General features: G+C 39.3%; 47 protein-coding genes, 1 tRNA gene and 8 pseudogenes. 24 read left to right on the plus strand and 32 right to left on the minus strand.

The annotated features are described in order from the left end of the window. The 10 genes and pseudogenes from ACFILU_RS08480 to ACFILU_RS08525 all read left to right on the plus strand — a co-directional run. A pseudogene (locus ACFILU_RS08480) lies at positions 1-840 on the plus strand (tol-pal system protein); the annotation flags it as partial. 18 nt (positions 841-858) lie between these two features. Then, positions 859-2,346 (plus strand): tRNA lysidine(34) synthetase TilS, encoded by a 1,488-nt coding sequence (gene tilS, locus ACFILU_RS08485; protein WP_375675580.1) that lies wholly within the window; start codon positions 859-861, stop codon positions 2,344-2,346. Between the two features lie 114 nt (positions 2,347-2,460). After that, positions 2,461-4,623 carry an ATP-dependent zinc metalloprotease FtsH gene (gene ftsH / locus ACFILU_RS08490; protein WP_375675582.1) on the plus strand — a complete coding sequence of 721 codons (2,163 nt, stop codon included), beginning with the start codon at positions 2,461-2,463 and terminating at the stop codon, positions 4,621-4,623. A 552-nt stretch (positions 4,624-5,175) separates the two neighbouring features. Next, positions 5,176-6,549 carry a phosphoglucosamine mutase gene (glmM, locus tag ACFILU_RS08495; protein ID WP_375617881.1) on the plus strand — a complete coding sequence of 458 codons (1,374 nt, stop codon included), beginning with the start codon at positions 5,176-5,178 and terminating at the stop codon, positions 6,547-6,549. 574 nt (positions 6,550-7,123) lie between these two features. Then, the gene (locus tag ACFILU_RS08500) at positions 7,124-7,345 is read left to right on the plus strand and encodes a hypothetical protein (protein ID WP_375675583.1); all 222 of its coding nucleotides are present in this window, start codon (positions 7,124-7,126) and stop codon (positions 7,343-7,345) included. A gap of 164 nt (positions 7,346-7,509) precedes the next feature. Further along, positions 7,510-7,710: pseudogene (locus tag ACFILU_RS08505) on the plus strand (HigA family addiction module antitoxin). A 196-nt stretch (positions 7,711-7,906) separates the two neighbouring features. Then, on the plus strand, positions 7,907-8,095 hold the full coding sequence (locus ACFILU_RS08510) for an antitoxin VbhA family protein (RefSeq protein ID WP_273790453.1): 189 nt from the start codon (positions 7,907-7,909) through the stop codon (positions 8,093-8,095). Beyond that, entirely contained in the window at positions 8,082-8,840 is a 759-nt protein-coding gene (locus ACFILU_RS08515; RefSeq protein WP_375675584.1) for a Fic/DOC family protein, read from the plus strand. The genes ACFILU_RS08510 and ACFILU_RS08515 overlap by 14 nt, the downstream gene beginning before the upstream one ends. Positions 8,841-8,849: 9 nt before the next feature. Continuing rightward, a complete protein-coding gene (locus ACFILU_RS08520; RefSeq protein WP_375675586.1) occupies positions 8,850-9,587 on the plus strand; it encodes a hypothetical protein in 738 nt (245 codons plus the stop codon). Between the two features lie 168 nt (positions 9,588-9,755). Next, positions 9,756-9,875 carry a type II toxin-antitoxin system RelB/DinJ family antitoxin gene (locus tag ACFILU_RS08525; RefSeq protein WP_375630941.1) on the plus strand — a complete coding sequence of 40 codons (120 nt, stop codon included), beginning with the start codon at positions 9,756-9,758 and terminating at the stop codon, positions 9,873-9,875. Positions 9,876-10,731: 856 nt separating this feature from the next. On the opposite strand, the gene virB11 is transcribed toward ACFILU_RS08525, so the two are convergent. From virB11 to ACFILU_RS08590, 13 genes and pseudogenes are all read right to left on the minus strand, one after another. Beyond that, positions 10,732-11,784, minus strand: a complete 1,053-nt coding sequence (gene virB11, locus ACFILU_RS08530) for a P-type DNA transfer ATPase VirB11 (protein WP_375675587.1) — start codon at positions 11,782-11,784, stop codon at positions 10,732-10,734. Positions 11,785-11,801: 17 nt separating this feature from the next. Then, a pseudogene (gene virB10, locus ACFILU_RS08535) lies at positions 11,802-12,970 on the minus strand (type IV secretion system protein VirB10). A gap of 27 nt (positions 12,971-12,997) precedes the next feature. Continuing rightward, positions 12,998-13,852 (minus strand): annotated as a pseudogene (gene virB9, locus ACFILU_RS08540) (P-type conjugative transfer protein VirB9). A 2-nt stretch (positions 13,853-13,854) separates the two neighbouring features. Beyond that, entirely contained in the window at positions 13,855-14,526 is a 672-nt protein-coding gene (locus ACFILU_RS08545; protein ID WP_375675588.1) for a virB8 family protein, read from the minus strand. Next, on the minus strand, positions 14,523-14,792 hold the full coding sequence (locus ACFILU_RS08550) for a type IV secretion protein VblB7 (protein ID WP_375675620.1): 270 nt from the start codon (positions 14,790-14,792) through the stop codon (positions 14,523-14,525). The genes ACFILU_RS08545 and ACFILU_RS08550 overlap by 4 nt, the downstream gene beginning before the upstream one ends. A gap of 15 nt (positions 14,793-14,807) precedes the next feature. After that, complete coding sequence (locus ACFILU_RS08555) at positions 14,808-15,737, minus strand: type IV secretion system protein (protein ID WP_375675590.1); 930 nt, start codon at positions 15,735-15,737, stop codon at positions 14,808-14,810. Positions 15,738-15,772: 35 nt separating this feature from the next. Beyond that, complete coding sequence (locus tag ACFILU_RS08560; RefSeq protein ID WP_375642880.1) at positions 15,773-16,144, minus strand: EexN family lipoprotein; 372 nt, start codon at positions 16,142-16,144, stop codon at positions 15,773-15,775. Positions 16,145-16,193: 49 nt separating this feature from the next. Further along, entirely contained in the window at positions 16,194-16,412 is a 219-nt protein-coding gene (locus ACFILU_RS08565; RefSeq protein WP_375675591.1) for a hypothetical protein, read from the minus strand. Between the two features lie 16 nt (positions 16,413-16,428). Then, the gene (locus ACFILU_RS08570; protein WP_375675593.1) at positions 16,429-16,839 is read right to left on the minus strand and encodes an EexN family lipoprotein; all 411 of its coding nucleotides are present in this window, start codon (positions 16,837-16,839) and stop codon (positions 16,429-16,431) included. Between the two features lie 24 nt (positions 16,840-16,863). After that, on the minus strand, positions 16,864-17,640 hold the full coding sequence (locus tag ACFILU_RS08575; RefSeq protein WP_375675594.1) for a type IV secretion system protein: 777 nt from the start codon (positions 17,638-17,640) through the stop codon (positions 16,864-16,866). Next, a pseudogene (locus ACFILU_RS08580) lies at positions 17,637-19,991 on the minus strand (VirB4 family type IV secretion/conjugal transfer ATPase). The gene ACFILU_RS08575 and the pseudogene ACFILU_RS08580 overlap by 4 nt, the downstream one beginning before the upstream one ends. Beyond that, the gene (locus ACFILU_RS08585; protein ID WP_375675596.1) at positions 19,991-20,314 is read right to left on the minus strand and encodes a type IV secretion system protein VirB3; all 324 of its coding nucleotides are present in this window, start codon (positions 20,312-20,314) and stop codon (positions 19,991-19,993) included. The pseudogene ACFILU_RS08580 and the gene ACFILU_RS08585 overlap by 1 nt, the downstream one beginning before the upstream one ends. A 23-nt stretch (positions 20,315-20,337) precedes the next feature. After that, positions 20,338-20,685, minus strand: a complete 348-nt coding sequence (locus ACFILU_RS08590) for a TrbC/VirB2 family protein (RefSeq protein WP_375675597.1) — start codon at positions 20,683-20,685, stop codon at positions 20,338-20,340. Between the two features lie 158 nt (positions 20,686-20,843). On the opposite strand from ACFILU_RS08590, the pseudogene ACFILU_RS08595 reads away from it, so the two are divergent. Beyond that, positions 20,844-21,587: pseudogene (locus tag ACFILU_RS08595) on the plus strand (nuclease). Between the two features lie 583 nt (positions 21,588-22,170). On the opposite strand, the gene ACFILU_RS08600 reads toward ACFILU_RS08595, so the two are convergent. Next, positions 22,171-22,614: a hypothetical protein gene (locus ACFILU_RS08600; protein ID WP_375630955.1), complete on the minus strand. Its 444-nt coding sequence runs from the start codon at positions 22,612-22,614 to the stop codon at positions 22,171-22,173. A 3-nt stretch (positions 22,615-22,617) separates the two neighbouring features. Next, positions 22,618-22,956 carry a YqjD family protein gene (locus tag ACFILU_RS08605; RefSeq protein WP_375675599.1) on the minus strand — a complete coding sequence of 113 codons (339 nt, stop codon included), beginning with the start codon at positions 22,954-22,956 and terminating at the stop codon, positions 22,618-22,620. Between the two features lie 998 nt (positions 22,957-23,954). Here ACFILU_RS08605 and ACFILU_RS08610 point away from each other — a divergent pair. Beyond that, positions 23,955-24,857 carry a MotA/TolQ/ExbB proton channel family protein gene (locus ACFILU_RS08610; protein ID WP_375675601.1) on the plus strand — a complete coding sequence of 301 codons (903 nt, stop codon included), beginning with the start codon at positions 23,955-23,957 and terminating at the stop codon, positions 24,855-24,857. Continuing rightward, positions 24,854-25,447 carry a biopolymer transporter ExbD gene (locus ACFILU_RS08615; protein ID WP_375675602.1) on the plus strand — a complete coding sequence of 198 codons (594 nt, stop codon included), beginning with the start codon at positions 24,854-24,856 and terminating at the stop codon, positions 25,445-25,447. The genes ACFILU_RS08610 and ACFILU_RS08615 overlap by 4 nt, the downstream gene beginning before the upstream one ends. A gap of 816 nt (positions 25,448-26,263) precedes the next feature. Here ACFILU_RS08615 and dut read toward each other — a convergent pair. Both dut and ACFILU_RS08625 read right to left on the minus strand, forming a co-directional pair. Further along, on the minus strand, positions 26,264-26,794 hold the full coding sequence (gene dut / locus ACFILU_RS08620; protein ID WP_375643289.1) for a dUTP diphosphatase: 531 nt from the start codon (positions 26,792-26,794) through the stop codon (positions 26,264-26,266). A 259-nt stretch (positions 26,795-27,053) separates the two neighbouring features. Further along, positions 27,054-27,863 carry a VIT1/CCC1 transporter family protein gene (locus ACFILU_RS08625; protein ID WP_375675603.1) on the minus strand — a complete coding sequence of 270 codons (810 nt, stop codon included), beginning with the start codon at positions 27,861-27,863 and terminating at the stop codon, positions 27,054-27,056. Between the two features lie 1,378 nt (positions 27,864-29,241). Between ACFILU_RS08625 and ACFILU_RS08630 the strand changes: the two genes are divergently transcribed. Then, a complete protein-coding gene (locus ACFILU_RS08630) occupies positions 29,242-29,595 on the plus strand; it encodes a hypothetical protein (protein WP_375675604.1) in 354 nt (117 codons plus the stop codon). A 269-nt stretch (positions 29,596-29,864) separates the two neighbouring features. Beyond that, entirely contained in the window at positions 29,865-30,077 is a 213-nt protein-coding gene (locus ACFILU_RS08635; RefSeq protein WP_375675606.1) for a hypothetical protein, read from the plus strand. Between the two features lie 1,073 nt (positions 30,078-31,150). On the opposite strand, the gene ACFILU_RS08640 is transcribed toward ACFILU_RS08635, so the two are convergent. The 3 genes from ACFILU_RS08640 to ACFILU_RS08650 form a co-directional block, all read right to left on the minus strand. After that, a complete protein-coding gene (locus ACFILU_RS08640; RefSeq protein ID WP_273790913.1) occupies positions 31,151-31,675 on the minus strand; it encodes a type II toxin-antitoxin system PemK/MazF family toxin in 525 nt (174 codons plus the stop codon). 297 nt (positions 31,676-31,972) lie between these two features. Next, positions 31,973-32,545 (minus strand): disulfide bond formation protein B, encoded by a 573-nt coding sequence (locus ACFILU_RS08645; protein ID WP_375675607.1) that lies wholly within the window; start codon positions 32,543-32,545, stop codon positions 31,973-31,975. Positions 32,546-32,557: 12 nt separating this feature from the next. Continuing rightward, positions 32,558-33,163: a YqaA family protein gene (locus ACFILU_RS08650; RefSeq protein WP_273790911.1), complete on the minus strand. Its 606-nt coding sequence runs from the start codon at positions 33,161-33,163 to the stop codon at positions 32,558-32,560. A gap of 222 nt (positions 33,164-33,385) precedes the next feature. Here ACFILU_RS08650 and ACFILU_RS08655 point away from each other — a divergent pair. Beyond that, positions 33,386-33,470: transfer RNA gene (locus tag ACFILU_RS08655), tRNA-Leu, on the plus strand. A 1,332-nt stretch (positions 33,471-34,802) separates the two neighbouring features. Here ACFILU_RS08655 and ACFILU_RS08660 read toward each other — a convergent pair. From ACFILU_RS08660 to fumC, 4 genes and pseudogenes are all read right to left on the minus strand, one after another. Next, entirely contained in the window at positions 34,803-35,690 is an 888-nt protein-coding gene (locus ACFILU_RS08660) for an outer membrane protein (protein ID WP_375675608.1), read from the minus strand. Positions 35,691-36,337: 647 nt separating this feature from the next. Further along, positions 36,338-36,556, minus strand: a pseudogene (locus ACFILU_RS08665) (lyase family protein); the annotation flags it as partial. Positions 36,557-37,483: 927 nt separating this feature from the next. Next, positions 37,484-37,696 carry a hypothetical protein gene (locus tag ACFILU_RS08670; RefSeq protein ID WP_375675610.1) on the minus strand — a complete coding sequence of 71 codons (213 nt, stop codon included), beginning with the start codon at positions 37,694-37,696 and terminating at the stop codon, positions 37,484-37,486. 133 nt (positions 37,697-37,829) lie between these two features. Beyond that, positions 37,830-39,218 (minus strand): class II fumarate hydratase, encoded by a 1,389-nt coding sequence (gene fumC, locus ACFILU_RS08675; protein ID WP_375675611.1) that lies wholly within the window; start codon positions 39,216-39,218, stop codon positions 37,830-37,832. Between the two features lie 227 nt (positions 39,219-39,445). On the opposite strand from fumC, the gene groES reads away from it, so the two are divergent. From groES to groEL, 3 genes and pseudogenes are all read left to right on the plus strand, one after another. Next, positions 39,446-39,742, plus strand: a complete 297-nt coding sequence (gene groES, locus ACFILU_RS08680; RefSeq protein WP_005774667.1) for a co-chaperone GroES — start codon at positions 39,446-39,448, stop codon at positions 39,740-39,742. A 58-nt stretch (positions 39,743-39,800) separates the two neighbouring features. Beyond that, positions 39,801-41,444, plus strand: a complete 1,644-nt coding sequence (gene groL / locus ACFILU_RS08685) for a chaperonin GroEL (protein WP_273790908.1) — start codon at positions 39,801-39,803, stop codon at positions 41,442-41,444. Between the two features lie 80 nt (positions 41,445-41,524). Further along, a pseudogene (groEL, locus tag ACFILU_RS08690) lies at positions 41,525-41,712 on the plus strand (chaperonin GroEL); the annotation flags it as partial. Between the two features lie 687 nt (positions 41,713-42,399). Here the strand turns inward: groEL and ACFILU_RS08695 are convergent. The 5 genes from ACFILU_RS08695 to ACFILU_RS08715 form a co-directional block, all read right to left on the minus strand. Beyond that, positions 42,400-42,597: a hypothetical protein gene (locus ACFILU_RS08695; RefSeq protein ID WP_375630965.1), complete on the minus strand. Its 198-nt coding sequence runs from the start codon at positions 42,595-42,597 to the stop codon at positions 42,400-42,402. 696 nt (positions 42,598-43,293) lie between these two features. After that, positions 43,294-43,494 carry a hypothetical protein gene (locus ACFILU_RS08700; RefSeq protein ID WP_273790904.1) on the minus strand — a complete coding sequence of 67 codons (201 nt, stop codon included), beginning with the start codon at positions 43,492-43,494 and terminating at the stop codon, positions 43,294-43,296. Then, positions 43,487-43,699, minus strand: coding sequence for a hypothetical protein (locus tag ACFILU_RS08705; protein WP_273790903.1), 213 nt, complete (start codon positions 43,697-43,699; stop codon positions 43,487-43,489). Before ACFILU_RS08705 ends, ACFILU_RS08700 begins: the two co-directional genes overlap by 8 nt. Next, positions 43,623-43,859: a hypothetical protein gene (locus tag ACFILU_RS08710; RefSeq protein WP_375606489.1), complete on the minus strand. Its 237-nt coding sequence runs from the start codon at positions 43,857-43,859 to the stop codon at positions 43,623-43,625. The genes ACFILU_RS08705 and ACFILU_RS08710 overlap by 77 nt, the downstream gene beginning before the upstream one ends. Next, positions 43,856-44,518, minus strand: coding sequence for a lysozyme (locus tag ACFILU_RS08715; protein ID WP_375662753.1), 663 nt, complete (start codon positions 44,516-44,518; stop codon positions 43,856-43,858). Before ACFILU_RS08715 ends, ACFILU_RS08710 begins: the two co-directional genes overlap by 4 nt. 569 nt (positions 44,519-45,087) lie before the next feature. Between ACFILU_RS08715 and ACFILU_RS08720 the strand changes: the two genes are divergently transcribed. Then, a complete protein-coding gene (locus ACFILU_RS08720; protein WP_375630970.1) occupies positions 45,088-45,366 on the plus strand; it encodes a hypothetical protein in 279 nt (92 codons plus the stop codon). Between the two features lie 173 nt (positions 45,367-45,539). Here ACFILU_RS08720 and ACFILU_RS08725 read toward each other — a convergent pair whose 3' ends face one another. Both ACFILU_RS08725 and ACFILU_RS08730 read right to left on the minus strand, forming a co-directional pair. Next, on the minus strand, positions 45,540-46,484 hold the full coding sequence (locus ACFILU_RS08725; RefSeq protein ID WP_375675613.1) for a YopJ/AvrA family T3SS effector serine/threonine acetyltransferase: 945 nt from the start codon (positions 46,482-46,484) through the stop codon (positions 45,540-45,542). A 339-nt stretch (positions 46,485-46,823) separates the two neighbouring features. After that, positions 46,824-47,768, minus strand: coding sequence for a YopJ/AvrA family T3SS effector serine/threonine acetyltransferase (locus ACFILU_RS08730; protein WP_375630972.1), 945 nt, complete (start codon positions 47,766-47,768; stop codon positions 46,824-46,826). A gap of 710 nt (positions 47,769-48,478) precedes the next feature. Between ACFILU_RS08730 and ACFILU_RS08735 the strand changes: the two genes are divergently transcribed. Next, the gene (locus ACFILU_RS08735) at positions 48,479-48,670 is read left to right on the plus strand and encodes a hypothetical protein (RefSeq protein WP_375643302.1); all 192 of its coding nucleotides are present in this window, start codon (positions 48,479-48,481) and stop codon (positions 48,668-48,670) included. A gap of 575 nt (positions 48,671-49,245) precedes the next feature. Here the strand turns inward: ACFILU_RS08735 and ACFILU_RS08740 are convergent. Then, positions 49,246-49,812: a hypothetical protein gene (locus ACFILU_RS08740; RefSeq protein ID WP_375658225.1), complete on the minus strand. Its 567-nt coding sequence runs from the start codon at positions 49,810-49,812 to the stop codon at positions 49,246-49,248. A gap of 1,813 nt (positions 49,813-51,625) precedes the next feature. Between ACFILU_RS08740 and ACFILU_RS08745 the strand changes: the two genes are divergently transcribed. The 3 genes from ACFILU_RS08745 to ACFILU_RS08755 are packed head-to-tail and all read left to right on the plus strand — an operon-like array spanning position 51,626 to position 53,316. After that, complete coding sequence (locus ACFILU_RS08745) at positions 51,626-52,147, plus strand: hypothetical protein (protein ID WP_375675615.1); 522 nt, start codon at positions 51,626-51,628, stop codon at positions 52,145-52,147. Between the two features lie 38 nt (positions 52,148-52,185). Then, positions 52,186-52,710 carry a hypothetical protein gene (locus tag ACFILU_RS08750; RefSeq protein ID WP_375675616.1) on the plus strand — a complete coding sequence of 175 codons (525 nt, stop codon included), beginning with the start codon at positions 52,186-52,188 and terminating at the stop codon, positions 52,708-52,710. 48 nt (positions 52,711-52,758) lie between these two features. Next, positions 52,759-53,316, plus strand: a complete 558-nt coding sequence (locus ACFILU_RS08755) for a hypothetical protein (RefSeq protein WP_375675618.1) — start codon at positions 52,759-52,761, stop codon at positions 53,314-53,316. The last annotated feature ends 208 nt before the right edge of the window (positions 53,317-53,524 follow it).

The raw sequence follows: 53,524 nt of genomic DNA on the forward strand, positions 1-53,524 counted from the left end.
GCGGTGGAAAAAGCCACTGACGCTGTTGATAAGGCAATTGATGCTGTAAAAGAAGCTCCTGAAGCAGCCGATAAAGCAGCATCTAGCGCGATGGAAAAAGCCACTAGTGTTGCGGAGCACCAAGGGATTATTTTAGAGAATCAACAGGCTTTATTTAAAGATTATGATTTAGATAAGCTTTTGCATAAGATACGAATGGTGCTTGAGCATAACAGTCTAAAAAATGTTAACAAGCAGTTTCACGAGCTTTTTGATACAGAAGCCTCTTCTGTTTATTCTTGTTCTTTTGAAAAGTCTGCTGTAGATGAAAAATCTCAGACTGTAAAAGAAGAGATAGAGCAGGACCATAGTACAGGTGATCAGACAAAGGTTGCTGCTGTGGAAGCTAAGGTGGAGAGCCATGATCATGAAAACAGTCAACCTTTTAACAAAGCGCATGAAGTAAGTGCTCCAATTGAAGCACATCAGAGTGACAATCTTTCTTCTTCTAAAGCTTTGTATAAGGAAGGGTATGATTTTATTCGTTCTGCTAACTATGTTGATGCTGAAAAAAGCTTTTGCGCTTTTCAAAATCGTTACAAAAAAGATTCTTTGAGTGATGATGCTTTATTTTGGTTGGCCGAATCTTTGTTGGGGCAAAAACGCTATCATGAAGCAGCACAAGTTTATCTTACCGCATGGTATGCAGATAAAAAGAAGCTCTATACCTCTGAGATTTTGCTGAAATTAGCAAGAAGTATGGTCGCTCTTGAGCCAAATAAAGACGATTGTGCTCATTTTGTGAAAAAATCAAAACGTCAACAAACATTAGCATCTGTTTTTTGTAAACCTGCAAAATAAACAGCGAGGTCGTTTTCGGTGTGCGTTAGACTGGCAAGAAATCTCTTTAAAACATCGGATTTTATTCAATGTCAGAAGTTGATTCTTGCCGTCTCAGGGGGAAGCGATTCTTTGGCTTTGATGTTTTTGGTCAAAGAGCATTTGGAAACTTTCGCATTTCCTCCAGAAATGATTGTTGTCACGGTTGATCATCAATTGCGTAAAGAATCGATGCGTGAAGCAGAAACTGTTGCGAAAATTTGTCGTGTCCATGATATTCAACATATCACTGTGCGATGGGAAGGCGAAAAGCCAAAGACGCATATTGCTTCCAGCGCGCGTGTTGCACGCTATGATCTCTTGGTTAAAGAAGCACAAAAACAAGGCGCATCACTTATTATGACGGGGCATACACTCAATGATCAGGTTGAGACCTATCATATGCGGTATCAACGTCTCCAAAAGAATAGAGGTGCTTTATATAGTGAAGCTGTTGCTATGCGCGATGAGGTTTATGCCAGTGGTTTTGCTGGTGCTTTGCGCGGTGAAGCCGAGGGTATACGTGATGAGGATCATACCAGAAAAACGAGAAAAAATATTGCCGAAAAAAACTATGGTCCCCTTTATGAGCGCGGTTTATCCTGTATTCCGCGTGAGGCGTTGTTGCATAGAAAAGTGCGTTTGATTCGGCCACTCCTTGGTGTAAAACGCCAAACATTACGGAATTATTTACGCTTACAAGGACAAACATGGATTGATGATCCAACCAATGAAGATCGCAATTTTGAACGTGTGCGCGTGCGTCAATCTCTTTCTCCACAAAAATTGGCTTATATTGCTCAAAAAATAAATGAAGCCGCATTGCAGCGTCGTCAACAAGCCAAAAATATTGCTGATTTGATCTTAGCGCTGGATATTACTGTCCAACATGGGCGTTGTTTCATAACAAAGCCTGCGCTATTTTTACAGAAACATTCCAGTTTTCCTTTCGTGGTGGGGCTCTTTGCTGTGCTGATGGGAGGGGGATTTTATTTGCTCCCCAATCAGAAATTAAGCATGCTTGTTCAAAAACTCTGTCTCGATTCTCCAGAAAAGAAGCGTTTTACTTATGCGGGTTCTGTTATTGAATATAACAAGCACGGAATTTCTTTGTGGCGTGAAGGGCGAAATATGAAAGAGGCTATCGTTGAGCCAGATAAAACTTTTATATGGGATGGGCGCTATCATATCACAAATCATGGATATGAGGCTATAAAGGTTGGAGCCGCAAATTTAGAACAGCTGAAATTTTTATTAAAAAATAGCAATTTTGAGCTTGAAAAGCCTCATTTTCCCTCTTTACAATCGCTGCTGATGATCTCAAATCATAAAGGGTATGATATTCCAGAGTTGATTTCTCAAGCAGTTGTTCATAAACATGTTATCGTCAAGCGGATTATGGCACCTTTCGATTGGCTTTCCTCACGAGAAGATGCTGCCTTGGTGAATGTTGTGGAACCTTTTTTTAATATTGAGGTGAAAAGATAAAGGAAAATTACTCTAAAAGAAAATAAACAGCTTCTCATCCCTTGGCAAGGGGCTGACAAGGTTATATGTTAAGGGGAACTGTTTGAAATCTATATTTGATTAAGTGGGCTGAATATGAATTCCAATTACCGCTCTCTCCTTATTTGGGGAGTTATTGCCTTGATTTTGATTGTGTCGTTTTCTTTCTTTAATGGAGATAGCCAACGTTCTGGTGGTGGAGAAGTCTCCTATTCTGAATTTTTGCAAAAAGTTGAGAATAATGAGTTGAAATCTGTGACCATTCAAGGTCAAAAATTAACAGGGAAAACCATTGAACATAGAGCTATTTCAACCTATGCTCCTCGCGATCCAGGTTTGATACAAAAGTTGGAAAGCAAAAACGTCAATGTTAAAGCTATTCCTGAAAGCTCTGGAAATAGCATTTTCCTCAATCTCCTCTTTTCCTTATTACCTGTTATTATTATCGTGGGGGCGTGGGTCTTTTTTATGCGGCAAATGCAAAATGGATCACGTGGTGCAATGGGATTTGGGAAATCGAAAGCAAGATTGCTTAATGAAGCGCAAGGACGTATTACCTTTAAAGATGTTGCTGGCGTTGAAGAAGCAAAGCAAGATCTTCAAGAAATTGTTGAATTTTTACGCGAACCACAAAAATTTCAACGCTTAGGGGGGCGTATCCCACGCGGTGTTTTGCTTGTTGGTCCTCCAGGAACCGGTAAAACTTTGCTAGCACGTTCTGTGGCAGGTGAAGCCAATGTGCCATTCTTTACCATTTCAGGGTCTGATTTTGTTGAAATGTTTGTTGGTGTTGGGGCAAGCCGTGTGCGCGATATGTTCGAACAGGCTAAAAAAAATGCACCTTGTATTATCTTTATCGATGAAATTGATGCTGTAGGGCGCCATCGGGGGGCTGGTCTTGGCGGTGGAAACGATGAACGTGAACAGACCTTAAACCAGTTGCTTGTCGAAATGGATGGGTTTGAGCCCAATGAAAGTATTATTCTTATTGCTGCAACAAACCGTCCTGATGTCCTTGATCCTGCTTTATTGAGACCAGGGCGTTTTGATCGGCAAGTTGTTGTGCCAAACCCTGATGTTTCTGGGCGTGAGCAAATCTTGAAAGTGCATGTGCGCAACGTGCCTTTAGCGCCTAACGTTGATTTGAAAATTTTGGCAAGGGGAACACCAGGATTTTCCGGTGCGGACCTGATGAATCTGGTCAATGAAGCTGCTCTTATGGCTGCGAGCCGTAATAAAAGAGTTGTCACGATGCAAGAATTCGAAGATGCCAAAGATAAGGTGATGATGGGGGCTGAACGTCGTTCAACCGCTATGACACAAGAGGAAAAAGAACTCACTGCTTATCACGAAGCAGGACATGCTATTGTGGCTCTTAATGTGCCGGTTGCTGATCCTGTCCACAAAGCAACAATTGTTCCAAGGGGAAGAGCATTGGGAATGGTGATGCAATTGCCTGAAGGCGATCGCTATTCTATGAGTTATCGGTGGATGATTTCTCGTTTGGCTATTATGATGGGTGGACGTGTGGCTGAAGAATTAAAGTTTGGAAAGGAAAATATCACCTCCGGTGCTTCTTCTGATATTGAGCAAGCAACGAAATTAGCACGTGCAATGATCACACGGTGGGGATTTTCTGATCTGCTTGGAAATGTAGCTTATGGCGATAACCAAGATGAAGTCTTTTTGGGTCATTCTGTTGCGCGAACACAAAATGTCTCTGAAGAAACAGCACGCATGATTGATATGGAAGTGCGTAAGCTTATTGATGATGCCTATAAAAATGCGACAAACATTTTGAAAACAAAAAGAAAAGAATGGTTTGCTTTGGCACAAGGTTTGTTGGAATATGAGACTTTAACGGGAGCTGAAATTAACGAAGTTATTGCAGGAAAGCCTCCTTCACGCACACAGAAAGATGAGGGTGCTGCGCCACGGGGGTCTTCTGTTCCAAAAACTGGAAAAATGAAGACAGAGACAACAGTGGTAGATGAAAAAAACGCTGAAGCAGTCTCTAAAACAGCGCCTCATAAAGTAGAGACCGATAAAGGCGAGGCAGACAAAGCAGAGGCAGCTGTTGGAAAAAAAACAGCAAAATCCAGTAATGTTGTACCTAAGGAGGCTCAGTCTAAAGAAGTGCAATCGGATGAGACTGAGAAAAAAGCACAAAGCACAAAAGGTACTACAAAATCAGTCAACCGCTCTAAAAGTAATGCTGAAAAGAAGTCCAATACTGCGGGAGATGATAAAGAAAAATAAGAATTATTTAATACCGCTTGATTGACGATGTTTTAGGAAAACTTCTAATTTTTTTTGAGAAAGGCGCAAGTTTTGTTTGCGCCTTTCTTGTAATATTTGCAAAAATATGGAAGCAAAAAATTAAGCAAAGCCGTTGTATTATGACGGCTTTAGCATGCTACAAGGCGAGGTGGACTGTTGCTTTTCTAATGTGGTAGGGTTGTGAGGTTAGGCGATAGATTTCCTTGCTGATTTTGTAGGGTATGAGGTTTGGTGCTGGGTTTCTTTACGGATTTAGCAAGTGTGTGAGATTATCCGTTGGTTGTATTAAAGGGGTGTATAGAGCATTTTGAGGAGATAATATTGCTTTTATGTGGAAGGGTGTAAACATAATTGCTTGAGAGTGGTTTAGATGTGTAGATGGTGAATAGGGGGCTTGATTGTTTAAATGCATGAAGGTTTAGATCAATGATCTGATTTTATACGGGGAGCGGGGGGACTATTGTACCAAGGGGGCTTGTTAGGGGTTTAAGGAAAAGCCAAGGGAAGAATTATATATTAAAGGAAAGAGGCATGGTGCAAAAATATTTTGGTACAGATGGAATTCGGGGGAAAGCCAATTCATTTCCTATGACACCCGATTTTGCCATGAAGGTGGGGATGGCTGTAGGGGTTTTATTTCGCTCACAACATCAATCTCATCGTGTGGTGATTGGCAAGGATACACGATTATCTGGTTATATGTTGGAAAACGCTTTGGTTTCAGGATTGACTGCTGCGGGGATGGAAGCTTTTTTATTGGGTCCAGTGCCAACCCCTGCTGTTGCAATGCTTTGCCGCTCTTTGCGAGCGGATCTTGGGGTGATGATTTCTGCTTCTCATAATCCGTTCTATGATAATGGAATTAAACTTTTTGGTCCTGATGGTTTTAAACTTTCAGATGATATGGAAGCCAAAATTGAACAATTGATCGATACAGATCTTTCAAAATCTTTAGCAAGTTCTGCCGAAATTGGTTATGCAAAACGGGTTGAGGGGGATATTTATCGTTATATTGAATATGCCAAACGAACTTTGCCGCGTGATGTTCGCTTAGATACTGTGCGTATTGTTGTGGATTGTGCCAATGGGGCTGCTTATAAAGCGGCTCCCCGTGCTTTATGGGAATTGGGGGCTGAGGTTTTTGCTATTCATGATGAACCCAATGGGACCAATATTAATCAAAAATGTGGATCAACCGATTTAAGCTCTTTAAAACGAAAAGTGCATGAAGTGCGTGCTGATGTGGGGATTGCTCTTGATGGAGATGGAGATCGTGTTCTCATTGTTGATGAAAAAGCACAAACGGTTGATGGAGATCAGTTGATTGCTGTAATTGCTGAAAATTGGCATAAAATGGGACGATTACGGTGTAATGGTGTTGTCACAACGATTATGTCAAATCTTGGACTGGAACGTTTCTTGAATAGCAAAGGGTTGCACCTTGTAAGGACAAAAGTTGGAGATCGTTATGTTGTCGATGCCATGCGCCAAAAGGGATATAATGTTGGTGGTGAGGCTTCTGGCCATATCGTGCTCAGTGATTTTGGCACAACGGGTGATGGCTTGGTGGCTGCATTGCAGATTTTAGCCTGTATGAAGGAAAGTCAAAGCCCTATGAGCCAATTGTGTAAACGGTTTGAACCTGTACCGCAAATTTTAAAAAATGTAACGATTAAAAATAAAAATGTCCTGAAAAAAAATCCAGTCAAAACGGCCATTGATCAAGCAGAGAAGCGGTTGGGAAAAGAGGCACGGCTGGTGATCCGTGCTTCTGGAACTGAGCCGGTTATCCGCCTTATGGCTGAAGGCGATGCACGAGAAGTATTGGACACTGTCGTGACAGAGTTGATGGATGTTATTATTCATCATGATGTACGCATGGGGACTGCACTTGAGGAATCTTGATTTTTTTGAGAAAATTATCAGATCATCTTTGAATAAAGGTCTGATTTTAATGCGGGATTTTGGCAATTACAAAAGGTATGATTATTAACTCTGTTAGTGATGTAATAACGGTAATGGATACTCTATCTACGAACAAATTAAATAAAAAAGGGAAAAGTCTAATTCTAATAACTACAATGCGTATAGATTTCTCTATAGTTCGTAAGATATGAAAAATATGCCTTTTTTTGATTTTCCTTTTTCTTTTACTTATTCGTAAACCGGTTATTAGTTTAACAGAGTTTGTAGGGGGAGTTTATTAGTGTTATTCATTCTTTTTACTGGACATACAGCGGGTGCAGCGCCCCATGAACATCAAACAGCAATGGTCATTGTGGTTATATCATCTTGATGTTTCTAAGTGCCGCTGCCAATTGGAGATATGATACGCTCCTATTACGTTTAGCTCCTCCTAATTATGAACTTATACTTTTCCAATAATTAGTAGAATAATGAGAAAGAGATGAGAATAAGCAATTTTTTCACGACAGTTCTAATGTTTATAAAGTAAAAAAAGCCGTGTGATGTAAAAATAATGAACATTTTTTGGATCTTGGAGGGGGACACTCTATATTCATTTATGATTTTAGGATTTAAACATAAAAGGATTGAAGCCTTCTATAATACTGGTACGACTGAAGGGATTAGAACCGCCCATGCTCAAAAATTAAAGCGTATTCTAAGTGCTTTTGAAGGAGATGTATCGCCAAAAGATTTTGAGTTATCCGTCCTTTTGATTACATCTGCTAAAAGGTGATTTCAAGGGTTATTAGTCAATTACTGTAAATGGAAATTGTCGCGTAATATTTCGCTTTGATAGCATAGATGTCGAAATGGTTGATTATCTGGATTGTCATCAAAAAGCAGGTCTAAACAATGATGAAGAATCCTTCACATCCCGGTGAATTATTGTGAGAAGATGTGATCAAAGAGCTTAGTTTATCCGTTAATGAAGCAGCAGAGTAGCTTGGTATATCTCGTGTAGCACTTTCTAGAGTTTTAAATGGAAAAGCCGCTATGAGTGCTAATCTTGCTATTAGGCTTGAAATGGCTGGTGTAAGCACAGCACGTGCTTGGCTTACTATGCAAACAAATTATGATTTATCAAAAGCAATTTTTTAACAACAGTCTCATGATCAAGATTGCATAAAAGAGTTTCAAATGGCAGTTAAGTTTTTGCAACAGAGACGTATACAAGAGCTAAATCATGCGTATGAGCGTACAAGGTCAAAAGATGTAACGCGGGTAAGACAAGGAATAAAATCTTGTTTCTATAGTCTGCTTGGCTATAATAAATGTAAGCAAAGGAGGGTTTTATATGTTGAGTGAAGAGGAAATTAAGCTGCGTCGCTTTTATGCTGAAAATGCATTGGCAAGCCAACGTTTAGAGGGATTAGAGCCAGATCCAAAAGTCGTTGAGCAAATGGAACGTGTTATTATTGGAGAGCTCGAAACAAGTGATATCCTCAAAGATTATATGGAGAGGGTAAAACGTGGAGAAGTATAAGGGGAGCGGCGATTCTTATACTGATCCTGAAACTGGTGTGATGTATAATCGGTTTGGTATTAAAGACAAAGCCACGCTGCAACGTGTAGAATCTACGATTTCTTATGTGAAATCTTTCGAATTTGTGCATACTCCTATTGGTGGTAAGTTTGATCTGGATTACATGAAAGAGATTCATAGAAGACTGTTTGGCGACATATATGAATGGGCGGGACAAGTTCGTTTAGTGGATATTGCCAAAGGCAATAGTATGTTTGCTAGTTATAATCAGATTGAAAGTTATGCACCGAAGATTACAAAAAAGCTTGCAAAAGAACAGTATCTGCGTGGTCTTGGCGCTTATGACTTTAGCCAAAGGGCTGGGTATTACATGGGCGAGTTGAATGCGTTGCATCCGTTTCGAGAGGGGAATGGGCGCACTCAGCGCGAATTTATGGTGCAACTTGCTCGTGAAGCTGGTTATCATATCAACTGGAAGGGTATTGAGCGACAAGAAATGACACGTGCGTCAATTGAAGCACATTTTGGTAATTCAGAATATCTGTCTGCACTCATCTATAAGAACCTTACCAAGTTTACAGAAAATAAAAGGGATGATGTTTCTCAAGGTATTGGCAAAAATATTGCTTTTGGCGTTGATCTTAATAAAGAGTGCTTGGAACAACAAAAAGAGAAGATTGAAACTCCTTGGGATAGAGAAAAGACAAGTTTTGCTAAACGTCAAAAAGAAGAACTAGAACAATGACAAAATGATTTGAATGTTGTTGCAAAAGCAACAGAACGAGAGCCATACCTTGCGGCTTATACGGATAACTCTAATCTAGAACAGAAGGTGTTAAGCGCCCTTAGAAATAAAAAATCTTACATTGATATGTTTAAAAAATTAAACAGTCGTTTAGCATTTATTTATAGAGATCCACAAGAGGCTGCGCTTAGGATTGAGCAAACAATTTTAGCGGGTAAAGGCGATAAACTTCCTGATATTCTAGCTAAGTCTCCAGAGAGAGCTGGTGAGCTGCGTGGATCAGATCGTTTTATCGATAAATTGAAGGCTACAGGAAAAGAACGAAAAAATGTTCCTCTTGCTGTTTCTACTATGAGAGCGCTTCAATCCTTTTATAAGAATTCTTATGAGACACATATGGATAGTGTTACACGGGAGCGTGAACAGTTAAAAGTTGAGGTTCCGTCACTTTCACAAGAAGCAGTGACTTTTATGAAAAATGTTGAAGCTGGTTGTGATAGTTATTCAAAGATACCAGAGCAGGTTAATCAAGAGTTTTTAAAGCTACAAAGTGTTTTAGATAAACGTTTTGGACATGATACCATTCATCAATATGGTTTTGATTTATCAAAAGCAATCCCCAAAGAACAGTCTTATAATAAAGAACGCATAAAAGAGTTTCAAATGGCAGTTAAGTTTTTGCAACAGAGACAACAGGAGAAAATCAACGCAATAGCGCGTGCAAGATCAATAGATATGATACGGTAAGGGCAAGGATAAAGCCTTATGCTGTATAAGCCCTATTAAGCCATACGGTAAAAGAGAGGTAATCAAAGGAGGTGTTTAATATGGGTGTGACAAAAGATGTTGTACGTGCCTGCATAGATAGGGCGTTAAAAAAAATCCGGTGAAATATTAGCAAGTTTAGGACTTACGGTGTCTGATTTTATCCGTATTGCTTTGACAAAAGTTGTTCATGAAAAAGGATTGCCGTTTGATATGTCTATTTCTAATGCGAAAACGCTTAAAACTTTCGAGAAAAGTGACAAGGGTTAAGAGAAGTGACAAGGGTTAAGAGATATAGCTGAAGATAGGTAAGATTTGTTTTGTCATTTGGATATTTGATATTTCTGATCATTCACTTCAAATTAGCTTTTCATTTACATCATTATCGTTATGGGTGTTTCCGTATATTGAATGATGTATGCAAACCGTGATTGAAATGGCAGCTTATTGAATTTCTGTGAAAGAAGAAGGCATATCGCCTGAATAATTATTTGATATTGTTTCTTTTATTGCTACTCATTCAGATGCTGGTGGTCTTATGCAAGGGTTAAGAGAAAGCCAAGGAAAGTTAGGTTTAAAAGCATAAGAGTAAAAGTGGGGGATATAAAGTTATACCCTTTTTTGGTGGTTAAAATATTCCGGTGTTGATCGAAGATATTTACAGTCAATCATCTTGAGGTAATTTGACAAAATCAGAGAGGAATGCGTTGAAGAAAATTTTTATATTGCGCCTTGATGAATATCGAAAAGAAAAATAATAGATAAAGCACATAAAGCAGGATCTCGTATATTACAAGGTGCTCGTGAAGCTCTTGTCTGAAGCTAAAGGTGAAGCGGATACTAAATTTGGTATCTATATTCCTGCAAATGTTGATGTCAAAAAAAAATCAGAAAAAATATAGGGTGATAGATATCATTTTCGGCACGTTTTGGTTTTCCTGTGGGGCGCATTCGTGATTGGGAATGGGGATGATATTTTTACTTCTTTTTACTTGTTGTTTTCAATTCATTGAAAATGAATCTGAAGCTATGGTGGTAATTTAGCACGCGATGATATCCGCGGCTTATAATCGTGTTTTTAAGAAAGCTCTATTGGTATAAAAGGGGTGTGAGGGTGCTTGTTTTTTTAGAAAGCATCACGGCGTTTGAAAGGATCGTAATAGATTTCTGTTACACGAAATTTTCCTTCGAGGCGTTTACATTGGATGATGACATCTATCAACGAGATTAATAAGCCGCGGATATCATCGCGTGCTAAATTACCACCACCGTCACTTTCTTTGACAAGAAGGGTCATTTGTTCAAAGGCTGCAAGTGCTGTTGAGGCGTGGACGGTGGTAATGGAGCCGGGGTGACCAGAATTGACATTACGGATATAGTAAAAGGCTGTACCATCACGCAGCTCTTGTAGAAGGATTCTGTCGGGGCGCATGCGTAAGCCTGATTCAAGCAGTTCTTTTGCGCCTGCTTTTGCTAAGCCTTGGTTATCTTTTGAATAAAAAAGTTGGACTTTGTTGGCGTGCGGAACGACAAGTTCTGGCGTGTCTTCAATGGTGAGAATTCGTTCATAGTCAGGGATTTTTGCAATTAAAGCTTTGGAGAGGGCTGTTTTACCAGAACCGGTTTTGCCCGATATTAAGATATTTTGTTGTGTAATAACGGCTCTTTCTAAAAAGGTGCAAAAGTCTTTGGCGATAAAGAGATCTGTTAGCTCTTTGTCTGTATCAGAGAGTTCGGATAACCGTTCTGTCATTTGTTGCGTGGGTGTGAAACTGGTGTTTTGGGCAACAGAAAAAAGATTGTTTTCATGTAAACTTTCAAGAGAAAAAGTGCGTGATGAAGGTTTACGAATGGTCATGCTAATGGTATTGGCTGCAACTGCTGGAGGCATAACAATTTGTATGCGTTCGTTGTTTGGCAGTGTTGCGGAGAGAACGGGGTTTTCTACACTGATTTTTTGTGTTGTGTAGGCAGCAACAACTTTTGCAATCCCTTCTAGTTCGCCGTAGGTTAGTTCTTTTAAGATGTGGGTTTGCCAACCGTTGGGACCCTCAACGATTACTTCGCCGGGGCGATTGATAACAATTTCAAATAAATTCTCATCATTGAGGAAATCATCTAAGATCTTTAATTTTGTTAAGACGATGGAGGCGCGTTCTGCATTTTTTGCTGAGGGCATAATGTGACTTTATTGGCTTAATGAAAAAAGGAATAGCCGGGAGTAGAGCGGTTTCTTTTGCTCTTTACGACTAGTTTATAGACAGATGAAAAATCGAGATCTCTTGCTACAAAGATGTTGACGAGTTCGCCTTGAAATTTTTCTAGGGTAGGGGGGATGTTGATTTGATTTTCAAGAGCAACGGTGGCTGTATCTTTTCCAAGGCTGCTTGCGCCTTCAAAACCGCCGCCTCCAGAGTTGTTGGCACCTGCATTGGAATTGTTTTTTGTTTTATTTGTTAGGTTTGTTGTGACACCATCAATAACGGTGAGTAAAAGGGAAGAGCCAAAGCGTTCCCACCAATGGGTGTTGATGTTGCCATCAAAACCGGCTCTGCCTAAACTGTCGGTTGCTGGAGAGGCAAGGGGAATGATGACACCGGTTGGGGTTTTTGCTCTTGTCCAGAGCACAAAGAGGCGAGATTGACCTTGTTTTATCCCACCGCGGTATTCTCCAATGACTTGGGTTCCTTTATCAAGCAAAACAACGCGCCCATTGTCAGAGAGGATATCACGGTTGATGATGCAGCTTGCAAAGCCTGGTTGGTCACTGTTTAATGCCGTTTCTAAGATACAGGGGATAGAGGTTCCCATGGCGATGATAAAGTTTCTATTGCCGATGAGTTTTGCTTTTGTTTCTTCTGTTGTGGTCTGTTTTAAAAGGGTTGCAAAATTTTGTGTGTTTTGAAGGGCAGGAGAATTTTGCGCATTCGCGAGATTTTCAAGGGCATGGAATTTTTCAAGGGGGTTGAGAGTCGTGTTGAGGATGTCTTTTAATTGAGATTTAGAGCCTTTGGCAAAAGCGAGAACAGGGGCGCGTCTTGCGGCATCAAGTAGTGGGTCATCTTTTTTGGGTTCTTGTGCGAGTGGTTGTGGGGGTGGTAAGGTTATTGGCGCTATGTTGGCGCGCGGGTCAGAGGGCGCGAGCTCTAAAGGGGCGAGGGAATTGTGAAAGTTTTGTGCTTGTTTTTTATGAGCTTTTGCGGTGTCTTTTTGTTCTGTGGGGGTGGATAAGATGTTCCAGAGCACATAGCCGCAGATTCCTATACAGGCGATTGCGACAACTATTTTTTTGCCGGCGGTTTTGGCGCTATTGTTTTTGCCACCCCAATAGATCCGCGATCTTCGATGATTGGTTTATCACTCATATGTTGTCCCCTTCAATTCCCGCTTATTTAAAGATCTGATGCAATTTTACGTTCAACAGCTGGTGAGGTTGTTCCGGTATCTGGATTTATGCCTTTTGGTTGATAGGCTTCGTTAAAGACGCATAGGACGTTTTTTCCCTGTCTTAGGGTGAAGCGTGCGCTAATGGCATGGACAATAACCATGTTGCCTCTTGTGGTTTTGGGAACCAGCGATTCTGTACCGTCATTGTTGATAATATAAATGGCAGGGATTTCTTGGTTGTCTGGAAATGTAAATGTTGTTGTTTTGCCATTGTCGTAAACGGAGGCGGGTTCGAGCGTGCTCGATCCTTGAGCGGTGTAAGCCCAATTGCGTGGTCCGTAGGTTTCATAAGCGTTGAAAACATTATCAATCCGTTGGGATTGTTGTTTTTCTTGTCGCATAAGGGCTGCGAGTCTTCTTTATTCTGCTTCTTCTTGTGGGTAGCGAAATTTCACAAGGAAATATGTTTCTTGTCCAGAGGAAATTTCTCCATCTTTGACCATCAGTTCAAATTGATAGGAGCGCTTTGAGCCATCAAGCTTTGTGGTGACGACTTGGAGATTGGTAATGGGTTGGACTTCTCGCGCTTTGAGGAAAAGAATATTGCCAGCGGGGGCGACTTCCCATGCAACACTGTTGCCAATTGCCACATGGGCAATTTCTTCATTGGGAGAAAATTCTATTTGTACCGATGAGCGTATGGAGCCAATAATTTTTGTAACATTATAAGCATCATAGTTGATAAAGCGAATGCGGCTATCGCTCGGCGCGCGGGTGGGAAAAACACTCGCGTAGCTTATCTTTGTCAAAGAAAAGGCAACAGCAATCCTAAGAATGAGAAAAAGGAATTTTTTTGTCATGATCAGTTGACCACTTCCGGATCGGTTCTATATTCATTAACAATAAACCCTAGAGGATTTATCAAACGGTTTTGGACAGAGATAGGGGCATTGGTATATTCAAAGGTGAGTGTTGCAACCCAGTGGGTGATGAATTCTTTGTTGTTGTCGTTGTTACGCACAGTTCTGTAGTAACGCACTTGGGCGACATTTTCATTGATAAAGGAAATTGATTTTATTGTTGTTGTAACGGTGGCGTTTTTATAAAGAAGTTGGGGACTTTGGGGGTTTTTTGCTCCGTACCATCCAGCAAATCTTTGCTGTTCTTCAGGAGAAGAGAGGAGAGAGACGGTTTCGAAGTTATTTTGCGTTTCTTCTACGGCGAAACCTTCACGGGAGCGGACGTATTTTGCGGCAAAATAGCGTGTGATTGCTTCGTCGACATTGGTGGGACCTTCTTTTAAGGCTTCCACAACTTCGGTGATGCCGGTTGAATTGTCAACGCGGATGACAAAGGGTTCTACGGTTTTAAGGGGCGTGAGGGTGATGACCGCGAGAGAAGACATTATTGCAACAGCAACGGCTATGCCGGCGATTGCAAGCGAGATGCGGGTGGTGCGGCGTGAGGCGAGCATGCGATCTTGATCGAACGAGCGTGCTTCAGCAATATATTGTTCTACGGCGTTTTCTTTCATGCTTTTTGCCCGCAATTTTTGTAAGACTTCATTTCTTCATCCGTTAATTTTTGTGCCAGAAGCGTTTCCAGCTTGCCTTCTTTTAGGGGTGAAGGGGTGTTGTTACTGATGATAATGGGCGTGGGCGTGGGTTTTTTCCCTTCCCAATTCCACATCGATCTGTTGAGTGGACGTTTAGAATATCCATCACACTTTGGGAGTGACTTCAGTGTGTTTGGTGAAGACACACAGCCACTGAGAGAGAGAAATGGTAAGATAATCCCAATTTTTTTAACACTATCCTAGTGTTCTTTCCTAAACTTTTTATTAAATATTTGTTTGAAAAAATTTTCTAAATTTGCAGCAGCTTTCCCAGCCGTTTTTACTGAGTCTGCTCCTAATTTTGTTACTCCTGTAAGGGAGGCTCCTCCAGAGGCTAAAGCGGAAGCAATGCCCGGTAAATGGAAGAAAAGGTAAATACCACAAATGCCGATAACTAAGAATTGAATTAAAGAAATCATGATATCGTCGAGACCTTTTGAAAAAATGTCTATCGAAATATTGACATATAAGCCACCAAGCAAGACGACTAATACCTGAAGTATGATGAAGTTTACTGTTTGATTTAACCATGCTTCTGTAAAACGCCTTGTTGAGGAAAACATATAGAGGCTTATAAAGAGCGGTCCTATTGATATGACAAGAAATAAACCCAGTTTAGCCAATAATGAGACGATAAAACCAACTGTACAAAAAAAGGCAGCAATAAATAGGCAGATAAGACCAGCGATCCATGCTGCAAGAAACTTACCCATTGACAATATTCCTGCTTTGTCTGCTGCATCAAAAACATGTGCTCCAGCTTGGTTCATCATATTGTCCCATACATTTTTATCTAAGTGTGCTGTACCTTGTGTGACATTTGAAATGGCAGTAGGCAGATCATTGAAAAATATATCCCTGACCCACGCATTATAAATACCGGCTTTTGTGGCGAGTGCAACAATGATGCTAAGTTTGAAAGTTGTCGCTATAAATTCCCATAAGGGCATGGAAGAACGCCCATAGATGATATTGTATCCCATAAATATAATGTAGATTGTACAAGACAGCTTAAGCGGAGCACCTAAACTTGATGAAAGATTTTTAATGGTGTTATCCATTGTCATTGTAAGGGAATCCATTACAGTATTATCTATCCAAGTAAATACGCCTTTGGTTTCTATTGCCATTTAGATGCTCCGCTATTCGTTGTGTATTTTATAATCTAATTATCCTGTTGTTCTTTTGCTTTTCGTTCTTTCTCTTGTTGTTCAGCTTGCCTTCTTTCATATTCAGCTTGATTTCTTTGAATCTCCTCTCTCAATCTAATTCTGGTTTTTTCAAATGTTTTATCAAGGTTCTCTTGAGCTTTACGAGCTCTTTCTTCAGCTTTTGCTTCATATTCCTTTTCAAGTTCAAGTTGTGCTAATCTTAGGGTTTCACAATTTTTTGAAGTTCCTGCTAATCCACATTTAGCAATCCACTCTTCCATCAACGTTGGATTTTTTTTAAATTCAGCGACGCTATAGGTTTTTTCACAACCAGCAGCGATAATTCCAGTGCAAAGCAGCAATGTTGTTATGAGAACTTTATTCATCAATATTTCCCCTTTTTCCTTTCAGTTTTACAAGGTTTGAGCACAATCTTTAAATTCTGCTATGTTCTGGTTTTTTATAACCAGTGATGATAAATCTAGGGCACGGACATAATGTTGCCATAAATATATTATAGAGTGCAAAAAGCTCTTTAAGTTGAGCAGCTAAAGCGCAATAGCGATGTGTAATGGCGCTATCCATTTTTTTTGTAAGGGAATGCATTACAGTATTATCTATCCAAGTGAATATGCCTTTGGTTACTATTGCCATTTAGATGCTCCGTTATTTATCGTGTCTTAATGGTTATTTTTTTTTCTGCCGCCCGTTCTTTTTCTCTTCGTTCTTCTTCAGCGCGTTCTTTTGCTTCTTGTTCAGCTCGGAATTTTTCATTCTCAGCTCTCATTTTTTCAATCCAAGCTTTTTGTTTAGCCATAAATTCTTCATCTCTTTTGCGATTGTTCTCTTCCGCTTGACGCTCTCTTTCTGCTGCTTGTGCCTGACGTTCCTTATCAAGTTCTAAAAATGCTAACCGCATGTTTTCACAATTCTTTGAAGTTCCTGCAAATCCACATCTAGCATCCCACTCTAAGCGTAAATTTTTATCTTTTTTAAATTCTGCGACGCTATAGGTTTTTTCACAACCAGCTGTGATGAGCCCTGTGCAAAGTAGCAATGTTGTTATGATGATCTTGTTCATATTCAAGCCCCTCTTTTTTACTCTTTATTGACCACGCAGTTTTTTGGCCAAAGCTCTGTATCGTGCTCTAAATTCTTCCGCTTCACGTTTTTCTGCAGCTTTTTCTTCCGCTTGTTGAATCATCATGGCAGCTTGCATTTGGAGTATTTTTGTTTGGAGTTCTGCTTGTACCGCTGCTAATTGTGCTTGAATGCCTTGAATTTTACCCGCATCTTCAGTACTTCCAAGTTCGTCAAGGAGCTTGGTAATGTTTTTTTGTGTTTCACTGGCTTCTTCGTAGACGTCTTGGCCTTTGGCTGCCTGTCCTACTATGCGCTGTTCGGCTTTTTTCACTTCTTGTGCGTAAAAAGCATCTACTGCTTCTTTTGATCCTGCACCCCCCGCGGGCTCTTTGTATAAGAGTTCTTCTTGCCATTTTTGCGTGTTTTTGCTGCCGCCACCGCCACCGCCGCTGCCGCCGCCGCCACTGCCCATCGATTGTTGAAAGTGGTTGAAATCTGAAGGGAGGGCGCCACTGCTCCCTTGCTTGTTAAACATGTCTTTCAATCCCGAAATGTCAGGCTTGACATTCAAGGAGTTATATAATTGTTTCGCTTGATCGAGTTGGCTCTTTAATTGCTCAAGCTGTTGTGCACCTTGTTGAACTTGCTGTTTTGCTTTATCAACTTGTTGCTTCAATTGTTCAAGTTGCCCTATGTTTTGCTGCAGTATGCTCCAATCAAAGGGACCACCTCCAAATGCATTTGCTTGAGGTCCAAAAGAAATTGCGCAAAGAGCTGTTGCCAATAAAAGTTTTTTCATTGTTTTGACCTTTCTTGAAAAATAGGAAGCCATTTTTCTGGAGATTGTCCAACTTTATCCATAATGGTCTCTAGGAGTTCAATATTCTTGGTGGTGCCACTTAAAATGGCTATTTCATCATCAAAGCCGCGTAAATTTAGTTCTGCTACAACTGAACTTTGTCCTTGTTTGATGAGAAAACGCCGTGACTCACGGCTTAATTCTGATTGTATCAGGTTAAATTCTCTGTCCGATAATTTAAAACCTTCTACATAATCCCCATGATTGCCCTTTTGATTGGGAAAATAAATCTGTGTGGGACATTGCTCTATAATGGTGTGAGCAATGGTCGAATTGATCGCATCTTTGGGAGATTGTGTCGCAAACAACATCAAACCATTTTGTTTACGAATAGTTTTCAGCCTGTCTTGCGCAAAGGCTTTAAAGGAATCATCCTCTAAGGCTTTCCAAAACTCATCAATGACAATGATAATACGACGCCCATCAATCAGAGACAAAATCCTATGAAAAAGATACATCATCAATGGTGGACGAATTTCATCATTGTCTAAAAAATCCGTCATGTCATAACCAATAAATTTTGCATCAATGCCATGTCGTCATCAGGATTGTCAAAAACCCACCCTAAGGCATTGCCTTTACACCATCTTTCTAAACGACCCGATATCCCCTCCCTATGCGTCAAAAAACATTTGTAAGGCGGAGATCGTCCGTTGTTCTTTTGGCAACAAGGCAAGCTGCTCAACAGCCGCCGTGATATCTTGTCTTTCTGATTCACTGATCTTTTGATCTTCAGACGAAACAAGCTTTATAATCCATTGGCGTAAAAAAACTCTATCTGCTGGATTGTTATAGTCTAAGCCTTTTAGCGGTGCTATGCCTGTCGGTCTACCATTCTTCAAGGGCATATAAGTGCCACCACCCGCTCTGACAAAAAGCTCCGCGCCCCGATCTTTGTCAAAAAAGACCATATTGGGATCATGCTTTTGAAGTTGTGCTAAAAGAAAATTGACAATAACCGTTTTCCCAGAACCAGAGGGACCACAAACAAACGTATTGCCTAAATCACCAAAGTGAAAGTTAAAATAAAACGGTGAACCAGCAGAGGTTTTCATCAAGGCTACCGCCGGTCCCCACACATTGCCATCTATTTTTCCAACCGGAAAAGAATGAAAAGGAGAAAGCGCTGCATAGTTGCGGCTTGTTATTGCACCAGAGCGGGTGCGATAAGCATAATTGCCAGGCAATTGTGCCCACCAAGCTGCTGCTAACCCTAAATCTTCCCGCGCAATCACAGCCCCACCATCTGTAAGACGAGAACGCGCTTTTGCAAGATTATCCGCTAACTCTTGTGGCGTATCAGCAAAAACTGCCAATGATAAATGATGTTCCCCTAAAACAAAACGATTGGATTCAAGATCATCAAGCGCGTCATCCAGTTCCATAATTTGTGAGCCTGCTCGATCTCCTGCATTGACCATTTGGTTTTGTTTGCGCCCCATAATCTGCTTGGCAATGTTTTTGTTCTTGAAAACAAAAGATTGGGTGAAAATAAACTCAAAGGGAAGGGTGAGCAAACCATCCGCCATGCCTACCCTGGTTTTTGCTGGATATTCTTTCCAACCAAACATGCCCGCAAACCGCTGTTCCGCCTCATAGCGTATTTCTATGATCTCTTTCCCAAAAATGAGACGGTCTGAATAAACAGTCGAAGCTATCATTCCCCATGTGAGGGGGATACGTTCACGACGACCTCCCACCAATTGGTGGATAAACTCACTTTGCTGCGAATAAATATTGCCTTCATGTTCATAAAGGCTCAGTCTTCTTGCACCATAGCGCTCTAAATTTTGAATAAGATCTGTTGTAATATCTTCAAGCTTGCAAATGGACTCTGTATCAACTTCTGTCTTTTCTTGCTTGGCTTTGCCTAAACGTTTGAAAAACTCCATTAATTTATCCGTTTGATCAACGTGTGGATTCCACAAAATCGAAAGATAAAGATCATTGCGATAAAGCTCCTGTGAAACCATCCGCTCGCGATATTTATCATCTAATTGCTTGGCAAATGCCGATCTAAAATTCCCATCCGGATAAACGGTTTCACGCTTTCTGATAATATGGCTATAAAGCGCTATCCGTTCATCCGCTATGTTTTTAAACAGATTATTGAGCTGTTCGTGAAGCACATTCAGATCAATAATATCCGCTGTCTCAAAGTTAATGCCTTCAAGTTTAATAACGCTCATGAGAGCGCGTGAATCCAGCGCAATGATGTGCTTGTTGACATGGCGCACATAAGGAATGATCGCCTCTGGCTGCTTTTCACGTTTGTATTGAGCAGCATTCATTATAATTCCTCATAATTACGAATTAATCGTAATGGAGAAATACTTCCCCCACCCCATAGACTAGAGTTTCTGGCAAAAATAGATGTCTTTTGCCATGTCAGAAGAATACGAAATTTATTATGGTCATGCTTTAGGATTTCCTTGAATATGAAATGCATGGCAATACCAATGGTTACAAGAAAAATATTGCCTATCACAATAAACAATATCATCGTTCCTATCGCATTTAATCCCATAGCTTCCACCGTCACGCCTGCGATCATTGCAGGGCGCGTGCAAGCAAGAAATAACGTATCTTCTGTTAGCTTATCGCGCTCTTTCATGGCTTTGAAAAGCTAAAGTTTAATTAGGAAAGCATTGATACAATTTGCGATGCACCCATAACAATGCCGATGCCAACACAAACGAAAAAAGCTTTACGCATTTCAACATAACCAGCAATCCATGCAAGCCCAATACCAGCAACGGCAATGGTTGCGATTGATTTTGCAATGTTTCCTGTTAAAGCTTTAATTATTTTTTGAAGCGCATCGTCAACTTTTCCGAAGTCACCATCAGCAAATGCTGGCTCACTCAGTGCCATGAAGGCAATAAACAGCATCAATGCTGCTGTTAACCATTTCTTCTGGGTGTTGGATAGAATAGTTTTTTGTAAGGTATGTTCATTAATGAACGAATTATTCATGTTTTTCATGAAAATTCCCCCGCTTTATGTTTAAGTTGATCATAAAATTAATATTCAAAATATTAATCGGGAATCATATAAATGAAAAAAATATTTTTTCTATCGATAAATTAATAATATTTAATCTTTTATTATTTAATGAACAATAAAATACAGCAATATTCAAAATGATACTTTTAAAATATCTTCGATCAGCGCCTAAATATATTATCTTAATTTGTATTATTATTTTAGGATACTTTTATTTAAGTCAATATAATGAACAACTTACTCAAACTTCTTTTTTAAAAGGATCAGAAAAGACAATTGGAAACCCCGTTCAAAATCCGAAGTCACAATTGATAGATTATGCAAACCAACAAGACGTAAACCAACAAAATGTGGTATTGCATCCAGAACCACTCGCATCACAATTTTATGAAGAAAATGTGCCGGTCTATTCCGGTGCTATACAGGTTACAAGTGGTGTGACCTTTAAAATGATTACGCTTGTAGATGATGAGTGGAGAAAAAAGATCATCCGTGATATCCGCTTATATGGTGTGGAAAGCTGTGAAATGAGGCAATTTGCCTCACGCAACGGAGTTAAGTGGCCTTGCGGCGCTTTTGTTACGGCGTGGCTTGTCTCAAAAACAATTGATAAAAAGGTTACTTTTCGGCAAGCACGTGTCGTTCAATAGGTTCATTATGCACAATGTTTTGTAGATGGGGTTGATCTGGCACGTTTGGGGTTGGCAGAAGGGTTGATGGTGTTGACAAAAGATCAGCATCATTTTCCATCCCCAGCAGACTATAAAAACTTACAATCTGCTGCTCAAAAAGCACAAAACGGTTTATGGTCGAGCCAATTTCAACAACCAGAAGATTGGCGAAGAGATCATGGAAGCTATAATCCCATTGACCATAATTAATAAAGCGTTCTCTCAAGCGCTATTTAAAAATCAAGACAATATTCTACTGCGAATCTTATCAGAAAAAAGTTAATTATAATCCACACAGTCCTTGGTGGACAACGCTCGTTATGGAAAATTGTTGTGTTTAAAGCTCGCTTACGCATATAGGTTGCTCACTACAGCGCTATGGGAGAGCGCGTTTCCTTCCCCTAAACAAAATAGTCATTGTAACAAACATGAGTGTTCAGAAAAATCTCAACACATGCAAACTACTGATGTGACCTATGGTCATGAAAAAAGGTTTATGAAAAAATAGAGAAAAGGTAAAACTGAAAACACCTTGCCTTCAAAAAACAACCAATTGCTTCAAATCAAACCAGAATTTTTAATGTAAGTTTTGCCTTATGTTGTTATGTTCATGAAATATGGGTTGCAATCTGAAAGAGAGTGTAGCGGTTCTATGGAATTTTTAGCAAAATGAAGAGGATTTTTTTTCAGGCTTTTGAAGAAGCTAAAGAGACTATGAGGAAAAAAATGTGCTTTCTTTTGCTATAAAAGAAAGCACACTGAGGGGGAATTTAGAGTGACAGTTTTACATATTTTACTTTGAAAAGCGGTCTTTTTTATCTTTTTTCCACAAAAAATAAGTTGCAAGTCCGAGAATGGGAACACCCAATTTGGCAAAAGGGAGATGTTGACTGAGAGCTGCAAGGCTGGAAACGGTCGCATCTGTCATGAGTTTGTGGCGTTGTTCTTCTGTCTTTTTTTGTTGGTCATAGCGTTGATAAGTTTTGAGAACGCGACTGATAATAAGACCTAATCCTGCAAGAGAAAGACAAATTAAAAACATGATACTGGCGGCAGCAAGAGGCTTCATAACAGAACATAACGCAATAAAACCGATGGTACATAAAAAAAGCAAAGACATGAAGAATGAAATGCCAATAAACCCATAGAAAATTGCTTGAAGGCGTACTTGCTTGACTGTGCTTTTAAGCCCTCCACCGACAAGATGGTTTAAAAGAGGCGCGATAAACTTATGCATTGCTTAACGACGCAGTAATTGAGAAAGAATAAAACCAACCCCTGCGGCAAACAAAACGCTTTTGCCAGGATTTTTGCGAACGCATTGATTCATGGTTTGTTCAAGATCACTGATTTTGTCTTTTGCTTGAGACATCATGTCTTCACCACTTTCTTTCGCTGAGTGATATAGTTTTTCCGCTTTGTCTTTGGCGGCGTTGAATTTGTTTGCACCAAGATCTGTTAGGGTTGAGGTAATCCCTGAAATTTCAGTGCGTAACGTTTCTAATTGTCCTTGTAGGTCTTTTTGTTGGTCTTTTTCTACGGCTGATTTATCGTGCTGTGTTGTTTTATTATGGGTCATGGTATTTTTCCCTCTTGATTCATTATATTTGTATTGGTGTGTTCATAGTGATCATTTGCATTGGAGTGAAAATTTTCACTGCTTGAGTAACGCCAAAAGCTTTTTTTGGTTCCTTTCATTTTGTCGAATTTAAAACTGTTTTTGATAAAATAAATCTTTCCTATACGATATGCTTTGTCTGTAAAGGGTCGCATCTGTTGAGAATTGTCTTATGCTTTTGCAGTAATTTAGCACCATTCTTCAGTTTCTCGTGGCGCAGTTTTTTGTAAAAGTTTTTTAAAAAGCTTGTTGAGGTTTATTTTTTAGGCTTGTGACAGGTAAAAAACATCGTTGTTGCGATTTTGCGGCAGAAATAATGTCATTTTTATGCTTTTGCAGAAGAAAAAGAAAATAATATTGCGGCTCTTTGCTCTCTATGTATTTGGGGGCAACACGCGCTCCCCATGATACTTTTGGTCAGTTTAAGATATTGCGATAGTTCTTTTTTTAAACGTAAGGTATATTTTTATTTTAGGATAGGGACTTCAGTGCACGGGTTTTTAGAGATGTGCGTATCCTTTTCTTCAAGAGTTTTATGATATTTTTGCTGCTTGTTTCATGTAAGAAAATATTTTGTTGGATTTAAAAGAGCCGCTGAAATGAGAGAAACTTTGCGATATGAGAGATTTATTTAACAGGAACGATGATAAATTATTCTTATAAATTAAAATATTATATGCGATACTTCTTGTAAGTTTATCATTTTGCCTAATTTATGCAATAAATTGATTGGGTAAGATAAACTTGTTGAATTGTTAGAGAAAAATTTCTTGAGTAATTTCTTTAGAATTAAGAGAGAGCTTGTGGAATAAAACTATACTTGATTTATCAAGTTTTCTTTCTTAAGAGGAATACACAAGTGACGTTAAAAGGGTAGTGGCATTTTGGAACAGTGATGCTATGCGGGGTGACGATCCAGCTCATAAATAAAGATAAGAGCACAAGAATGTGAGATAAAAATGGAATCTGAAACAGTCCCTTTAGATAAAACAGTCCCTTTAGATAATATGTCTGCTGTATTGACAGTACATGATTTTTCTCCTCTTTCTATGTTTATGGCTGCTGATTGGGTGGTGAAAGCCGTTATCATTATTTTGTTACTTGCTTCACTTATGTCTTGGACAATTGCTTTTGTGAAAATTGTTGAGATCACTTTGGTAAAACGAAGAGTACGTCATGAACTTCAATTGGTTCTAAATGCTCAGACTCTTACGCGTTTGGCAGCTAGCTTGAAAGAAAGCAAAGGGGCTGGTGTGTTTTTTCTCAAAGAAGTCCTTAAAGAGGTGTATCTTTCTGCACAACAGGTTCATTTTTCTGCTCCTGAAGGGATAAACGAAAGCTCTGGTGAAAAAAACAGTACAGAGGAAAGGGCACAAACGATTGAAGATATTCTCTTTTATGAGGAGAGCAATCAATATGAAGATGTTTCCCGCGATGTTCGCGATGCTAAGGCTCGCGATGTTCATGAAGGTTTAAAAGAAAGGGTTCATTCACTTTTGTCACGCTGCTTGCTGGCTGCTACACGCCGTGTTGCATGTGGAAGCGCTGTTCTTGCAACTATTGGCGCAATTGCTCCTTTTGTTGGTCTTTTTGCAACTGTTTGGGGAATTATGAATTCTTTTATTGGGATTGCTCAGTCTCAAACAACGCGACTTGATGTGGTGGCGCCTGGAATTGCTGAAGCCTTATTCGCAACGGCTGTTGGGCTTTTTGTGGCTATTCCCGCCGTTGTTATGTATAATAGCCTTATGCGTGCTTTGAGTGGTTATCGCAATGATTTAGGTGATATCGCTGCTGCTCTTGAAAGGCTCTTGAGCCGTGAACTTGATAGACAAAGACAACAGAAAAGTCATAAAAAATGAAAGCAAGCCTTAATAATGATTGGGATATAGACGAGAGTGGGTTGCAAAGCGAAATCAATGTGACCCCTTTTATTGATGTTGTATTGGTGTTGCTTATTGTTTTTATGGTTGCAGCGCCTTTGGCAACATCTGCCATTTCCGTTCAGCTTCCTTCTATAACTCAAGCACCTTCAGTGGTTCAGTCTGATGAACCTCTTTATGTTACGTTGCAAAAAGATCGTTCTCTTTACATTGGTGATCATCTTGTAGAACAAGCAGCTTTGAGAGAAGCTTTGTTGAGGGAAACTACGCAAAATTTAGAGGCAAAAATTTTAATCAAAGCGGATAGCGAAATTGATTATGGTACTGTCATCGATTTATTAAATCAAATACGCATGGCTGGATATCATAAAATCGGTCTTGTAGGATTGCAAAACTCTACCAATCTTGTCTCAAGAGGTGAGATCAATAATAAAACAACAGGGGTAGTGGATGCTGCTGTCGATGGAGCGGGCGGTAGCGCGGGTGGTAACGTTGTGGGGCATGTGGATGCCGTAATAACGGGCACTGCGGGAAACGCTAATATTCCAGCCGATGCCTCTGATCAGTGATAAAAAACAGCCTTTGTTGCAGGAAGCAAAGCATATTACTCAAAGTCGTAGAGTGAAATTGATGAGGGGTCCGTGGATTTATTAAACCAAATACGCATGGGTTTGGTATATTAGATCGGTTTTTTAGGATTAAGCACTACTCATCTTGCCGCAAGAGGTGCGATCAAGAAAACAGCAGAGGCGATTGTTGTGTGTCTTAATACATCTTAAAGCCCTTTTTGCGGCGGTGTTCATAAATGGTATAACCGTAAAGCCCCCGTAAAATAATCAAAAAATCTATCGAACCTCACTCTCTTTATGCTTAATAAAAGAGTAAGCGAGCACCATTATCGTATTTATATTTTTTTCCAAGACAGTGTTAATATACGTATTCATTGTAGGCATTTTTTCAGTTTTTATCTGTATGCTAACCACGTTTGGAATGTGAGAAACATGCTTTTGATTGATTTAATATAAATAGGCTTGCCATGAAACAATCTTACAGTATTGAGATTTCTCATTTAAGTTAAAAGACAATTCATTATTATTATAAATCAATATGATGTATAGATTGTCGACATTACAAGTGGTGTGTGAACGCTCAATGGTTAATGCCAATGTTTTTGTTATGGGGGAGGGGTATCTGGTGATAATGAAGTTTTGTATAGCGCACGAGACGTAATTGAGAGATGATTGTTTAGAGGTGTGTTTAGTGAAAAAACTTTGAAAGCAAATGCGCATTCCCTCTGCACTTTAAAAGCACAAGGGGTTTTAAGTGAAAGAGTGGTTGGAATAAGTATGTGTGTTATTTTGAGAGGAGCGATTTTTCAGAGCTTCTTAAGTGTGTCCCGTTGAACCAAAACCTCCTGTTCCACGGCTCTCGTTATGGCTTTGGGTATTTTGCTCTGGTTCAATGGCGCAAACATTAACTTGAGATACGGGGGCGATGACTGTTTGGGCAATGCGCATGCCCCGTTGGATTGAAAAGTCTTCTTGTCCTAAATTGATAAGAAGGACTTTGACTTCACCACGGTAGTCACTATCAATCGTTCCTGGAGTGTTGAGGCATGTGATGCCGTGTTTTAAGGCTAAGCCAGAGCGTGGACGTATTTGTGCTTCAAACCCAAGAGATAAATGAAAAATGAGACCTGTTGGAATAAGTGCCCGCTGCCCAGGGGCAAGAACAAGCGTTTCTTCTTCTCCAATTGCTGCCCGTAGATCAAGACCCGCAGAACCTGCTGTCGCGTAGCAAGGAAGTTCTAAACCTTGTCCGTGTGCAAGACGCTGAACAAATAAAGTCTGGGCACGTGAAGATTGAGAAGAGACAGGATGGTTGTTTAGAGAGGCGTTTGTTTCAGTGTGCGACATGATCGAGGCATTTCCAAAATATGAGGTCTAGAAGAAAATGATACTTTAACAAAAGATATCTATAAAACCAAGTCGATAAAGGTGTGTGGATATAGGTTGTCCCCAGAGCTTGCTTATCATCTCTTACTTACCTAAAATATTCCACAACACCACCTAACATTATCAATGGCATTTTTCAATAATGGCATCATCAAGGATGGCTTATACCTAGGGGCATGCGCTTATTTGAGATCTAAATTATGGTTACAGATAAGATTTTTTAGATACTACCGATAAGAATACCCGTGGCAAAAACCAGAGCTCCCCCAATGATGACCTGTAAAGAGGCGCGCCAAAAGGGAGTGGACATGAATTTGTTCTGAATCCAGACGATGGCGCCTAGTTCGAAAAAAACAATGATAAAAGCAATAATTGTCGCTACATAAAAAGAGTTGATCAAATAGGGAAGAGTATGACCTAGTCCTCCTAATGTTGTCATGATGCCGCTGGCAAGACCTCTTTTTAATGGCGAACCACGCCCTGATAATTTGCCGTCATCATGGGCTGCTTCTGTAAAACCCATTGAAAGTCCCGCACCAATTGAAGCTGAGAGCCCTATCAAAAAAGTTTGATGCGTGTCTCCCGTGGCAAAAGCTGCGGCAAAAATGGGGGCAAGGGTGGAGACAGAGCCATCCATTAACCCTGCAAGACCTGGTTGAATCCAAGTCAAAAGTGTTTGTCTTTGCGTTTTTGAAGGTTTTTTTATGGTGTGATTTGCCGCTGTTGTTTTTTGGGAGGGATGGCGGCTCTTTCCTTTCACAAGAGAAGTTCTGTCACATAATGAACCGATAGTGTTTGCACGATTATGACAAGAAAGGCACAAAAGTTGCTTATAATTTTTAAGCTCTTGAAGCCCCATAGCGGTAAAAACCGCGGCTTCCTTAGAGGAATAAGGTTCTAGAGCTTTTGCATATTTTAAATAGAGCGCCGCATGTTGCTCTTTTAATTTGAGCGCTTTAAGTATCACGTTTTGTGCTGAACGAAAGGACAGAGCTTTACGTTGTACAAATGAAAAAAACGATCTCAACATTTTCTGTTCCTCTGCACTTTAGAATAATTCTAAAACATAAGAAAAATAAACCGAAAGTCAATCTAAAAGTTAAAAACTGACAAATTACAAAAAGGTTGCACTGAGAAAAAAGGTGATGGGATGCTGAGAAAGTACAAGGAGATTCATTAAATGGAGACGACAGGGGCGCATGAAAGAAATGATTACGTGAAAAAATTTAAGAGACAATGTGCTTTATTTTGCTACAGGGGCGTTTGAATGGAGCATTCTAATGTATTGATGCTCGAGAATATAGGAAAGGAATAAGCTAGCATCATCATTCATTTGATGCGTTCAAAAGACTGTAACAGCTCTTAGAATTTGAAATGATTCTTTTAAAGGAGATCTTTATTCAAGGGATAAAAGCCCATTTCGCGAGGGGCCCCGTGAAGAGTATAGAAGGGTAGAGCCGCAAAATTTCCATGAAATAATATAAACTCCATTGAGTCTTCTTAATCTTTACGCTTCATAAAAGAGCAAGCTGGCATCATCATACACCTTAGCTCCCAGTGTTGCGACAGTCTTTAGCACGGTTCATTATAGGTATGGCATTTTATTGTACAGTTTTACGCCACTCATTCTGCTTGTGGAGGTGTAAGACAGTATTCTTATGATATTTACGCGCATTTTAGCGTTGTTACAGCTTTTGCATTTAGGTGGATTTGTTAGCGTGTAACGAATTATCTTTTGTGCTGTAATTGCAGGGGCAGGTTTAAGGGTGGGAGTGCATAAATGAAAGAGATATCATCATATCAAATTGTTTGATCACGCATAAAAATTTATGCTTTATGAAGGGGCATTTATCGCCTTGTAACTTGCCTGATATCTTGTATGAAAGCCCAAAATTCAGTAGGATTCCTCTCATTTCAAAACTTCTTATATTGAATCAATTCAAATCACTTTCTTGTGGATCACAAGGAGGGGTGTGGGTGCTGTGTTTTTATTTAAAGTATGGGATGAGTTGAAATGTGAAAATTGCATAATCTCTACGCGTTAACAAACGTTTTTGATGTTTTTAAAAAAGAGCGAAATTGTGCAGAAAAAAGAGGAACTCTATGGAAATTGTTGATAGTTTAGAATGGTTTTTGGGTTTGCACAAACTAACAATACCGCAGGCAGCGCTTTTAATAGTTGGATTAAATCCAGGAAAGTGTTTGTTTCACGATGAAACAGAACCAGAAAAGAGTGATATTTACGAAGATAACCTTTCCGTATCATCAGAGAAAACTGCTTGTTTCCGAGGAGCTTATAATGCCATAGTTCAGGCAGGAAAAGACGATCAATTAAAGATAGAATGGTCGAGTTTTTCTAATTATATAGAGACATATTCCTCATATGTTCTCGTTGATGATTTAAAAAAATGGCTTTCATCGCGTGGTCTGTACCCTCCATTTTTTTCCCTGAGGATAATTCTCGTGACGTTAAGGATCAAAAATATGCGTTTCAAGATCCAACGCATCCACGTTATGCTCCAAAGCTTGCTGCTATTGTTGCGGCATGGGAAGCGGTGAGTGAGGCTGAGGGTGGTAAAACTGTTAAAGGAACGCTTATAAAGTGGCTTAGTGAACATGCCGTTCAGTACAAGTTGGTGGATGATGATAATTTACCAAGAGAGAAGCTCATTGAGGAATTAGCGGCTGTTGCGAATTGGGAACCTACCGGAGGGGCGCCTAAGACACCTGCCAGCTCTCTTTTATCAAAAGAAAAAAAATAAAAAGATCACTAAAATTGTGCTGCTTTTTTTGATAATTTTGAAGATAAACTCTTTTTCTGGGGGAGATTTTTACTTTTCTTCCCTAGATTATAAGTAATTGTTTTTCAATGAAAATAATTTTTATAGTGTTCCTCTGACTGTTCAGGCGGGGGAAAATAGACATTTTAGGGCAGTAAAATTTACCCTGTAGTTTTCGTAACTTACCTCTCTATTTTTGTTTGATTTTTTTGGTCATTTTAAAATCCAGATTAACTGAACTGGAGCTGAATATGAGAAAAATATTTTCTTTTTTTACGGTGCGTGGAAGTGCAAAAAATCCTCAAGTCAATGCACCGATAAATACACCGATATTGGAGCAGCCTGTTGCGGATGAGGTGGTGCGTAAATCGTTGAGAGTAGGTGTATTGTCGTGTTGGTTAAAGTTTGAACTTATCCTTGTTATGGAAAAGGTCAAAGCTGAGCGCCATACGCTTTCTCCATAAAGAAATCTTGTCATCTATGAGCGAGTGAGGATTTCTCTTGAAAAATTTGCACAATAGTAAAACTAGTTAGCAAAACCCGTTCTTTGGCGTAACAAAAAGGATGTCATAAATGATTATCTTATCATAAATATGCTTTAAGAATAACCCGTGCGTGGCGAAAGTCTATGGCGTAGTCGCTATAGATTTTTGCTCCGTGTGTGATGATCAATACTCTTGTTTATCTCTTGTCAATGCAAGTGCCCATGAAAGTGATGGGTGTCTATTGCTCCATTGTGATGCTTGGTGGTTCATGTTTAGAAACGACAAGTGTATTAAATGCGATAGGGCTGATAGAAAGGAAAACGTATCCTGTAAAAATAGGTGTGTCTTTAAAATAAAGCTGATAAACGAAATTATTTTTTTATCTACCTTTTATATGGTGAGAAAAAAGGCATTCAAAGTGCAAGCATAAGCAATTCAGCAGTAAATCCCAAAATAGCATAGATCGTTTCTAGGAGAACAGGGAAGAAAATCTATCTGCAAAAGCTATGTTAGGTCATGTGACCGGTGAAATAATGTGGTTAGGGCAATAAACAATTGTTTTTGGTGAAGAGATAGAAATCGGTCGGGTGTTGATTTCTGGTTTATTAGAGAATTTTCTTTGTTATCTCGTCAAATACGATCGTTTGAGGTGTGGTCATATAAAGCGAAGCTTTTTTTCAATCTTGGAAAGATATTCCCATTGCGGAAAATCATATAAAGTTTAAGCAACGGCAGCACGATTTTTTGTGCAATGAAATGATAAGTATGTACAATATCTCGGTAATCTCCATGGGAAATTTTACCGGATCCAAGGTGTGGATATTGTCTTCTGCTTACCCCAAATCGCAGATATTTCAAAACAACAACGGTGGAGAATGAATGTTGGATATGTTCTAGGGAAGGTTGCAAAAAATGGCAGTTTTCAAAAAAATACCAAAAATGACGAAAGGAGCGGTTTCCCACTCCTTCGTTCCTATCTCCCCTTGCGGGGAAGCGGCCACCATTACTGATGCCGTGTATGCTGATATAGGTACACTTATTTTTCTCAAAAGTCAATACTGTAAATGCGGTAAATATTTGAGCATCAGAGCTACAACTTTATGAAAATCTTCGCAGGATAACCTTGGAACGGTACGTGAGCAACTTAAACGACTTACAGAAACTGTTGTGACATAATTGCAGATAATCCACGCTTTTTTATTCTCTATGGGAGATTGTATTGGATACGCAGCGGGATTATTGGGTTGTGATTTCGTTGAAAAAGGTAAAACTGTCACATTTCCATATAATTTTGCATTCTTAGAAAGCACTAAAACAGGCCGCTTTTTCCAAAATTCAGGGAGTATCGAATCATGAGGAAAATCGCACCAAAAAACTTGCCTGATGCGTGGTGCCGATTTGATTCGTGGTTTTATATGAGGTGGTTTTTCGTAAGGCGCATTTAAATCTCTTTCTTTTATATGCTCGCGCCATGCATTATGATCATGTTCCATCATAACACATGGTTCTTCAAGTTTGGTTATATCTAAGGAAATAGGTGATAGGGTAGAAGGCTCTGTGTTCTTATCTTCAGCCATAGCAGACCATTTATATTTATTGGTCCCCTCACTTATTATTTTACGGCTTTTCTATCACGAGTTTTTATCAAAATGTTGCTTATAAGTACAGAGAGGTGAAACCATAAAATGGATGTATCTGCTTATTTTTGTCTTTTGAGTACAACGCTAGAGGAGGGATGTTGGTGACTCGTTGGTGTTGGTGGGCTGGTTTGGCGGTGGGTGGTTTTGGGTGGGGATTGGTGACTGGAGAGTTGTTGGTTAGGGGGGAAGCGATTGGAGAAAACGAGTGAACGCGGTTTCGTTTCTATTTTATGGTTAGAGTTTTTTATTGCTTGAAAGAATACCTTTTGAAGTAACATAGAGGCTTATAAGGCTGAAAAATAGGCTTGAGACGACATTCCAACCGGCAAATGAAAGAAAAAGAAAGCGTGCGGATGCTTCAGAACAAGAAGGGGGATGAATGTTGTTTAATTGGCTGAGCAGCTGGTTAATGTCTGAGGTTTTTCTCACTGCGCTTAAACCACAACTGAGGGGAGCAGCCCAAAAGCCGTATTCAACACCCGCATGATAAATGGCTAAAACAAGGCTGATGCACATTAAGACAAAAACACACAAAAATAAAAGTTGTACCCAAGCAGTTATGCGAAAAAAATATGCCCCAAAACCTGCTAAGAGCAAAAATGGTATGGCACCATAATAGGGGAAACGCTCTATGAGACATAAATCGCAAGGAAGATACCCTCCGAAATGTTCAAAACCAAGGGCAATACCTATTGTGGCAGACAAGCAAAAAGCAAGAAAAAAAGCCCACAAACTTTGTTCTTTTCTGCTTGGTTCAAGATGAAGGTGCTTGTGTAAAAGTGGGTGAGAAGACAAAACGCATGCCATTAAGTCTGTTCCTTATAAAAGCTTCCTGTTTAAAAAAGCTATGAAAATCCCATAAATTAAAAGGAGGCTAACACAACCAATGAGAACAATCCATTTGAAATGCTGTACTAAAAAATTCATTGCTTTTTGTCCAAAATGTTTAATCAGCCACGCGAGAAGATAAAAACGAGCGCCTCTAGAAAAAATACAAATAAGCATGAAAAGTTCAAGACGTACACTCATTACACCGGCCAAAATTGTGACAATCTTGATGGGGGGAAGATGAAAAAAACCTGATGTTATCAGTAAAATGATTAGAAATTGCAGGGTTGCACTATTTTTCAGAGATTCAAAACTTTCAACCTTACCATAAATTTCTAAAATGGGTTTGGCAAGGGTATCATAGGCAAAATGTCCGATAAACCAACCGGCAATGCCTCCTAATACAGAACAGATTGTCGCAATCAAAGCATAGCGATAAACCCGCTTTTGATGGATAAGAAGCATCGGAATATATAAAACATCTATGGGAATTGGAAAAACAGAACTTTCAATAAAGGCAATGAAACCAAGCCAGTGTGGTGCTGTACGCCGATTTGCTAAAGAAATCGTCCAAAGCTTTAATTTGTTTAATATCATGAGGTTTTTTATAAGTTTAAGAGGTAAAGACTTTACAAATGAGATTGCTATAAATCCGGTAGAGAAATCCAATAAAGAAAATATTCCATAAAATAGATAAGAAAATGATATGAATTCTTAAAAAATGAGAAGTCTTCTGTTGACGAATCTGTGCTTCTTCATATAGTGCAAAGGAATAATCGACAAGTCTATCTTTTATAGTCCTGTCTTTTATAAAAGTGTGCGGGTGTGGTGGAACTGGTAGACGCGCCAGACTCAAAATCTGGTTCCGAGAGGAGTGTCGGTTCGAGTCCGACCACCCGCACCACTTCATAAATATTTCCCTTGATCCTGTTATGGCGCATCGCTTTGATTTATAAAACATGGGATTTATAAAACATGGGATTTATAGACCGTGTTCAATGTTTTGCATGTTGAATGAAAAACCTCGAATACCGTAGGATTCTCTCATTTCAAGTCTGCTTATAGTAAATCAACCAAAATCGTGTCGCTCGTACGTTACAAGCTAGATGAGCTCGCGTGGAGTGAAATTTTACAAAAAATGAATAAAAATGCCTCTTATGCCGTTTCAAGGGCATCATTGGAGGTAAAGTGTATGATGGATGGTGCCAGCTTGCACTTTTATGAAGTGTAGAGATGGTGCTCTATAGATTTTATATTCTTGTAGGTGCTGTCGCAAAATGGGCTTGAGGGTTTTGAGAGATGTTTCTTTAAAACACGCATGTGCATTGGCAACCAAAGTGTCTTGAATTTGAGAGTGTTTGGTTTGAAGCGTTGTCGTATGACATGAGGGGCGTGATCGCCAAAAAGATATGTGAGCAACAAAAGCATGAGGCAATGCGTAATCTCCACTCTTTAAAAGACAGAGTTTTAGAGGTTTAAAAAATAGTGTTTTAGAGGCTTTTGAAAGTTATAAAGCAGAGGGAAATGGTAAGGTTGGAAATTGGTTTTTTACCTTGACAACTTCCTGTTCTCTCCAAATGAAGCTGTCTCCCCGTTACAGAAATTACATAAACAGAAAACCGCAATATCCTTTCTCCACTCTGGCATACAATAGCTGTAAAATACGGTCGTTTGAAGTGTGGTAATATAGGGCATACTTCCTTGAAACGTTACAGTATTTTTTCGCTGTGGGTTGGATATTCTTAAGTGTGTTTGTCTTGCTTTAGGCTTAAGGGCATTTCATGAGGAGGAGCCCAGAGAAGCTCGCCCAAGATCCTCCTAAGAGTCCCCAAGAGTTTTTGTGCTTTTATAAACGGACATGGTGTTTTAAAATGGGTTTTTAGAATCTTTATTCTTTAAGAGCGGGGAGGCCAAGTCAACATCATCCTATAAAACTGCAATTGATGCACAATATCCATATTTCTTTTAAAGAAATATCTCTTAAATACCGGCTCTCATTTATTTTACGATGGTGCCCAGTGTATGGTGGTAAAGCTTTTATATATTCCCAATGCACGACATGAAAGGCTGAGAGGATAGAAGCTTGCTTTAAGAGAGGGAGAGGTTGGATTGTTTCGTGATTATTTGTTTACAGTTTAGTACTGGTTTTTAGAATCTACGTCTTTTTAGTGCAAAGGGGCATTAAAAAACCCCGTTTTTAACAGGGTTTTTTAATCGTTCAATTTTTCTACAAAACTTAGAATTTATAAGCGATACCAAAGCGAACATCATGCGTTTGAGAAGAGATTTTAAGGTTATCGTTTGCAAATTTCTTTTTAAAAAAATCTGAATAACGATATTCTGTACGCATGATGATATTATCTGTCATTGCAAGATCAAAACCACCACCAACAGTGTAACCAAACATTGTTTTTGTCTCATCTAACACATTGCCAGAAGCAAAAATTGTCGAATCTTCTTGCGATTTTGATAAAAGTGATATGATATATTGCATCTGTCTATAGGCTATACCCCCTGCAATATAAGGCATAAGACGATGGGAAGCAAAACCAATACGCGCGCGCGCGGCACCAGACCATGTTTCTTTCAATGTTACACCGCTAACAACAATGTCACCATGGTTGGGTATCGTTTCATCCTGAGCGGCAGGTTTTATGATAGGAATTCCAGCTTCTTTAAAGGCAATGTTAATGGAGTCTAATTTATCTAGAATTTTCTTTCCATTGTCTGTTTGGGTACTTTTCTTCCCAGACCAAACCATGTCCGTATCAAAACCGAAAACAAGATCTCCCAGATCAATATTAGAACCTGCATACAAACCTGCTCTCAATCCTGATAGTTTCGGTGATAAATCTCTATCAACCAAAGCCCATTTTCCGTCCCTAGCTTCTTGTGCGTAATTTAGAGTATTTTTATTGGAAAAATATCCAATTTGTCCTCCAAAATAAAAACCAGACCAAGAAAAAGGCGCAGAAACAGTAATCGGTGAAATACGTGATGATGAATCATTTTGCAATGAAACCTTCGGTTTTGATTGCTCAAAGATTACCGTATCTGCTGCTTGCGCTGTTGAAGCGGTAATGAAAGTGAAAATAGATAGTGCAATTAAACATTTTGTTTTCATAAAAACGTCCCCAATTCATTTATAATACAAATCGCATTATACACGAATTGGTTAAAGAAATCTATATTTAATATCATTATGAAAACTAAAATACTCAAAAACTCTATAATTATCCATATTTAAGCGTTCTTAAAACTTGTTTTCATGCTATTATCCCGCGTTTGTATTGATTTTTCAGGATTTTTTATATACGCCTCTTCAGTGTTCTCTGTGTTTTAGAAAAAATTATAGTATGGTAAACAGGCTTTTTATTTGTTTAAAAAATATTATTTTATATATATAGTAAAAGCACTCTTTGTTATTAAGTGTTAAGTATATTATCCACTATGACTGATATCAAAGTGCTTAATATTCAATTGGTCGGAAAAAGTGCATATTGGCACCATTATATTCTTTATCGTATTCTTTGCTCGTTTCTGATATTGCGTAGCTTTGTATGGCGATAGCCTTTTGAGCACTTAAGGGGATGAGCGACTTTATTTCTTTTTTATCTATACGCTACTTTTTCTTATGACAATCCAAGCGAATAGTTTTGATTGATTGAATGGAATACGAAGAATAAGAAGGAGCAAAGGGCGAGAATCTCAAGTTTCAAGAGGTTTCTCATGTGCCATGTAAAACGATAAACTTTCCGTTCGCTTAAAGACGGAACGTGGATGAGAGCCTAAAAACTGAATGTCGTTGGCTATTTTAAAGAGATTAGCGCGTGCATTCAGGTTTTTGTGGAAATGGGTGAGGGCGCCATAAGGGGCAAATGCCTCAAATTTCTTGCGAGCTGTCAAGGATATCCCGTCAGAGAGTGAATTGTTTCAGCAAAGGTCAAAACCTTTCAGTGCATCGAATTTTGTTCCAACAGCTGTTCCTCTATTGAGCACTTCTTTTACGCTTCATAAAGGAGACATTTCTCAATGTTCCTAAATCCATTTCACGACGGTGGCTCGTGAATGATATAACGATAAATCTATTGAGCACCTCTTTTACGCTTCATAAAGGAGACATTTTTCAATGTTCCTAAACCCATTTCACGACGGTGGCTCGTGAATGATATAACGATAAATCTATTGAGCACACTCTTTCACGCTTCATAGAGGAGACATTTTTCAATGTTTCTAAACCCATTTCACGACGGTGGCTCGTGAATGGTATAACGATAAATCTATTGAGCACCCATCTTTCCGCTTCATAAAGGAGACATTTTTCAATGTTTCTAAATCCATTTCACGACGGCGATTGTGAATGATATAACGATAAATCTATTGAGCACACTCTTTCACGCTTCATAGAGGAGACATTTTTCAATGTTTCTAAATCCATTTCACGACGGTGGCTCGTGAATGATATAACGATAAATCTATTGAGCACCTCTTTTCCGCTTCATAGAGGAGCAAGCCGGTGCCATTACTATATTTGCCAGTTCGTGGGTGTTGTGACAGTCCTCTCCACAATGTTGTGACAGGCCCCTTTGGCCGTTGTGACAGTCCTTGGCACTTGAGGTGGTTCATTAGAGGCGTTTTTCCTTATCTTATACAATTTCTATCCATACATTCATTCCGTTTGTGATGTGCTAGTCAGTGATTTTGATTGATGCAACATGGGACAGATTTAAAATGAGAAAATCTTACGGTATTTAGGATTCTCATTCAATATGGATAACGCTAGATTATCATTATAAATCAATACATTATCTCATTGATATAAGAGTTATCTACCCAATGTTATCAATAATGATAACATTGTAAGCGTAACTACTATGAATTCATTAATCTTTTTTACTTCGATTGAAATTATGTCTATTAATACTGATTTTTTTGAGCTAATTCTTTTTGGTTGATAGCTAATTGATTTTTAAAATCAAGACGTGAAGCTAGAATGAAAAACACCTTACGGTCATATCCATTTAAATCACTTTCTGCCAGTATAGCCATTGGGTGTTGAGCCATGACTATCCATTTCTTTCCAAAATCGTTGTGCCTTTTAAGTACAATATAAGCAACAAAACCACCCATAGCATAAATGCGGATCAGAGCCTAAAATGAACGCTGTGGGTGATGGTTATCGGTCATCATCGGGGTGTTTACACCCCGATCTTTTGACAGAACGATTTGTTTTAAGACGTTTGCATCTTTTTTAGTGGGTTGTTTATTGGGGAGCAATCATCTTTTTGGGATCAACTAATCGGTCATAATCTTCTACAAAAACGCCTGCTTTTAATGCTTCGGTGCGCAAAGTTGTATCATTTTTATGCGCTGCTTTGGCAATTTCAGCAGCTCTTTCATAGCCAATTTCTGGTGCTAGAGCTGTGACTAACATGAGTGAGCGCTCCATGAGCGAGTGAATATGAACGCGATTGGCCCGTAATCCTTGGATGCAATGCATATCAAAAGAACGCATGCAATCACCAAGAAGGGTAATTGATTGTAAAACGTTATAGCCAATAACAGGTTTATAAACGTTGAGTTCAAAATGTCCTTGGCTTGCGGCAAAGGTTACGCTGGTGTGATTACCAAAAACTTGGCATGCGACCATGGTTAAGGCTTCACATTGTGTGGGGTTGACTTTGCCGGGCATAATAGAAGATCCGGGTTCATTTTCAGGAAGACTGAGTTCCCCTAAACCAGAACGTGGACCAGAGCCTAAAAACCGAATGTCATTGGCAATTTTAAACAGATCAGCAGCGAGAGCATTCAAGCTTCCGTGGAAATGCGCAAGGGCGCCATGATGGGCAAGTGCTTCAAATTTATTGCTGGCAGTTTGGAACGTTATTCCTGTGAGAGTGCTCACGGTTTGCGCAAAAGCAACGTCAAAACCTTTTGGCGCATTCAGCCCTGTGCCAACAGCCGTGCCACCTTGAGCAAGCATGTGGATATCGGTTAGAGCATTTTCAATGCGCTGACGATTGGCTTCTAATGCGGCACGATAGCCTGAAAACTCTTGCCCTAAGGTTAAAGGTGTTGCATCTTGCGTGTGGGTGCGACCGATTTTAATGATGTCTGCAAATTCTTGCTCTTTTTGTTTTAATGTCGCAATAAGAGCTTCAAGGATTGGCAATAAGTGTTGGCGTGTTTGCAACGTGGTGGCAATGTGAAGCGCCGTGGGAAAGGAATCGTTCGATGATTGGCTCATATTGACATGGTCATTGGGATGAACTGGTTTTTTGCTTCCAAGTTTTCCTCCCAAAATCTTACTAGCACGATTAGCAATGACTTCATTGACATTCATATTGCTTTGTGTGCCAGAACCTGTTTGCCAGACGGACAGTGGAAAATGCTTATCAAAATCGCCAGCAAGCACTTCATCAGCGGCGGCAATAATTGCTTTTCCAATATTTTCTGGTAGTTTTCCTTTGCCCATATTTACAATCGCTGCTGCTTTTTTGACAAGGACTAAGGCATAGATGATGGCAAGAGGCTGCTTTTCACTGCCAATATTAAAATTATGCAGAGAACGTTCAGTTTGTGCGCCCCAATAACGATCTTGACGTACCGAAATCGTTCCAAAGCTATCCGTTTCCTGACGTGTTTCAACCATGATAAGATCCTTTTTTGTTCACGGGTTCTCAAAAAAGATAGATAACGCGAAAGTGCAATAAGAGGCAAGACTTTGAAGCTTCATTTAGAGAAATTATTTTTATGGCTATTCTTGACATTGAGAGATGCCGATTTTATATCTAACACATGCTAGCACTCGTAGTTTGAGAGTGCTAGCAAGAACTTTTAAGATTAATGCAATTATGTTCAGTTTTAAGGATTTAAAACATGGCTAATATACAATTCCGCCCACTTCACGACCGTGTCGTTGTCCGTCGGGTTGAATCTGAAAATAAAACGGCTGGTGGGATTATCATCCCTGATACAGCAAAAGAAAAACCCCAAGAAGGCGAAGTGATTGCTGTTGGCAATGGCGCTCTCGATGATAACGGAAAGCGCGTGCCTTTAGAAGTCAAAACAGGAGACCGTATTTTGTTTGGAAAATGGTCTGGAACTGAAGTCAAGATTAATGGGGAAGATCTCCTCATCATGAAAGAATCTGACATTATGGGAATTATGGGCTAATTGAAGCACTTAGTTTTTCATTGTGTACTATTTTGAGAAAACTCCAAGGAGAAATTAAATGGCTGCTAAAGAAGTCAAATTTGGCCGTGAAGCGCGTGAGCGTTTGTTGCGCGGTGTCGACATCCTTGCTAATGCTGTTAAGGTGACACTCGGCCCTAAAGGTCGCAATGTGGTGATTGATAAATCATTCGGTGCACCTCGCATCACAAAAGATGGTGTATCCGTTGCAAAGGAAATCGAACTGGAAGATAAGTTCGAAAATATGGGTGCACAAATGTTGCGCGAAGTTGCTTCTAAAACCAATGATATCGCTGGTGATGGAACAACAACAGCAACTGTTTTAGGACAAGCTATTGTGCAAGAAGGTGTTAAAGCTGTTGCTGCAGGCATGAACCCAATGGATTTGAAGCGTGGGATTGATGCTGCTGTTGAAGAAGTGGTGGCAAACCTCTTCAAAAAAGCAAAAAAAATCCAAACTTCAGCAGAAATTGCACAGGTGGGAACAATTTCCGCTAATGGCGCTGCTGAAATCGGTAAAATGATCGCTGATGCTATGGAAAAAGTGGGCAATGAAGGCGTCATTACCGTGGAAGAAGCTAAAACCGCTGAAACGGAATTAGAAGTCGTTGAAGGAATGCAATTTGACCGTGGGTATCTTTCCCCTTATTTTGTCACAAATGCTGAGAAAATGGTCGCTGATCTTGATGATCCTTACATTCTCATTCACGAAAAGAAATTGTCTAATTTGCAATCTCTTCTTCCTGTGCTTGAAGCTGTTGTGCAATCTGGAAAACCACTTCTCATTATCGCTGAAGATGTGGAAGGTGAAGCTTTGGCAACGCTCGTTGTTAACAAATTACGTGGTGGTTTGAAAATTGCTGCTGTAAAAGCTCCTGGATTTGGTGACCGTCGTAAAGCAATGTTAGAAGATATCGCTATCTTGACATCTGGACAGGTTATTTCTGAAGATGTGGGCATTAAACTTGAAAATGTCACTTTGGATATGCTTGGACGTGCAAAGAAAGTGAATATTTCTAAAGAAAACACCACCATTATTGATGGTGCTGGACAAAAGAGCGAAATTACTGCTCGCGTCAATCAAATCAAGGCTCAGATTGAAGAAACAACTTCTGACTATGACCGTGAAAAATTGCAAGAAAGACTTGCTAAACTCGCTGGTGGTGTTGCTGTTATCCGTGTGGGTGGTGCAACAGAAGTTGAAGTGAAAGAAAAGAAAGACCGTGTTGATGATGCTTTGAATGCAACACGTGCTGCTGTTGAAGAAGGTATTGTTGCTGGTGGTGGTACCGCATTGTTGCGTGCAGCAAATGCGTTGACCGTTAAGGGAAGTAATCCTGACCAAGAAGCTGGTATTAGTATCGTTCGTCGTGCTCTACAAGCACCAGCGCGCCAGATTGCAAGCAATGCTGGTGAAGAAGCCGCTATTATTGTGGGCAAAGTGCTGGAAAATAATGCTGACACTTATGGTTATAATACCGCCACGGGTGAATTTGGTGATTTGATTGCTTTGGGAATTGTTGATCCTGTGAAAGTTGTGCGTTCTGCTCTTCAGAATGCGGCTTCAATTGCGAGCCTTCTGATCACAACAGAAGCAATGGTTGCTGAAGTTCCAAAGAAAGATACACCAATGCCTCCGATGCCTGCTGGTGGAATGGGTGGAATGGGCGGAATGGATTTCTAAGCTCTTTTCCATAGAAGTAATAAAGAAACGGGTCTTCTGTGCCCGTTTCTTTTTATGCTTTTTCATGTTTTTCAACCGATGAATTTGGTGATTTGATTGCTTTCAAGAATTGTTGATCCTGTGAAAGTTTTTGCGTTCTGCTCTTCAGAATGCGGCTTCAATTGCGAGCCTTCTGATCACAACAGAAGCAATGGTTGCTGAAGTTCCAAAGAAAGATACACCAATGCCTCCTGGTGGAATGGGTGGAATGGGCGGAATGGATTTCTAAGCTCTTTTCCATAGACGTAATAAAGAAACGGGTCTTCTGTGCCCGTTTTTTTATATATTTCTTTTGTTCATACGAATTTTCCTTTTATGACAGTTTCTTTATCTTATAGGATTGTTCTACTCTCCTCTGGTTGATCTACCGTCATTGTGAATGAAGCTCACTCTTAATCCATAGCTTTTTCTCTTGTTTTTATGAAATGTTTCTATTGTGTGGGGATCGTGCTTTCCTTTGAAAATATTGTGCTAATAAAAATATAACTCTTTGATTTATAGTCATTTATTCCTAATACAGTTCTATTTTTTCATTTCAGGTTTATGCATGCACCGTTAAAAAATCCTGTGTTTGTGCTTCATAAGGTGAGAGGTCACTACGGTTTTATGAACCAACGCAATCATTAAAAGTCAGTAGCTAAGAGTTAGTACCTATTGAGCGTTGGAAAGACAGAGTTGAAAAGAGCATGATGGGGCTGGTTTGTTTTTTTATGAATAAGATGCTGGTATTTCAAGCTTTTGCATAGGAGAATAAGCATCTCTCTGTTTCGTTGATCTCTGAAATGGGGAGACTGCTCCATTTGAGAAGCTTAAAGATAAAAGCTAATTTTTCGCCTTGCTCTCATCTTTTTTCGGTAAGCTCATCACCTAAACTGGAGCCAAACCCATGTTGTTATACTCAAGTTCTGTTTGTTGCCTATATTGTGACAGAAAATTCTTGAGTGGGGAGCAATTTTTGAGCTAAGGGGACCATGACAGGTAGCCGAAAAAAATCATTACGAGACAGTAGGCGCGCTTGTTTTAGAATTTTTAATGCTTCTGATGATAAAGGCACGCGAAATTCTGTTGTAGCCTCATGCCTTCTTTTCATATTTTCGAGCCAAGGATTTTCCATATATTCTCTTCAACTTGACCTTTATGCATAGAACATAAGGGCATTGAGAGGCAGGGCATTGAGGAGGCAGGGCATTGAGGAGGCAGGGCATTGAGGAGGCAGGGCATTGAGAGGCAGGGCATTGGGAGGGTGGAAATTGGGAGGCAGGGAATTGGGAGGGTGGAAATTGAGAGGCAGGGTATTGAGGAGGCAGGGTATTGAGAGGGTGGAAATTGAGAGGCAGGGTATTGAGGAGGCAGGGTATTGAGAGGGTGGAAATTGGGAGGGTGGGAGGAGCCGGCTTGCTTTTTTATTCAACGTAAAGATGAGAAGTTTTATGTAAGGCTACCATTACATTGCTTGTTTATGCGCTTCTTTAAAAGAAATGTCTTTTAATACAAATTCTTGGCAATGCTATTTATGAAGAGTATAAAATCATTTGGATATCAATAGTTTATTAAAAAAATGTACGTTGGTATGATCCTTTTCTTATGTTACCAAAGTTGCTGACTTACGCGTTGGTTAAAAATCTCTCTTCATGCCCTTAAATTCATTTCATGAAAGCGTTTGTGAAGAGCACGACGTTTGTGAGGCGTGTAAAAATTTCTCGTGAGACGTGAAAAAATCATCAATAAAATCTCCGTGTTTTCAAAAAATAACGAATGGCTTTTTATATTTTAAAAAAAGATTTAACACGTCTCACGTTTTTTATTTATTTTAGAGCTGAATATTCGATTTTTGTGTAAAAATACTTCCCAGCACATCTATGATCCGTGAAAAATCAAGTGCTAATAAGAAAATGATGAATATAATCCACTTCGTATAGCGTGACATCATTTTTACACTTTTATACGTTGTGATGATTTCTTGTAGGATTTCTTTTTCCTTTTCTGTAAGCTCTGTTTTTTTTCTAGCCATGTTTCCACCCACACAAGCCTTCCCCTTGTTTGTTATGCTTTAAAATATCTCTTGCGAGATTTGAACTGATGATATTGAGATCTTTTTTGTCTAAATAAATGGGCATCCAACCAACGCAAGAAAAAGGCTCATTGATTGTTTTTATCGCGCAACCAGTGAGTAAGAGAAGCGCGTACATCAGCATCACTTTTTTGATTAATTTCATTTTCCACCTCTAGCCGTGTTGTTGATGACTTTAGCGTTTTTTCTATTTGCTTTTGTTGTTCAACCTTCTTTCCAAGAGTGAAAGCTTTTGCTAAAGCGATAAAAAAAGCGGTCAGAGCCGCTCCTGTTATCATCAGATTTTTTTTCAACCACCACATCATAAGCGCTGCTCCCGAAACCGTTTTGCCACAAAGAAAATACCAACGCAGGCGGCTAAAACCATAATGGTTGCCAATGCCCATTGGATGGGACCATTGCCTGCCAATAAGCCCCCAAGTCCAGAAAAAGAACCAATAATCGGTGTAAGCGCTTCTGCTTTGAAAAATCCCATGGGTGTTTGCGTTTCTACGGTTTGGTAGTTGGGAGAAACATAAGCCCCTTTTGCCCATAATCCCGATTCTGCTGCACGACGGTGCACTAAACCGTGAAGACGTTTTCCTCCTGCTTTAGTCCACTTTTGTAACTCAGCAGGGACGGCTTCATATTCGCCATTATTGAGTTTTTTGAGCAGGGTCGAATTACAAAAAGCCGATGTTCCTATATTATAGCAAAACGATACGAGCGCGGCGAATTGTTCATCCGTTAAGGAAACCCGCACATGTTTTTCAACGGTATTCTCAAATTGTCTTAAATCTTGAGAAAGAACTTCTTCTGCTTGTTTTTCAGTAATGATCATGCCCTTGTGAACGAACGGTTTGCCAGCCGTGCTGGTATGACCATAGCCGATTGTCCACACCCCGATGGCATCTTTATAGGCATGTAAACGCAATCCTTCCCATTGTTTAATGAGTGCAAGCCCTGCTTTAGATATTTTTCTCATTTGCTTCTCCATAAAATAAAGCCTCACGTTAACGTGAGGCTGGTTGACAGATTAAAAATGAAATTTTTCACGCTTCAAAAACAGAAGAGATGTGAAACTTTTATGAAATCAAAAGGTTGGTTGTGACATCTTAGGGAATGGGGATAATGGTTGGCTAAGAGGGATAATGGTTGGCTAAGAGGGGTAATGATTGGGCAAAGAGGGGTAATGGTTGGCAAAGAGGGGTAAATAGTTGGGCAAGAGGGGTAAATAGTTGGGCAAGAGGGGTAATGGTTGGCTAAGAGGGATAATGGTTGGCAAAGAGGGATAAATAGTTGGGCAAGAGGGGTAATGGTTGGCTAAGAGGGGTAATGGTTGGCAAAGAGGGATAATGGTTGGCAAAGAGGGATAAATAGTTGGGCAAGAGGGGTAATGGTTGGCAAAGAGGGGTAATGGTTGGGCAAGTGAGATAATGGTTGGGCAAAGAGAGGTAATGGTTGGCAAAGAGGGATAAATAGTTGGGCAAGAGGGGTAATGGTTGGGCAAGTGGGGTAAATAGTTGGGCAGGCGTTTTCCGTTAAGAGAGGTTGTTGATTTTAAGACCTTGTCCTGGTGTTTTTGATGGAGCTTTCTTGGTGCGGGCGGTTGTTTGGTTGATGCACGATAAGCGTGGTCTATTGCGGTTGTTTGGTCGTATGGCATTGATGTGGGGGTGTTTGAGATACGAAGTGGATACTCTCAGAAAAACAAGACATATGCTTTTACTGAAGACGAAAGCATTAAATATTTTATGTATCAAGCGTTTTGCTTATCCAAATAGTCTCATTATTACAAAGAGCTTTGGGCTAACAAGAGCTTTGGAATTTTGATGCAATTTTAAGAGGGGGTGGTTTTTATAGGACAATGGTGCTTTTTCGTTAAGAGGAAAGTTGTTTGCTATTTTTGTTTTATGAGCGCAAAAGCTGGTTTGCTTAGAGAAATCTTAGCTGTAAAGCAGCCTCTCTTCGTTCTTTGATGAATAGGAATATGGAAAAAGCCTCAATTACATCGATAAAGATTTGTATTCAGTGAGCCTTTTTTGGTGGGAGGAGACAGAAACAGTTTTTCCTTCTGTTGTTCTTAAGTTTTTTTCAAATCTCTCTCTCAGAGTTTCACCTTTTTTGTTTACTGTTTCATGTTCAGCATCCGGATTGGCTTTTAAATAGTGTTCTAGACGTCTTCTTCCTTGTGTGTGTTTATAAAAAGTGATTGGAAGATAGGAATCTAACTTTTCAGCAGATAAAGGCGTGTCTGGTTCACATAACACATCCTTAATATTATCCTTATGCAGTCTTTCTAATTTATGAGCTTCGAGATAAAGCTTTTTGGCAAGGCTTAAGCTAAACATTCCACATTCAGAGGAACTGCGTTGAATATCCATTTCTGCCATGGCAAAAGAACAGTTAGACAATTCATGCGCTTTAATGGCCAATTGTGCTCTTAATGCTAGCACTGCTGATTGCATGTTTTTAAATGTTGTAGGTTCAAAAAATATCACGGACGTTTTGTCATCGATAGTTTGATGATCAATTACTGAAAAATGAATTCCTCTATCTTTTGTGTGAATGATAAATCTAGAAGATTTTATGCCTTTTTCGAGTGTTTCTTTTAGTGCAAGGGCAAAGTCGTGAGATGATGCTACCAATTGAAGACGCATTTCAGGATATTTAAGATTTGCTTGTTCTACCAAGGCTGGCATCAGTTTAAGATCTGTACTTGCATAATCAGCTGTAAACCAACGACCCATTAAGATGTCATCTTCTAAACGGGCAACAATATCTTTTAATTCCGCACGATTGAATGGGATATTTTTGCCTTTTTCGCTACTGGGTTGTTCTAAATGTGCAGTAAGAGTGTCTAAGGATTCATTTGCGTGCGCCCCTTCAGGTGCACTTGCCCCTTCTGGTGTTTGTGAGGAATGAGGGAGGGAAGAATCTTGTGGCTTCATACTATTAGCCTCCATATTGATAATTGGTAGAAAATAATATTTTCTTCAATTCTGGCTAAACAATGTTTGCAGGAAAGATTTTTTAGCTAAAAAAAAGAGATGAAATCATCTTTATTTAAAAAAAAATTGTTACGAAAGACAAAATCCCACGCTTTTCAGAGTCAAAGGCAAGGTATCTTTTTGTCTTTTAAGAGATCATGTTGCTTACTGTTTGCATCTTTATCTCTTTACTTCTTTCAAAGAGAAAAGAAGATTTGCTAACAGCAACTTATATCTTACCGTAAAGCCGCAGAGCTTTATTCTTTGTGGATGTGGAATAGGGCTATGGCCAAATGCTTATTACATCATTAGAGATTTGTATTCTGTTGCTCTTTTTCTGTGTTGTGAAACAGAAACAGTTTTTGTCTCTGTTGCCACCAAGCTTCTCTCAAACCTCTCTCTTAGGGTTTCGCCTTTTTTGTTTACTTTTTCATGTGCTGCTTCTGGATTGGCTGTTAGATATTCCCTAAGACGTCTTCTGCCTTGCACGTGTTTGTATAAACGAGCTGGAAGATATGGATCTAATTTTTCAGCAGGTAAAGGCGTATCTGGTTCACATAACACACCCTTAATATTATCTTTGTGTAGTCTTTCTAATTTTTGAGCTTCGAGATAAAGCTTTTTAGCAAGGCTTAAGCTGAACATCCCACATTCAGAGGAACTGCGTTGAATATTCATTTCTGCCATGGCAAAATGAATGTTAGGCAATTGGTGATGTTCAATGGATTGTCGCGTTCTTAATGCCAGTAAGGCGGGGAGTGTGTCACGCAGTGAGGTAGGTTCTAAAAATATCAGAGATGTCTTGTCCCCTATGGTTTGATGATCAATGACAGCAAAATGAATTCCCCTATCTTTTGCGTTAACAATCAGTCTAGAAGATTTTATGCCCTTTTCGAGTGTTTCTTTTAGTGAGAGTGCAAAGTCGTCAGGTGTCATTGCAAGTTTAAGATTCATCTCTGGATATTTACGATTTGCTTGATCTACCAAGGCTGGCATCATGTAAAGATCTAAAATATCATAATAATTTTTGATCCAACTGCCATCGGCATTATGTTGTTCTAAACCAGCAACAATATCTTTTAACTCGGCACGGTTGAAAGGAGTGTTTTTTATTTTTTCGATGTTAAGCCGTTCTAAATGTGCAGCAAGAGTGTCTAATGATGCATTTGCATGCGCCCCTTCAGGTGCACTTGCCCCTTCTGGTGTTTGTGAGGAATGAGGTGGGGGAGAATCTTGTGGCTTCATAATCTTAGCCTCCATGCTGATGATCGATAGGTGATATTATCTTCTTCAATTCTGGCTAAACAATGTTTTGAAAAAAAGCCTTTGCATCTTGAAAGGTGAGGCGATGAGAGCATAATGATGCCGTTTTCATATTTTTATGCGTGTATTGCTCATCATTGCTGTGATGTATGATATTGGTATTTTATGGGGGGGATTATTAGGGCGTTCTGTTGGGAGCCCGTAGTGAATACGGCTTGTTTTGAAAATCTCAAAATTATGGGGCTGTTGGTGATGCAAATTGGGTGATGCAAAAGAAAACAGTCAGAAAAAGACGAAAGATACCTTCAAACCGTAAAGTTTTAAACATTGTCGCGAAACACACTGTTTATAACAGTCTATAATAATGCGAAAATTTTATGATGAAATCTGGACGCAGAAAACCCCTTACCGCACCTGTCATTAAATACGATTTTTCATATTCTGTCAACCGCAAAACGATTATTTTTCCTTTTTTATCGTGGAAAAAAATCTACAGAAAAAAGCTCATTCATTAGCTATGCAGCAAAATATCTTGTTTTAATGGAAAAGTTTTTGATGTGGCAAAAAACATTTTCTCCTTTGAGAAAGGCGTGGACAAGATGAAGGGAGAATTGTGGTTTTGAAATCCGTGGTATTTTATTGATGAAATTGGGAAGGCGGTGGTTGGATGGTGTTGCGGGGCAAAGCTTTAGATGTTGGCGATTTGTGGGGGCGATTGGGGTTGTGCTGGCTGTCGTATTAGCGGTGGTGTGATGGGTGGAGGGTTATCGGTGCAGTTGTTGATGAGGGAGAAGATTGTTGGTAGGGGCTTTTTCTTTCCTTTAAGGGATGATGCTTTTAATTTTGTCAAAGATCAACGGGTTGTTTTAATGATAAGCTATTGATTTATAGTGGATATTTTATCGTTATTTATCTTGAATGAGAAACCCAGATTATGCTGAAATAAAAGCCATAGCTTTTGTCCGTCATAAGATCAGGAAAGCCATATAGAATTGTACAAGAAAAGACGTAAAATGACGATAATGAATTGTCTTAAAAGCTAAGGATGTCGCGATATTGGGCGAAGTTTATGATGAGGGTGGTTTGTTACAATGGGGGTAGAGGGGAGAATGTTGCTGTTTTAAAGAGGGGCAAAATATTTATCCTGCCCATGCCGTGAATATGCCGTGAATTATTGTCCTTTGAGGCATGGTTAAGTGAGGCCATGGGTAGATTAAGGTTAAGTCTCTTTGACAGGTTGAAGTATTTTTTTAAGGGCGTGGTGGATATTTTAAAGCTTGTTTGTTGTGCGCTTTAAGCTTGTTAATTCCATGAAATTCTATGAAAGGGCAAGCTCAGTGGATCTCAAGTGCACCCTACCAAAAGGGGACTTTATAAAGGAGCTGGTTATAAAGAGGCATGTTATAAAAGGAGGGGGAGAATCTTTATCCTGTGTGTAGGAGAAGAAACAATGGGTGTTTTAGCAAAGGCTCTTTTGGGTAGAACTGTCAAAATGTTTATAAAGGGCATCAAGAATAATACGCAACGAACCAACAAGATTAGGCAGCGGTTGATCTTCTATAACAAGATAGTGTAATGCCGCATGAAAGTTGTGTTGACGATGTAGATATTGTGCTTCTTTAATCGCTTCTTGCATATCTTCATAGTGTTCTGTTGCTCTTTGGACCCATTGCTTTTTTGCTTTCTCATCTGATGCGCTGTGCGTAAAACCATCATAATAACCGTTTGGTAAACCTTTTGCACATAAATAGTCGTTTCTAATTTGCAAGTATTGTTGTGCCGTGTCATATTGCTCTTTACTGATGCCTGATGAAGCCTCTTTATAGCCAAGCAAACAAAGACGCCCAATATAGGTCCCAACAAGCGGATTTTTCGCTTCTTCGAGGCTTAAACCAAAGTGTTTTGCACGCATTTCAATCGCAGATTGAAGCGCAGATTCGCTGGAGCTTTGGGCACGTGAAATACGGCCTTTGGGCTCTCGCTTTCCTGTTATTTTCGGTCTACCGCGTTTTTTACGTATTTTCATGAACTTAACCATTTGAATGAAAAAGAAACTGTCTGTTGATGGGGGACAGTGATGTAAAAAGCACTTGGCGCAAATATTGGGGGAGCAAATACTTAAGAGGGAGAAAATACTTAAAAGGGAGAAAATACTGGGGGGGGAGTGAGCAAATACTGGGAAATATCAGCCGTTGCAGATCAAAAAACAAACGATACTAAAGGCGTTTTAAATGCAAAGAAAAGCAACGGTGTGGGGCGAAAAAATCATCTTTAAAGTGTTTCTTACCTTTTTTATCTTATCCCTATCAGTCTTATCTTCCGCCCCTATCATGCTTATTTTTTCATGGATAGCGAATTATTTGCTTTTTAAATATTTCTTAACTGTTCTTGAGAGATTGAAGGAAAATTTTTGTCAAATGTGAATGAAAAAATAAGAATGGATTTCAAGGGCATGTCATCGTCTTTCTAATAGGAAGTTTTTTCTAATGGGATTATTTGTCTCTTTTTTCACGAGCGCTTTGTGGAAACTTTTCAATTCCACTTTTGAAAGGTCATTGTTTTCTTAAGTTGGGAGCTTGTTATTTGGGTTCTCTTATTTTTTTGTTGGTGGGCGCTTTCCCAAGATATTTGATATACATCACGCTGTTAAGCATATTTTTATCCTTTGTAGGAGATATGTTGTCTTCTTTTGAGTGGCAGAGAGCGGCAAAAAGAAAACCTCCGTATCCTATTATAATAGCATAAGATGCTCTATGTTTTCAAATAAAATATCGTTTATCGGCTTAAAATAAACTGTGAATGATCTCGCTATTTTGTTTGGTATTTCCTTTATAAGTATCCTTTATAGAGTATAAAATTTTCCGTTTTAATGGATCTCATCATAAGACGAGGGGATGTCGTTTAAAGGAAAGGATGCATTATCGAAAGAAGCTGTTTTTATAAGAAGAAAATGCCTTTATAAAAAGATGCTTTTATGGGAGATGCCTTGATGAATGTAGGGGCTGTATAAATGTGGGGGCTGTGAGATATTTCATCTTTAATGAAGCCTTTTTAATTAAGAAGCTTTCAAATGAGGATTAAGGTTGTTTGTCGCGCGCTTTTCATACTGGATAATCGGTTGCTTGTTCGACTTTGTGTTGTGTTGCTTTTTAAAGAGCCATGTCTTAGGGCTCTCTTTTGACCATTTCGCAAGGGTGCTCATGAAGGGTATAACAATAAAGTCCCCCAATGAAATCCATATAAAGTTTGAATAATATAAAATCTATTGAAAACTTCCATTTTTACGCTTGTGAAGAAGAAAGTCCATAGCATCACACATTTTGCCAGCTCTCATTTTTGCGACAGCCCTTGGCATTTGAGACGCTTCCTTAGAGGCATTTATCATCCTTTCTTAATATTTTACTCTATATGGCTCTTTCTGCTTGTAACGCGCAAGAGACATGGTTTGGATTGGCCCAATATGGAACAGGTTTGGAATAAGACAATCCTATGCTATTTAGGGTTCTCATTTAAGGTGCTAAATAATAAATTGTTATAAATCAGTATGTTATTAGTAAAATTTTACACATCATATATTTTTTAGATTGAATGTTTTTGCTTGTTGAGTTTTGTGAAACATTGTCTTTTAAGGTGTGGGTCATAGATAAGGAGACACAATAGCGTTTGTGCTTGTAAGCCTGAGAGATTGTATGTTGTCGCGTATAGGGAATTTAAAAAAATAGACTTAAAAAGTCCTATAGCACGGGTTTCATGGTGAAAAGAGTGCTCGATAAATCGGTTTTTCTGGTTGCATGTTTTCAAAGAGTGAGTGGGCATTTTAGAAGTGAGAAAATATCCATATGATCGAAGATAAATCACAACACCAATCTACCCATGAGGGAAATACGGCTTTTGCATCACAGCTAGGGGTGAATCAGTCTGCAGTTTTTAAAAAATGGACGGCTCTCTCAAGAAGAGATTACGTCATCATTTTGTGTTGGGCTATCCCCTTGTTGGTGCTTTTTGCCGCGACTGTCTATATGAGCCCTTTGGAGTTTTTTCACATTATATCTAAAGAACAGTTTCAAGCACTGGAGAAAATGGAACAAGGAGATCTTCGAAAAATGACTAAGGAGATTTTGAAACAGCCTTTTGAAAATAATCCTGCTGTCTTGTTTTTGCGTAACGTAGGATGGAATGGTGTTTGGGCTTGTTTATGTTTCTTACCGCAAATGATTTGGTTTTGTCTTGTGCTGTTCTTTCCATTCTTTTTTGTCTTTAACGCCATCTCTAAACGGGATGTCAAGGAAATGATGAAGCTGTGGGATACATTGCCAGAGCAGCAGCAGTTAGACAACCAATCTCTCAACAGAACACAATAGGGAAACGAGAGGCTAATTCTTTTGTAAGGAGTTTTGGAATGTTGATCACAGGAGGGTTGGGTGCTTTCATGTTTCTCGGGGAGATCATGATACTGTTTTCTACCGTCATGACAATCTTTGCACTTTATTATTCGTTGATAAAACGGACAATATTGTTGTTTTGGATGCGGCGCAAATTAAAAAAGGGTGCAGCGCAGAATTTGGGGCATAATCAGGCAGGAGGGAAAGGACAGAATACAGTTTGTGCAATAGAATTAAGCCCCCTTTCTTTTAAAGAATCTTTGGAACTTTCAAGAAAAGATTATTTTATCATCTTTTTTCTAGCCTTCATTGTGATTGTGTCTCTTACAGGTTTGATAGCTTTTTTTTCTTTTCTTATAAAATCTGCGATTGTTTTACACGGTTATACGGTTCTATTGTTTACGGTTGGCATGTTTGTCATGCAGCTGCTGTTGTGGTTCTGGCTATGGATTATTGTTTTTTTACCTGTCATTTTAATTCTCCATAGTTTCCTTCAGTATGGCGTGGAAAAAACAATGAAGAGGTTAGAAACATTTGTTTGAGCAGAGGATAAAAATGATGATTTCATATCAATGCGATAGGGGGGAAAAGTGACTATTGTTATAAAATATTTGGCTGTTTTAGGGATCACCATCATTGCCATTTTAATGGCTATAGTTATGGTCAGGCTTCCTTACCTGTTGATCAAGCATATGAGGTTATCTTTTAAAATCGCTCAAGACTTGAAAAAGAGTACGACGCAACAAAAACACGCCATACAACAATTGCGCAATGATCAGGGAGAAATGAAAAGACACAATCTTGCGCATAAGACCCTTGATGCGAAAATGCGCTTTCTTAACTTCAAAGAATCTCTGCCTCTTTCTTCAAAAGAATGTAAAATAATCTTTTTTATCTTTGTCCTCTTTTCTGTTTTGCGGGCTGCTTGCTCTATCGCAAATTTGGTATGGTGGAAGAGTGATATGATCAGCGGGATCATGTCACTGTTGAACGCTTCTCTATGGATTGGACTTCTTCTCTTTTTTCCGATCATTTGGGTGATGTGCATAAAATTAACGAGAAAATTGAACAAAATACTTCCACAATTGGAAGAAGCAATAAAACAACGCGATCAGGCAATTCGTATGCAGAATGGGCGTGGAGGATAAAATGACGGGTAGTCTTATAACATTAATAGCCATTTCTTTCCTGTTATATATGATCGTAAATATTTTATTGTGGGTGCCAGTTTGGACAATTTGTTACTTGTTTATCAAGCGTGCGAGGCTTTATTGTCGCGTGAAAAAGGAACTGAAATGCGTGCTGAATGAACGCGATATTGCCTTACAACAGATCTCCCAAAAATAAAAAAGCAGC

It is taken from the genome of Bartonella sp. CL100XZDX (assembly GCF_042195375.1).
Lineage (GTDB): Bacteria > Pseudomonadota > Alphaproteobacteria > Rhizobiales > Rhizobiaceae > Bartonella.

Bases quoted from the DNA above. Each gene is read 5' to 3' on its own strand.
- ftsH (WP_375675582.1), top strand. From the start codon at position 2,461: ATGAATTCCAATTACCGCTCTCTCCTTATTTGGGGAGTTATTGCCTTG.
- glmM (WP_375617881.1), top strand. From the start codon at position 5,176: ATGGTGCAAAAATATTTTGGTACAGATGGAATTCGGGGGAAAGCCAAT.
- ACFILU_RS08500 (WP_375675583.1), top strand. From the start codon at position 7,124: ATGAACATTTTTTGGATCTTGGAGGGGGACACTCTATATTCATTTATG.
- ACFILU_RS08510 (WP_273790453.1), top strand. From the start codon at position 7,907: ATGTTGAGTGAAGAGGAAATTAAGCTGCGTCGCTTTTATGCTGAAAAT.
- virB11 (WP_375675587.1), bottom strand. From the start codon at position 11,784: ATGCCCTCAGCAAAAAATGCAGAACGCGCCTCCATCGTCTTAACAAAA.
- ACFILU_RS08545 (WP_375675588.1), bottom strand. From the start codon at position 14,526: ATGAAAGAAAACGCCGTAGAACAATATATTGCTGAAGCACGCTCGTTC.
- ACFILU_RS08555 (WP_375675590.1), bottom strand. From the start codon at position 15,737: ATGGCAATAGAAACCAAAGGCGTATTTACTTGGATAGATAATACTGTA.
- ACFILU_RS08560 (WP_375642880.1), bottom strand. From the start codon at position 16,144: ATGAATAAAGTTCTCATAACAACATTGCTGCTTTGCACTGGAATTATC.
- ACFILU_RS08565 (WP_375675591.1), bottom strand. From the start codon at position 16,412: ATGGCAATAGTAACCAAAGGCATATTCACTTGGATAGATAATACTGTA.
- ACFILU_RS08570 (WP_375675593.1), bottom strand. From the start codon at position 16,839: ATGAACAAGATCATCATAACAACATTGCTACTTTGCACAGGGCTCATC.
- ACFILU_RS08575 (WP_375675594.1), bottom strand. From the start codon at position 17,640: ATGAAAAAACTTTTATTGGCAACAGCTCTTTGCGCAATTTCTTTTGGA.
- ACFILU_RS08585 (WP_375675596.1), bottom strand. From the start codon at position 20,314: ATGAAAGAGCGCGATAAGCTAACAGAAGATACGTTATTTCTTGCTTGC.
- ACFILU_RS08590 (WP_375675597.1), bottom strand. From the start codon at position 20,685: ATGAAAAACATGAATAATTCGTTCATTAATGAACATACCTTACAAAAA.
- ACFILU_RS08600 (WP_375630955.1), bottom strand. From the start codon at position 22,614: ATGCATAAGTTTATCGCGCCTCTTTTAAACCATCTTGTCGGTGGAGGG.
- ACFILU_RS08605 (WP_375675599.1), bottom strand. From the start codon at position 22,956: ATGACCCATAATAAAACAACACAGCACGATAAATCAGCCGTAGAAAAA.
- ACFILU_RS08610 (WP_375675601.1), top strand. From the start codon at position 23,955: ATGGAATCTGAAACAGTCCCTTTAGATAAAACAGTCCCTTTAGATAAT.
- ACFILU_RS08615 (WP_375675602.1), top strand. From the start codon at position 24,854: ATGAAAGCAAGCCTTAATAATGATTGGGATATAGACGAGAGTGGGTTG.
- dut (WP_375643289.1), bottom strand. From the start codon at position 26,794: ATGTCGCACACTGAAACAAACGCCTCTCTAAACAACCATCCTGTCTCT.
- ACFILU_RS08625 (WP_375675603.1), bottom strand. From the start codon at position 27,863: ATGTTGAGATCGTTTTTTTCATTTGTACAACGTAAAGCTCTGTCCTTT.
- ACFILU_RS08630 (WP_375675604.1), top strand. From the start codon at position 29,242: ATGGCTTTCATCGCGTGGTCTGTACCCTCCATTTTTTTCCCTGAGGAT.
- ACFILU_RS08635 (WP_375675606.1), top strand. From the start codon at position 29,865: ATGAGAAAAATATTTTCTTTTTTTACGGTGCGTGGAAGTGCAAAAAAT.
- ACFILU_RS08640 (WP_273790913.1), bottom strand. From the start codon at position 31,675: ATGGCTGAAGATAAGAACACAGAGCCTTCTACCCTATCACCTATTTCC.
- ACFILU_RS08645 (WP_375675607.1), bottom strand. From the start codon at position 32,545: ATGGCATGCGTTTTGTCTTCTCACCCACTTTTACACAAGCACCTTCAT.
- ACFILU_RS08650 (WP_273790911.1), bottom strand. From the start codon at position 33,163: ATGATATTAAACAAATTAAAGCTTTGGACGATTTCTTTAGCAAATCGG.
- ACFILU_RS08660 (WP_375675608.1), bottom strand. From the start codon at position 35,690: ATGAAAACAAAATGTTTAATTGCACTATCTATTTTCACTTTCATTACC.
- ACFILU_RS08670 (WP_375675610.1), bottom strand. From the start codon at position 37,696: ATGGGTGGTTTTGTTGCTTATATTGTACTTAAAAGGCACAACGATTTT.
- fumC (WP_375675611.1), bottom strand. From the start codon at position 39,218: ATGGTTGAAACACGTCAGGAAACGGATAGCTTTGGAACGATTTCGGTA.
- groES (WP_005774667.1), top strand. From the start codon at position 39,446: ATGGCTAATATACAATTCCGCCCACTTCACGACCGTGTCGTTGTCCGT.
- groL (WP_273790908.1), top strand. From the start codon at position 39,801: ATGGCTGCTAAAGAAGTCAAATTTGGCCGTGAAGCGCGTGAGCGTTTG.
- ACFILU_RS08695 (WP_375630965.1), bottom strand. From the start codon at position 42,597: ATGGAAAATCCTTGGCTCGAAAATATGAAAAGAAGGCATGAGGCTACA.
- ACFILU_RS08700 (WP_273790904.1), bottom strand. From the start codon at position 43,494: ATGGCTAGAAAAAAAACAGAGCTTACAGAAAAGGAAAAAGAAATCCTA.
- ACFILU_RS08705 (WP_273790903.1), bottom strand. From the start codon at position 43,699: ATGAAATTAATCAAAAAAGTGATGCTGATGTACGCGCTTCTCTTACTC.
- ACFILU_RS08710 (WP_375606489.1), bottom strand. From the start codon at position 43,859: ATGATGTGGTGGTTGAAAAAAAATCTGATGATAACAGGAGCGGCTCTG.
- ACFILU_RS08715 (WP_375662753.1), bottom strand. From the start codon at position 44,518: ATGAGAAAAATATCTAAAGCAGGGCTTGCACTCATTAAACAATGGGAA.
- ACFILU_RS08725 (WP_375675613.1), bottom strand. From the start codon at position 46,484: ATGAAGCCACAAGATTCTTCCCTCCCTCATTCCTCACAAACACCAGAA.
- ACFILU_RS08730 (WP_375630972.1), bottom strand. From the start codon at position 47,768: ATGAAGCCACAAGATTCTCCCCCACCTCATTCCTCACAAACACCAGAA.
- ACFILU_RS08735 (WP_375643302.1), top strand. From the start codon at position 48,479: ATGTTGGCGATTTGTGGGGGCGATTGGGGTTGTGCTGGCTGTCGTATT.
- ACFILU_RS08740 (WP_375658225.1), bottom strand. From the start codon at position 49,812: ATGAAAATACGTAAAAAACGCGGTAGACCGAAAATAACAGGAAAGCGA.
- ACFILU_RS08745 (WP_375675615.1), top strand. From the start codon at position 51,626: ATGATCGAAGATAAATCACAACACCAATCTACCCATGAGGGAAATACG.
- ACFILU_RS08750 (WP_375675616.1), top strand. From the start codon at position 52,186: ATGTTGATCACAGGAGGGTTGGGTGCTTTCATGTTTCTCGGGGAGATC.